Origin of the sequence: Bernardetia sp., from assembly GCF_020630935.1 — a bacterium.
GTDB lineage: Bacteria > Bacteroidota > Bacteroidia > Cytophagales > Bernardetiaceae > Bernardetia.
Window position 1 is genome coordinate 1 of the sequence record NZ_JAHDIG010000043.1, and the last position, 40,748, is coordinate 40,748.

31 protein-coding genes are annotated in these 40,748 nt (G+C 33.7%); 19 read left to right on the forward strand and 12 right to left on the reverse strand.

The features are described from left to right. Positions 1 to 259 precede the first annotated feature (259 nt). A complete protein-coding gene (gene sucC, locus QZ659_RS12690) occupies positions 260 to 1,474 on the forward strand; it encodes an ADP-forming succinate--CoA ligase subunit beta (protein WP_291726195.1) in 1,215 nt (404 codons plus the stop codon). Between the two features lie 152 nt (positions 1,475 to 1,626). On the opposite strand, the gene QZ659_RS12695 is transcribed toward sucC, so the two are convergent. Further along, positions 1,627 to 2,472 carry a restriction endonuclease gene (locus QZ659_RS12695; RefSeq protein WP_291726196.1) on the reverse strand — a complete coding sequence of 282 codons (846 nt, stop codon included), beginning with the start codon at positions 2,470 to 2,472 and terminating at the stop codon, positions 1,627 to 1,629. 194 nt (positions 2,473 to 2,666) lie between these two features. Then, positions 2,667 to 5,591, reverse strand: coding sequence for an aminomethyl-transferring glycine dehydrogenase (gcvP, locus tag QZ659_RS12700; protein WP_291726197.1), 2,925 nt, complete (start codon positions 5,589 to 5,591; stop codon positions 2,667 to 2,669). A 982-nt stretch (positions 5,592 to 6,573) separates the two neighbouring features. Here gcvP and QZ659_RS12705 point away from each other — a divergent pair. Then, a complete protein-coding gene (locus tag QZ659_RS12705; protein WP_291726198.1) occupies positions 6,574 to 7,863 on the forward strand; it encodes a glycosyltransferase family 4 protein in 1,290 nt (429 codons plus the stop codon). Positions 7,864 to 7,935: 72 nt separating this feature from the next. Here the strand turns inward: QZ659_RS12705 and QZ659_RS12710 are convergent, their stop codons facing one another. The 7 genes from QZ659_RS12710 to QZ659_RS12740 form a co-directional block, all read right to left on the reverse strand. Then, positions 7,936 to 8,703 carry a 3-hydroxybutyrate dehydrogenase gene (locus QZ659_RS12710; RefSeq protein ID WP_291726199.1) on the reverse strand — a complete coding sequence of 256 codons (768 nt, stop codon included), beginning with the start codon at positions 8,701 to 8,703 and terminating at the stop codon, positions 7,936 to 7,938. A 130-nt stretch (positions 8,704 to 8,833) separates the two neighbouring features. After that, on the reverse strand, positions 8,834 to 9,475 hold the full coding sequence (locus tag QZ659_RS12715) for a hypothetical protein (protein ID WP_291726200.1): 642 nt from the start codon (positions 9,473 to 9,475) through the stop codon (positions 8,834 to 8,836). Between the two features lie 9 nt (positions 9,476 to 9,484). After that, a complete protein-coding gene (locus QZ659_RS12720; protein WP_291726201.1) occupies positions 9,485 to 10,204 on the reverse strand; it encodes a lysophospholipid acyltransferase family protein in 720 nt (239 codons plus the stop codon). 108 nt (positions 10,205 to 10,312) lie between these two features. After that, on the reverse strand, positions 10,313 to 11,716 hold the full coding sequence (locus QZ659_RS12725; RefSeq protein WP_291726202.1) for an outer membrane beta-barrel protein: 1,404 nt from the start codon (positions 11,714 to 11,716) through the stop codon (positions 10,313 to 10,315). Then, entirely contained in the window at positions 11,697 to 12,272 is a 576-nt protein-coding gene (locus tag QZ659_RS12730) for an RNA polymerase sigma factor (RefSeq protein ID WP_412728043.1), read from the reverse strand. The genes QZ659_RS12725 and QZ659_RS12730 overlap by 20 nt, the downstream gene beginning before the upstream one ends. 200 nt (positions 12,273 to 12,472) lie before the next feature. Further along, positions 12,473 to 12,796, reverse strand: a complete 324-nt coding sequence (locus QZ659_RS12735; protein WP_291726204.1) for a hypothetical protein — start codon at positions 12,794 to 12,796, stop codon at positions 12,473 to 12,475. Between the two features lie 50 nt (positions 12,797 to 12,846). Then, positions 12,847 to 14,283, reverse strand: coding sequence for an amidase (locus QZ659_RS12740; RefSeq protein WP_291726205.1), 1,437 nt, complete (start codon positions 14,281 to 14,283; stop codon positions 12,847 to 12,849). Positions 14,284 to 14,626: 343 nt separating this feature from the next. On the opposite strand from QZ659_RS12740, the gene thrS reads away from it, so the two are divergent. Next, positions 14,627 to 16,570, forward strand: a complete 1,944-nt coding sequence (thrS, locus tag QZ659_RS12745; RefSeq protein ID WP_291726206.1) for a threonine--tRNA ligase — start codon at positions 14,627 to 14,629, stop codon at positions 16,568 to 16,570. 277 nt (positions 16,571 to 16,847) lie between these two features. Beyond that, positions 16,848 to 17,402 (forward strand): hypothetical protein, encoded by a 555-nt coding sequence (locus QZ659_RS12750; RefSeq protein ID WP_291726207.1) that lies wholly within the window; start codon positions 16,848 to 16,850, stop codon positions 17,400 to 17,402. A gap of 61 nt (positions 17,403 to 17,463) precedes the next feature. Here the strand turns inward: QZ659_RS12750 and QZ659_RS12755 are convergent, their stop codons facing one another. Together QZ659_RS12755 and dnaA are read right to left on the reverse strand one after the other, a co-directional pair. Continuing rightward, positions 17,464 to 19,149, reverse strand: coding sequence for a S41 family peptidase (locus QZ659_RS12755; RefSeq protein ID WP_291726208.1), 1,686 nt, complete (start codon positions 19,147 to 19,149; stop codon positions 17,464 to 17,466). A 347-nt stretch (positions 19,150 to 19,496) separates the two neighbouring features. Then, the gene (gene dnaA, locus QZ659_RS12760; RefSeq protein ID WP_291726209.1) at positions 19,497 to 21,344 is read right to left on the reverse strand and encodes a chromosomal replication initiator protein DnaA; all 1,848 of its coding nucleotides are present in this window, start codon (positions 21,342 to 21,344) and stop codon (positions 19,497 to 19,499) included. A gap of 1,054 nt (positions 21,345 to 22,398) precedes the next feature. Here dnaA and QZ659_RS12765 point away from each other — a divergent pair. Continuing rightward, complete coding sequence (locus QZ659_RS12765; RefSeq protein ID WP_291726210.1) at positions 22,399 to 22,695, forward strand: hypothetical protein; 297 nt, start codon at positions 22,399 to 22,401, stop codon at positions 22,693 to 22,695. 17 nt (positions 22,696 to 22,712) lie between these two features. Here the strand turns inward: QZ659_RS12765 and QZ659_RS12770 are convergent, their stop codons facing one another. Then, positions 22,713 to 23,285, reverse strand: a complete 573-nt coding sequence (locus QZ659_RS12770; protein ID WP_291726211.1) for a hypothetical protein — start codon at positions 23,283 to 23,285, stop codon at positions 22,713 to 22,715. Positions 23,286 to 23,590: 305 nt separating this feature from the next. Here QZ659_RS12770 and QZ659_RS12775 point away from each other — a divergent pair, with 305 nt between their 5' ends. The 14 genes from QZ659_RS12775 to QZ659_RS12840 all read left to right on the forward strand — a co-directional run bounded on the left by QZ659_RS12775 (position 23,591) and on the right by QZ659_RS12840 (position 40,642). After that, positions 23,591 to 25,000 carry an amidase gene (locus tag QZ659_RS12775; RefSeq protein WP_291726212.1) on the forward strand — a complete coding sequence of 470 codons (1,410 nt, stop codon included), beginning with the start codon at positions 23,591 to 23,593 and terminating at the stop codon, positions 24,998 to 25,000. A 157-nt stretch (positions 25,001 to 25,157) separates the two neighbouring features. Further along, positions 25,158 to 27,074: a GAF domain-containing protein gene (locus QZ659_RS12780; RefSeq protein ID WP_291726213.1), complete on the forward strand. Its 1,917-nt coding sequence runs from the start codon at positions 25,158 to 25,160 to the stop codon at positions 27,072 to 27,074. 5 nt (positions 27,075 to 27,079) lie between these two features. Further along, positions 27,080 to 27,529, forward strand: coding sequence for a hypothetical protein (locus QZ659_RS12785; RefSeq protein WP_291726214.1), 450 nt, complete (start codon positions 27,080 to 27,082; stop codon positions 27,527 to 27,529). 309 nt (positions 27,530 to 27,838) lie between these two features. Further along, a complete protein-coding gene (locus QZ659_RS12790) occupies positions 27,839 to 28,147 on the forward strand; it encodes a hypothetical protein (protein ID WP_291726215.1) in 309 nt (102 codons plus the stop codon). Between the two features lie 287 nt (positions 28,148 to 28,434). Then, positions 28,435 to 29,838 carry a dihydrolipoyl dehydrogenase gene (lpdA, locus tag QZ659_RS12795; RefSeq protein ID WP_291726216.1) on the forward strand — a complete coding sequence of 468 codons (1,404 nt, stop codon included), beginning with the start codon at positions 28,435 to 28,437 and terminating at the stop codon, positions 29,836 to 29,838. A 72-nt stretch (positions 29,839 to 29,910) separates the two neighbouring features. Then, the gene (locus tag QZ659_RS12800) at positions 29,911 to 30,540 is read left to right on the forward strand and encodes a hypothetical protein (protein WP_291726217.1); all 630 of its coding nucleotides are present in this window, start codon (positions 29,911 to 29,913) and stop codon (positions 30,538 to 30,540) included. 149 nt (positions 30,541 to 30,689) lie between these two features. Then, positions 30,690 to 31,559: a universal stress protein gene (locus tag QZ659_RS12805; protein ID WP_291726218.1), complete on the forward strand. Its 870-nt coding sequence runs from the start codon at positions 30,690 to 30,692 to the stop codon at positions 31,557 to 31,559. A gap of 216 nt (positions 31,560 to 31,775) precedes the next feature. Further along, positions 31,776 to 33,695, forward strand: a complete 1,920-nt coding sequence (locus QZ659_RS12810) for an LTA synthase family protein (protein ID WP_291726219.1) — start codon at positions 31,776 to 31,778, stop codon at positions 33,693 to 33,695. Between the two features lie 111 nt (positions 33,696 to 33,806). Further along, positions 33,807 to 34,439, forward strand: a complete 633-nt coding sequence (udk, locus tag QZ659_RS12815) for a uridine kinase (protein WP_291726220.1) — start codon at positions 33,807 to 33,809, stop codon at positions 34,437 to 34,439. 56 nt (positions 34,440 to 34,495) lie between these two features. Beyond that, the gene (locus tag QZ659_RS12820) at positions 34,496 to 35,188 is read left to right on the forward strand and encodes a potassium channel family protein (RefSeq protein WP_291726221.1); all 693 of its coding nucleotides are present in this window, start codon (positions 34,496 to 34,498) and stop codon (positions 35,186 to 35,188) included. Between the two features lie 79 nt (positions 35,189 to 35,267). Next, positions 35,268 to 35,822, forward strand: a complete 555-nt coding sequence (locus tag QZ659_RS12825; RefSeq protein ID WP_291726222.1) for a hypothetical protein — start codon at positions 35,268 to 35,270, stop codon at positions 35,820 to 35,822. Between the two features lie 53 nt (positions 35,823 to 35,875). Next, entirely contained in the window at positions 35,876 to 37,120 is a 1,245-nt protein-coding gene (locus tag QZ659_RS12830; RefSeq protein ID WP_291726223.1) for a bifunctional 3,4-dihydroxy-2-butanone-4-phosphate synthase/GTP cyclohydrolase II, read from the forward strand. Positions 37,121 to 37,807: 687 nt separating this feature from the next. Then, positions 37,808 to 40,042 carry a S9 family peptidase gene (locus QZ659_RS12835; protein WP_291726224.1) on the forward strand — a complete coding sequence of 745 codons (2,235 nt, stop codon included), beginning with the start codon at positions 37,808 to 37,810 and terminating at the stop codon, positions 40,040 to 40,042. Positions 40,043 to 40,174: 132 nt separating this feature from the next. After that, positions 40,175 to 40,642 (forward strand): DinB family protein, encoded by a 468-nt coding sequence (locus QZ659_RS12840; protein WP_291726225.1) that lies wholly within the window; start codon positions 40,175 to 40,177, stop codon positions 40,640 to 40,642. The last annotated feature ends 106 nt before the right edge of the window (positions 40,643 to 40,748 follow it).

Sequence of the window (40,748 nt, forward strand, 5' to 3'; positions counted from 1 at the left end):
TTAATTTTAGGCTTCTCCTATCTGTTGCTTATGATGAAAACATTGATTAAGATTCTAATTTTCAATCTGACACAGATTACAAAAAAAAGAAAGGTTCAAAAAAATAAACACTCAAAAAGGACTGTCTGTTATAATTTTCTTCCAAAATCTGATTTCCAAAATCTGACTTTAGTCTTTAATTGGTTTGTAATTCTACTGTTTTCATTGTAATTTTAATCAAAATTAAATAGTCTTTCATTTTACCCTCATTTTTTATAATATGAACATTCACGAGTATCAAGGTAAAGAATTACTCAAAAAATACGGTGTTACAATTCAAGAAGGAATTGTAGTAGATTCTGCTGATAAGGCAGTCGACGCTTCTAAAGAACTTAGAGAACAAACTGGCACAGACTGGATTGTTGTAAAAGCTCAAATTCACGCTGGTGGTCGTGGAAAAGGCAAAATTGTAGGTACAGATTACAATGGCGTTATGCTTGGCAAAACTCCTCAAGATGCTGCTGACAAGGCAAAACAACTTTTAGGCAATGTTTTGGTAACGCACCAAACAGGCGAAGAAGGCAAGAAAGTAAACAAAGTTTTGCTCGCTCAAGACGTGTATTACCCAGGTGAGACAGAACACAAAGAGTTTTATGTAGCTGTTCTTTTAGACAGAGACAAAAACTGTAACGTAATTATGGCAAGCAAAGAGGGTGGAATGGACATTGAAGAAGTAGCAGAAAACAATCCTGATGCTATCATCAAAGAATGGATTGACCCAAAACTAGGTTTACAGAGCTTCCAAGCACAAAAAGTAGCCTTTAAACTAGGTTTGCAAGGAAAAGCTCTCAAAGAAATGACAAAGTTTATCAAGTCTTTGTATGCTGCTTATATTGGTGTAGATGCTTCTCAAGTGGAAATCAACCCAGCATTTAAAACTTCTGACGACAGAGTATTGGCAGTAGATTCAAAAATCAATTTGGATGACAATGCTTTCTTCCGTCATAGAGAATTGGCAGAACTTAGAGATGAGTCTGAGGAATCTCCATTGGAAGTAGAGGCAAGTAAATTTGGCTTGAATTACGTAAAACTTGACGGAAACGTTGGTTGTATGGTAAACGGAGCTGGTCTTGCAATGGCTACTATGGATATGATTAAACTTGCTGGTGGTGAGCCTGCCAACTTCCTAGATGTTGGAGGAGGAGCTTCTGCCGAAACAGTAGAGAAAGGTTTCCGTATTATCCTTCAAGACCCTAACGTAAAGGCGATTCTTATTAATATTTTTGGTGGTATTGTTCGTTGTGATAGAGTAGCCAACGGAGTAGTAGAAGCCTACAAAAATATTGGTGAGATTAATGTTCCAATTATTGTTCGTCTGCAAGGAACAAATGCAGAAGAAGGAGCTAAAATTATCCAAGAATCTGGCTTAAACGTAATTTCAGCTATCGTACTCAAAGAAGCTGCTGATAAAGTAAAAGAAGTATTGGCTAACTAATTTTTGAATTAGCTAGTTTACAGATATAAAAAACTCCCTTTCACTGTTCTTTTTAGAAGATTGGAAGGGAGTTTTTTTATCTCTAGTTGATGATAAAGGAATATCAACTAGACTAGAGTAAAAATCTTTTTGAGATTAAAGTTAAGGTATATTTAGAGTTTTTCTATAAGTTCAGAGCTTACATATTTTTTTGCAAATTCTGTTACAAAAGTTTTATTATTGATTTTTATGCTATCAAAAAACTTTCTCCAGTTTTTAATATCTTTTTTCAAAAATTCAAACTTTACATCCATATATTTTTCAAAATCTTTCAAGTGTATTTTGCTTGTGTATATTCTTTTTTCATGTATTAAATTAGAATTTTCTATATATTCTTTAGTGGCAGGAATATAAATTTCTATTTTTTCTATTGTTGGGAAATCTCTAAATACTCTTAATGTTTGTTGCATTAATTTTTTCCAAGCATAATATTCTGTATTTGCAAATCCTTCTCTATAATAAATTACTCTATTATCAAAATCTATTTTAGAGCTATCTATATAGCCAGTATATTCCTTTACTCTTCTAATAAATTCTTGTTCTTCCAGTTTTAATTCATTTATTCTTTGATTGAAAAATAAATCAACATCGTTTATCAAGTTATCTACACTTTTAAATTTGTGTATAATTAATTCTATGCCTTTAACTTCTGCTCTATTTTTAGCAGCAGTAGAAAACCCTTGGTTTGTAATTATAATTCCAAAGTTAGCTTTTACATCTTCCAAGAAACCAATGAAGGCATCCACAATTTTTACATCTACTTTTTTATTATAGTATTTACATTCTATTACTCCTAATACTTTATATCCTGCAACATCTTTTTTTATAGAAATATCTACCTGCCTTTTTATTTTACTAAATTGTCCTACTATTTTATCATCAATCGTGATAATATGGTTAGGGTACTCGTTAGAATATTTTGTAAATAATTCTTTTTCGTATTTTTTCCAGTCAGTCATTAATATGTTAATTTATTAAAGTTGGTAGCTTGCCAAATTTGTATTAGGAGTTCTTTTATATCTATCTGAATTTAGTATTTCTGATGATATATTATTTTATCTGTTTTTTTAATGCTTCTTTAAAAGAAGGAAACCTACTAAATATTTCAAAAAAGAAACTTAGTAGGTTTTCATAATCTAAAACAGAAATCAAATTACTTCACCTCTGCCAATTCTCTTTCTTCATATTCATCTACTGGAAGACAGCTACAAACTAAGTTTCTATCTCCATACGCATCATCTATGCGACTAACCGATACCCAAAACTTGCGTTCTTTTACCCACTCTAATGGATAAACTGCCTTCTGACGAGAGTAAGGGAAATTCCACTCATCTGCCAAAAGTCTGCCTGCTGTGTGAGGAGCATTTTTGAGCACGTTGTCGTTTGCATCAGAATCTCTATCTTCAATTTCTTGAATTTCTTTACGAATCTGAATCATTGCTTGTGCAAAACGGTCTAGTTCTTCTTTCGTTTCGCTTTCTGTTGGTTCAATCATAAGCGTTCCTGCTACTGGGAAGGAAACTGTTGGAGCGTGGAAACCGTAATCCATTAAACGCTTGGCAATATCAACTACTTCAATGCCTGTTGTTTTCTTAAATCCTCTACAATCCAAAATAAACTCATGAGCGCAACGCCCATTCTTACCTACATACAAAATTGGATAATGCTCTTCCAATAAAGATTTGATGTAATTAGCATTCAAAATGGCTCTTTCTGTGGCTCTTGTCAGTCCGTCGCCTCCCATCATTGCAATATACGCATACGAAATAAGTAAAATAGAAGCACTACCGTAAGGAGCTGCCGAAATCGGATGACTTGCGCCGTTTTCTCCAATCTTTCCACGAATCTCAACTACTGGATGCGAAGGCAAATAAGGAGCTAAATCTTTTACTACACCAATAGGTCCCATTCCCGGACCACCACCACCGTGAGGAATACAGAATGTTTTGTGAAGATTCAAGTGACAAACATCAGCACCAATATTTGCAGGGGAAGTCAGACCAACTTGTGCGTTCATATTTGCACCATCCATATAAACACGTCCACCATTTTGATGGATAATATCACAAATTTCTATGATAGCTTCCTCAAAAACTCCGTGTGTAGAAGGATACGTTACCATCAAACACGATAGGTTTTCTTTGTGCTTTTCTACTTTTGCCTTTAAATCATCTACATCGATATTTCCATTCTCATCACACTTTGTAATCACTACTTTCATTCCTGCCATTACAGCACTTGCAGGATTTGTTCCGTGTGCAGAAGATGGAATAATAGCAATGTTTCTGTGTGTATCTCCATTAGCAACATGATAACCACGAATTGCCATAAGTCCTGCATATTCGCCTTGTGCGCCAGAGTTAGGTTGTAGAGAAACATCATCAAAACCAGTAATTTCGCAAAGCCAGTTACGTAGATTATCTGTAAGTTCTTTGTAGCCTTCTGCTTGACCAAGAGGTGCAAACGGATGAATTTGTCCAAACTCTGACCACGTTACAGGAATCATCTCTGTTGTGGCGTTGAGCTTCATCGTACAAGAACCCAAAGAAATCATAGAATGAACTAATGACAAATCTTTATTTTCCAAACGCTTCATATAGCGAAGCATTTCGTGTTCAGTATGATATAAAGAGAAAACAGGGTGAGTCATGAAATCAGATTTTCTGATGACTGCATCTTCCCAGTCTAATTCTATATTTTGGGCAAATTCTGCAATTTCTTCTTTGAAAGAATCTTTGTGAGCAGCTCTAGCAAAAATAGCTGAAAGTGTTTCTAAGTCAGCATATTCTGTGCGTTCGCCAAATGAAATTCCTATATTTCCATTTTCAAAATAACGGAGGTTTATTTCATTTTTTTCAGCAAGTTCTTTTATTCTTTGTGCTTGCTTCGTTGTCGTATTTATCTTAATGGTATCAAAATACTGATTATAAACTACCTCATATCCTAATTTCTCAACTACTTTGTGAGTAATTTTGGCAAAACCGTGTATTCTTTGAGCAATATTTTTCAGTCCTTCTGCGCCATGATATACGCCATACATACTTGCCATCACAGAAAGTAAAACTTGTGCAGTACAAATATTTGAAGTTGCTCTTTCTCTTTTGATATGCTGTTCACGAGTTTGTAGTGCCATACGATACGCAGGATTTCCTTCTGCGTCTTTTGAAAGACCAATCACACGCCCTGGCATAAAACGCTTGTCTTTGTCGTTGATGGCAAAAAATGCTGCGTGAGGTCCTCCGTAGCCCATCGGAACGCCCAAACGCTGTGCTGAACCAAAAACAACATCTGCCCCCATTTCCCCAGGAGGAGTAAGCATGGTAAGAGCCAACAGATCGGAAGCAACAGCTACTGAAACTTCATTTTCTTTGGCTACCTCTATAAACGAACGAATATTTTTGATATGACCATCTGTATTTGGATATTGAAGTAAAAGCCCAAACAAATTCTCATCCGTAACATCAAGTTTTGTAATATCTCCAATTTCTAGCTCTATTCCCAATGGCTCTGCACGTCCCATTAAGAGAGAAAGCGTTTGTGGGTGGCATTTATCAGAAACAAAAAATTTCATTGCCTTTTTCTTGGACTTTGGCTTGGTAGCTTCCAAAAGACGCATCGCTTCGGCTGCTGCTGTAGCTTCATCTAAAAGCGAGGCATTGGCAATCTCCATCCCTGTAAGGTCAATAACCATTGTTTGGAAATTGATGAGAGCTTCTAAACGTCCTTGTGCAATTTCGGCTTGATAAGGCGTATAGGCTGTGTACCAAGCTGGATTTTCTAAGATATTTCTTAGAATTACGTTCGGAACAAGCGTTTCATAATATCCCATTCCGATAAAAGAACGAAATACCTTATTTTTTGAAGCAATCTTTTGAAGGGTATGAATAAATTCACTTTCTGTAAGTGCAGAAGGTAAATTTAAAGGTTTTTTCAGACGAATATCAGCAGGAACAGTTTCAGAAATAAGCTGTTCGATAGAAGAGGCATTTACTTTATTGAGCATTTCATCAATAGAATTATCTATTTTTCCATTGTGGCGACTCTCAAAGGTGGTTTGGTTGAAGATATTGATTTTCATTCGTATAAGTTTACTAAAGGTAAGCTAGATTAAAGACCTAAATATAAAAAAGCAGAAAATTCCTATACAAAATCTCAAATATATTGAGGGCAAATTATATAGCAAATTTCGAACTCATTTATCAGATGGTTGTGGTGGAATATACTAATTCTGAACTCTATTACAAATATCCTTAGACTTATGTTTGAATCCAAAATTAGAAGTGAAAATTGCAATTCAAATCGAATATTTTTTTTCTAAAAAAAATGTATAACTATTTTGTTTTGCAAGCGTTTACCAAGTGTCAGTAAGCGATATAGATTCATTTTCTCAGAATGATATTGTGGTATATTTAATTAAAATGTTTGAATGTATCATAAACTCACAACATAATTAAAATGATATATCATTGACATTTTTTATATTATTTTTTTACCTAGTATTTTTTTTAGTAAAAGAGAGGAAAGATTTTTTTGAAAACTAATACTTTGAAGACTAAGGAGTTAGAGAAGTAGATAAATTCAAAAATATATTTTTTATTTTCTGTTTTTTTAATGACTTTTGTAGTGAGATAATATCATTGAGTAATGGATATTTTTAACTTCCTATCTTTATTTTCGCATTGTACATATAACCTTTGAGTTTTTCTCTTCTTGTTAGAACGAGATAAGCAATAATTGTTTTCTATCTTGAAAAGCAACTTTTGAGAGTTTTTTTTGAGGAAAATAATAAAAAAGTCGTGTGAAAGTGAAAAGCATTTTAAGTTTTTTTTAAATTTGGTCTTGCGTTTGCTTGCTAATCAAGTAAAATCATTTCTGACTTGGAAAGAAAGTCATAAAAATTATGATTACTTCCTCCAGACGAACTGCTTTATTTGGTAACTTTTTAATTTACGCATATCGATTTTTATATGAAATGAACTCTACACTTTAAAATCCCTAGAAAAAATAAAGAGAAATAGAAACCTACGATATTTAACTGAATGCGAAATAACCAACATAAAATGAAAATAGGAATTGTAGTCAATTCTTCTTGGAATATATATAACTTTAGAGCAGGGTTAATCAAAGCCTTTTTAAAACATCATGAAGTAATTGCTATTGCTCCCAATGATGGTTATAAAGAATCTTTAGAAGAAATGGGATGTATTTTTGAAGCTGTCCCAATGGAGTGCAAGGGAACAAATCCAATAAGCGATGCTATACTTGTCAAAAGGTTAGTAGATGTTTATAAAAAACACAAACTAGATGTAGTTTTGCATTACACTATAAAACCTAATATTTATGGTACAATAGCTGCCAAACTCCTCAAAATCCCTTCTATTAATAATGTAACAGGTTTAGGAACAGTTTTTTTGAGAGAGGGAATTTCTTCCAAAATTGCTCAATATTTATATCGTTTTACGTTTCGTTTTCCAAAAATCGTATTTTTTCAGAATAAAGATGACAGAGAGTTATTTGTTAATAAAAAACTAATAAACGAGTCTATTGCTCGTCTTTTACCTGGTTCGGGAATAGATACAAACCATTTTGCTCCTAAAGAACCTACCTTCAATTTTTCCGAAGGAGAAGATAAAAAAGAATTTACATTTTTACTCATTGCTAGAGTTCTCTATGATAAAGGAATTGCAGAATATGCTGATGCTATTAAACTTTTGAGAAGCAAAGGAATAAAAGCTCGTTTTCAGCTTTTAGGTAAAATAGACGAAACGAAAGGTTTGGGAGTACCTAGAAAGCAAATCAAAGAGTGGGAAAAAGAAGGTCTTTTGAAATATCTTGGTACAACAGGAGATGTTCGCCCTCTTATCTCAAATGCAGATTGTGTAGTTTTACCTTCTTATAGAGAGGGAACACCAAGAACACTTTTAGAAGCAGCTTGTCTTGGAAAACCAATTATTACTACAGATGTACCAGGGTGTAGAGAAACAGTAATTCATAATTTTAATGGTTACTTGTGTGAAGTGAAAAATGCTTATGATTTATCTGACAAGATGCAAAGAATGGTTTGCCTAAGTCAAGATAAGTTAGATGAGATGGGAGTAAATAGCCGTTGGCTTGCAGAAACCAAATTTGACCAACAGATTATTATTAAGAAATATACAGAAGTAATTGATAAAGTGAGAGTAGAGGAGGAAATGAAAGACACTTCTGTAAGCAACATTCGCTTTGCAAAGATGCGTTCAAGAGTAGAAAAGCGACGTTTGAAACAGCAAAGAAGAATTGTATCTAATCAAACAGAACCAACTAATCAAAAAACTAGGATTCCAAATAAGGCTATTTTAGTGGAATCATAAGAGTAATTATAAACAAATCAAAACCCTATTATTTGAAATAGATAATAGGGTTTTATTCATTATAGAGAGGTTTTACTGTGCCGTCCAACCTCCATCAATCGGAACAGCTGTTCCTGTAAATGTACTAGCTTCTTTAGAGGCTAAGAACAAAGCCATTCCTGCTAGAGCTTCAATAGAAACAAAGTCTTTGACAGCCTGTTTTTTCAACATTACTTTTTCGACTACCTCATCTTCACTCATTTTATGTGTCTTGGCTTGGTCTGCAATCTGTTTTTCTACTAAAGGCGTTTTTACATATCCAGGGCAGATAGCATTAGCAGTAATATTGTAAGGCGCTCCTTCTAACCCTAATACTTTTGTTAGACCTACAATGCCGTGTTTTGCAGCTACATAAGCTGATTTAAACTCGGAAGCACGAAGTCCGTGAGCAGAAGCAATATTGATAATTCTGCCAAATTTCTGTTTTTTCATTCCTTCCCAAACAGCTTGTGAGGTATGAAATGCCGAACTCAAATTTATTCCGATGATAGCATTCCATTTTGCAGCAGGAAATTCATCGATAGGTGCAACATGTTGGATTCCTGCATTATTTATCAAAACATCGATAACACCAAATTTCTGTTTGGCTTCGTTTATCATTTGTTGTATTTGTTCTGGCTGAAGCATATTTGCGTCAGAAAACATAGTCTGAACACCATATTCTTTTGCTACATTAGCTGCTATTTCTGCTCCATTTTCTTCTAATCCATTGAAAACGACATTATAACCTGCTTTAGCAAAATGCTTTGCAATGCCTAATCCGATACCACTTGTGCTTCCTGTAATAAGTACTGTTGCCATAAAAAATGTTGTTATGAAGTTGTCGGTAAAGACACCGACAACGGCTTGATTATAGTTAAAAAATAAAATTTTGGTAAATCTATTATATTTTGCTCGTGTTGGTGTCCTCACCAATGATAGATTTTACCAATTAATTGACAGAATAATGAACTAAAAAATGAGTTAAACGTTTGAAGTTTGCTTGAATAGTTTCATTGGCTTTCTGATAAATTAGGGAACGAAAATAAAGTTCTACTAACTCATCATATTTATCGTAATTGGTAATTTTAGCCAATACAATTCCTTTAAAGTAGCGATGGAACTGATTATGTACATAGAGAATCGGATGTTTGGGAGTCTTATTAAAGAGCAAATTCAGTTCTTTCAAATAATTTTTCTCTTCTAAAAAGTTCATTCCCTCTTCACTCATAAATTTTATTAGTTCTTCGGCACAGACTTCCAAATCTTCTTCATTTTCTGCTTTGTATCTAAAATAAGGATTCTGATTGAGTTTACCCAAAGAGATAGCAATAGTAGTTGTATGGTGTTGAAAATCACTAAGGTTTGATAAGAACTTTTGTGCAATTTGTTCTACTTCGTTTTTTCTGATGGCTAATGTTACCTCAATCCAAATTTCGTCTTCATATTTGGAAATGGATAAAATAACACTTTGAAAGCCCATTTTATCAGTTTTTCTAAACTGGCTGTACGCATCTATATATTCAAATCCCCATTCTCTAAAAAAGGGAATAAGCTCTTTGACAAAAAAGGTCTGTGCTGTGACTATATCCATAAAATAAATCTATGCTGTGTATTTTTTGAGTGTAGAATCAATCGTTTGATACGTTTGTTGTTTTATTTTTTCGACATCCTTCATTGTCAAATTTGCTGTTTGTATGGGTTTATGATAAATAAGTTTACAATCATGACGAGAAAATTTAAAAGGCTGCTTGTCTGGAAAAATAATCCAGTTGTAGAGGATGGTTACAGGAACAAGAGGAGTTTGAGTCTGAATGGCAGCACGAAAAGCACCATCTTTGAAGGGACACAAATCAGGTGGGTTTTTGGAAAAAATGCCTCCTTCAGGATAAATCAAAAAATTTTTTCCCTCGCTCAATACTCTTTTTACATCCTCAAAGGCTTGTGAACGACTAGAGCTTTTTTCACGGCTAACTGAAATATGAGCTTTTCTGAAAATGTAACCAAAAAAAGGAACTTTTCCTGCTTCAGCTTTTCCCATAAAAATACTAAATTTAGGAATTGTCATTACCATAGCAGAAATGTCTAAGTAAGACGTATGATTGGCTGCATAAATATAATTTTGGTTAGGGTCTGGTTCAAATTCCCATTCTGATTTTACTTTTACGCCAATTCCTGTATAAAACATTTTGCCAACTACTTTGTATAAAAAGCCATTCCAAGAGTGCCACTCTTTTCTTTGAAGAGCCAACCATAGAAAAGGGTAAACAAGTGTAAAAGAGAGTATGAAACAAAATATACTCCAGTAAGTGTAAAAATTCATAAACCACTAATTTTTATTGTTGAGATACAAATTAACATAAAAAAAAATTGACAATCCTCAAAGAAGATTGCCAATTCGTGATAATATTTATTCAGTAATGTCGATTGGTTACAATGCAAAATTGATGCGTGTAAGTAATCCACCTGTCTGAACAAATACCCCTTCCGAACCAAGTGAGCGTACTGGAAACTTCCAATACGGTTCAACTTGTAGCGTTAAATGTTTTCCTAAGGAAGTCTCAACTCCTGCAGAAACATTAATGGTTGCAAAAAGCTGTATAGCTGATTGTGTTTCCCTTTGTCTTACTACTTCTTGTGTACGAGTAAGGCGTGGGTCATAAGTGTCTGGAAATGAAACAGTATAATCTGATTCATAATTTTCTTTTAAGAAAAAATAATTTGAAGTTCCTACTGAAGCAAACCATTTATTTCTTTTTGTTTGAATAGCGTCATAGCGAATATTTACAGGCAAGTCTAATAGTTGCCAGTTGATTTGTGTCTTGTTTTTCTTTACCCAAGCTGCATCATTTATATTTGGGTCAAAGCTAGTAGCAATATCTGAAATATCCAAAGGTTCTTCAATATCAATTCTTTTTTGTGTATACATTGCGCCAGTAGAGATATTGAAACGCTTGGCAATCTGACGGTCTATCATCATACCATATCCGTTAGCATAATTTATTCTTTGCTTATCGTTGCTTCTATAAAGATTTGTCATGGCTGCTAAAGCAGCTCCAAATCTCCATTTTCCAACAGCACTAGCCACAGGATTTTTCCTAACTACCTCCTCATTTTGAATTACAGAAGCAAGAGCCGTTTCATCAATTTCTATTTCTGGTAATGTTATTTCTTCTGCTTCTGGGTTAAAAAATAGTGCTGAATTGTTTTTGTCAAGTGCCAAAACAGACAGTTTTCTTTCTGAATGTATATCTTCTAGCAAAGTGTTGTTAGGCTCTACTATATCATTATTATCTGAATTGAAATTATTTGAAACAGTAGTAACTTGATTGATTGTTGAGTTAGAAACACCAGTATTTTTACTGATTTTCTCTACTTCAAAAAGTGATTTTGTTCTAGTGAATTTTTCTGATTTTTGATTTTGTTCTAGTGAATTTTTTGCTAGGTTTTGATTTGAAATTATCTCTTCTTGTATATTCGTATTTGTTTCTTCAATACTTGATGCGTTTATAGGTTGTGATAAAGAATTATTTTTGTTGCTTTGATTGTAAATAGCAAGATTTTTATTTGATACTTCTTTTGCTGAATTATCTAAAAATTGATATCCTCCAAACAAAAGCACCACGGCAGCAGCTCCCATACTTGCCCACATAGCCAATCTACGGAATACAACTTTTCTACGGTCTTTTTCATTATGAGCAGCTAGTTTTGATTGCATAGCCGACCAATCAGCAGGTTCAAAAGTGGGTTCATAGTTTTGAGCCACCTCTCTAAACCTTTCTGTGAAACGCTCTTCTGCCGATTTGCCTTGACCGTTATCGTATATATGCTTCATACTTTTTTCCGAAATGCTCTTTTATTAATACTCGTAATTTTTGTTTTGCTCTTGATAAGTTGGAACGAGAAGTTCCTGCTGGTATTCCCATTTGCTCTCCAATTTCTTCGTGCGAATAGCCTTCAATTTCATAGAGGTTGAAAGTAATTCTATAAACATCTGGTAATGACTGTACTAAGGCATAAATTTCTTCTGCACTCATTTGGTCTATTACGTCGCCTGTCGAATCTTCCTCTCTATCTGCATATTCCACATCCAAATGATTGGAATGTTTTTCATTTTTGCGATAAAAATCTATCGCTGTATTGATAATAATTCGGCGAAGCCACCCCCTAAAAGACTTTTTGGTGTCGTACTGATTTACTTTTGTAAATACTTTCATAAAACTATCATTCAATACCTCACTTGCTTCGTCTTTGCTCTTGCAATAACGTAGCGAGACCGACATCGCATATCCATAAAAATGTTTGTACAACATCTCTTGGCTCTTTGCGTGCTTTTTTCGGCAGCCTTCAATAAGGCGAATTTCGATATCTGTTAGCTCTATGGCTTTCACCAAAAATTAATGATTAAGTTGTTCGTTTAGGGTTTTTATCTTGCTTTCAAAGTCATTACGTAGGTAAGTTAGAAAGTGCTGCAAAGGTGTTGCAAAAAAAACGAAAAAATTAGTTTTTATTTATTTTTTTCTAAAAACTTATCTTAATCTTCTTTAAAATGGGAGATGAGAGAGGGGAAACTATGTGCAATGGAAAGTAGTTAGTATCCAATCTGGTTTATTCTAACTTTTCGGAGTGAAGTGTCTTTTTTAGTAGCTTCAAGGTTATAACTTCCTTTTCTGTCGTAAAAATTATCTTGCATGCTGTCTCTATTTATTTTTCTGACTAGAGAATCTTTTTTACCTATATTTTTACGAATAGTAGAGACTAATTTTTCTGAAGGCGAGGAAACCTTTAGCTGATGACGGTCAGAGAAAAGAACAAAGAAAAATTTTAAGAACACAAACAAGCCCACAAATATAATTGTTGGAAGAAGAACAACTAGAAATTTGGAATTGGCTATATATCTAAAGAATTGTAGCATTAAGAAAAATAGACAGTAGATTATATTTTGTAATAAGCAAATAAAAAATATTAATTCAAAACAGACTCTAGTTTGGAGGCAGCTTCAAAAAGTAAATTTTCACTATTTGGCAAACAACACAGCATTACAGAAGTAGGCAAACCTGTTTTTTTATCTCTATATTTCCACGCTGGAACAGTAATAGAAGGCAAATTCATTACGTTAGTAAAAATCATTGGCGAAAAAATATTAGGCAAAATAGGAGACATATCTATCGGTAATGTTTGATTGTGCTTCAATGCTACATCTCCAGATGTAGGCAGAAGTAAAACTCCTCTTTTTCCAATTTGTTCATATAGTTTTTCTTTCTCTTGCTGACAAAACTGAATGAGCTTTTCCAAATCTTTATCAGAAGGCTCTAAAAACTTAGAAGCCAAAAGTACAGAATAAATTTCACCTGAAACAGTTTTTCCACCTGTTACTCTACGTAAAGACTCTACAAAAACAGAAATTCCTATATTTTTATCATTTCTTAACCAATCTTTTAAACCCAGTTTCATTGCCTTGAGCATTATCTTACCAAAATTCCAATGAATTTTGGATATACTGTCAATTACCAAGTTTCTAGGTTGTAATCCTTGATGTATAAGAACCTGTTTAGCTTGTGTCAAAGCCTTTTTAATTATATTGTTTTGTATTTCGGTATCAAAATCTGTACTTATCAATAGTTCTGCATTTTGTAAGTCGTTATTGTCTGTTGGAAGTTTATCAGCAATAATTTCATAGACTAATTTTGCATCTCTAACTGTATGAGTAATCGGACCAACAGCCAACCAATCGTTTAAATACCAATCTTCACGCTCCACAAATGGAAAGACTCCCTTTTTACTAACAGCTCTTCCTGCAGGCTTAAACCCTACCAAACCACAACAGTGTGCTGGATAACGAATAGAACCACCTACATCTGTGGCGATACCCAAAACAGCCCCCCCCGAAGCAATTAGAGCTGCTTCACCCCCAGACGAACCACCAGGAATATAATCTTGTAAATATGGATTATTAGTAACTCCAAAACGAGGGTTTTTTGTCTCGTGAGCAAAACTAAATTCTGGTGTGTTGCCACGAGCTACTATAATTGCACCTTCCTTTTTCAATTTCTCAACAACAAGAGCATCTTTCTCTACTTTTTTTGGTGGCATTCGTATAGAACCTGCTGTTACTTCTTCGCCTCCTATGCCAATAGATTCTTTTACTGAAATAGGAATGCCTGCTAATTTTCCTTTTTCTTTTCTACTAGATTCAGTAAGTTCTTTAGCTTCTAGTAATGCTTTTTCTGCAAAAAGCTGAGTAGCTGCATTGAGTTTTTGATGGTTTTCTGCAATATTTCGAAGTGATTTTTCTACGGTATCTAATGGAGTTGTTTTTCCAGCTTCAAAGGCTTCTAAAAGTGAAGTAGCATCGGAAAATTGATTTGTAGTTATTGGACGTTTAAAATTATAGTTTGACATAAAATAGAGTTTGGATAAGCAATAACATACAATTAAATACAGAAGTAGAGATTTTGTTTGACGAACTAAAATGAAAATAACATAGTTTAGGTAAAAATAAATATCTGAATTTTATCTGTCATTCTACCATTTATTTTTAGATATTTGTAATCATTTATGTAGCACATACTTTAGTGTGCGAAAAAATCTAAGTTTATTTTAGTTAAAGGTAACTAAATAAGCTAGTTTGTTTTACTCTAAAAAGTAAACTACATTATGAAAAATAAAAAATCAAGGATTTGTAGCTTTGATTTATTTCTAACTCAATGTTGTTGCGTTTGTAGGCATCAACTAAACAATTATTATGAGCCAAATTAATGTAACACTTCCAGACGGAAGTATCAGAAACTATCCACAAGGCACAAATGCCTTTGAAGTAGCAAAAAGTATCAGTGAAGGACTCGCACGCAACGTGTTAGCAGCCGAAGTAAACGGAGAAGTTTGGGACTCCACACGCCCATTGCCTGAAAACACCGATTTGAAACTTCTTACATGGAATGACGATAATGGTAAAATGGCATTTTGGCACTCGTCGGCGCACCTTTTAGCCGAAGCCTTAGAAGCCCTTTATGACAATGTAAAATTTGCTATTGGTCCTCCTATCGAAAATGGTTTTTATTACGATGTGGACTTTGGAGACAAAACATTTTCTTCTGACGATTTGCCAAAAATCGAAAAGAAAATGAAAGAGCTTGCCAAGCAAAAAAATGAGTTTATAAGAAAAGAAGTTTCTAAAGCTGATGCGCTTGCTTATTTCACAGAAAAACAAGACCCTTACAAATTAGAAATGATTGAAGCCTTAGAAGATGGCTCAATTACATTCTATACACAAGGAAACTTTACAGATTTGTGTCGTGGTCCTCATATTCCACATACGGGAGCAATTAAGTCAGTCAAACTTTTGAGCGTGGCTGGTGCATACTGGCGTGGCGACGAAAACCGTGAGCAACTCACACGTATTTATGGAATCACATTTCCTAAAGAAAAAGAACTCAAAGAATATTTAGAACGCTTAGAAGAAGCTAAGAAACGAGACCACAGAAAATTAGGAAAAGAATTAGAACTTTTTACTTTTTCTGAAAGAGTAGGGCTAGGACTTCCTTTGTGGTTGCCAAAAGGTACAATGCTTAGAGAGCGTTTGGAGCAGTTTCTTAGAAAGGAACAAGTTAAGCGTGGTTATGAGCCAGTAGTTACACCTCATATTGGACACAAAAATCTTTACATTACTTCTGGACACTATGAAAAGTATGGTGAAGATGCTTTTCAGCCTATCAAAACGCCAGCAGAAGGAGAAGAGTTTTTCTTAAAGCCAATGAACTGTCCTCATCACTGTGAAATTTATAAAACTCGTCCTCGTTCGTATCGTGATTTGCCATTGCGTTTGGCAGAATTTGGAACAGTATATCGTTATGAGCAGAGTGGAGAGTTGCACGGACTGACTCGTGTACGTGGTTTTACGCAAGATGATGCTCACCTTTTCTGTACACCAGAGCAGGTTAAGGAAGAGTTTAAGAGTGTGATTGATTTGGTATTGTATGTCTTTAAAGTATTTGGTTTTACAGAATATTCTGCACAGGTTTCTTTGAGAGACCCAGAAAACAAAACAAAATATGTAGGAGATGATGCAAACTGGGACTTGGCAGAGCAACAAATCAAAGAAGCTGCCGAAGAAAAAGGTTTGCCTACAGTTATAGAATACGGAGAAGCAGCTTTTTATGGTCCTAAATTGGACTTTATGGTGCGTGATGCGATTGGTAGAAAATGGCAACTCGGTACAATTCAAGTAGATTATAATTTACCTGAGCGTTTTGAGTTAGAATATACAGGTTCTGACAACAAACCTCATCGTCCAGTAATGATTCACCGTGCGCCATTTGGCTCAATGGAACGTTTTGTGGCTATTTTGATTGAAAGTACGGCAGGGAATTTCCCTCTTTGGCTTTCTCCAGACCAGCTTGTAGTATTACCAATTTCTGAGCGTTTCAATGATTATGCAAAAGAAGTTGTACAAAAACTACGTGAAAAAGACATTCGTGGTAGTGTAGATGAGCGCAACGAAAAGATTGGTCGTAAGATTCGTGATGCAGAAGTAAATAAGATTCCTTATATGCTTTTGGTAGGTGAAAAAGAAGTAGAGTCCAACACTGTTTCGGTTCGTAAGAAAGGCGAAGGCGATTTGGGTTCTATGTCAGTAGAAGAGTTTACAAGTCACTTTATCAGTGCCGTAGATGCTGAATTAGCAGAGTAACAACTCTCACTCAAAAGTTACGTAAAACCTACTAAGTTTCCTTTTTGGAAGTTTGGTAGGTTTTTTTGTTCTATATTAATGAAGTTGTTTAAGAATGGAAAAAAGTGCCTTTAATCAGTTATAGAGTGGATTTTAATTATTGTTTCTCGTTCAAGCATTCTGCTTGGACGTACTTTTTGGCTACGCCGACTTTCAGTTCGTCAGCATATGCTGACAAAACGCTAAACACAAGATGGAATCTTGCGCTAGAAAAACCATTCTTAAACAAGTTTAATGTATGAATGAAAACTTAGACAATAAAAAAATAATAAAAGCATTGCAAGAATCTGGGATAGATTTTAGTAGCTCTGTGATTGTTTATGATTCCTTAGTGCAGCCAATATTTGGTTTTTTCTATCTATTTGTCATAGTTGGATTTGGTTTTGTAGTTCAAGCGATACCTGCGTTGGATGGATATGAAATTTTATTGCTCTTTAGGATTTTACTCACTATGTTTACTTTCTACTATTTATTTTGGGCAGCTAAAAGTTATGGGTTTGTTATTTCAAAAAATGAAATTTGTGCTATCAATCTTAATAATCCGTTTCGTTCAGTAAAGCAATTTAAAAAATCAGAAATAAAGGTTGTAAGAATGAAACGAAATAGAATGTACGCTTTCAGTTATCTATTTCTTTCTATGTATAATTGGTCTTTAGAAATTGAGACAAAACAAAAGAAACACCTTTTTTACTGCTACTCTTTAGAGGATGAACATTATGACAATTTTCAAGGCTGGGAAACAAAAACCTCTGATGGCTTAGAATATCAACTCAAACTGAAAGGTTGGTTATAAAAAAACGCCATTCCTATTTTTTAGAAATGACGTTTACGTATAAAACTTTGCAAGTCAATAATTATTGTGCGCTCAATATTTCTTTGTATTTCGCTTCATTATTCAAGACTTCAATGGCTGCTTTAATGTCTAAATCATCATCAAAGGTAGCTTCCATTTGTCCTCTCTCTAAATAATAACGAGTAGCAATTTCTCTTTCCAAAAGCTCAATAATTTCGTTTTTATGATTACGCAAATCATTTTCCTTGTTGTGAGCAATTCCCTTTTTAAACTCTTCTATCTTTGGTTTTAGAGCCTCATAAGAATCTTCTGTTTGAGCTACTTTCTCCAAATCTTCTATCATTCTTTCTACTTTGGTAGTATAGTCGTATTCTTTTGTAGAAAGCCATTTGATAAAATTATTATATTCTGCATCTGTCAAATTAAATTTCTTTGCTTCTGCAATTTCTTTATTTTCAAAGTGATATTTGTTGGCATAATCAAACAAAAGTCCTTTCAAATATAACGTCTGCGTGATAGGCGCAAATCTATCGTGTTCGATAGCAATATCTGGTTTTACACCACCACCATCATAAACAATACGTCCTGCTGCTGTCTTGAAGGGCTTGCGAAGTGAATCAGCTAATTTTCCAACGCTTCCGTCTTCATTTCTATTAGCATAATCAATAGCTTGAATACATCTTCCACTCGGAATATAATATTTTGCTATCGTAACTTTTAGTTTAGAGTTGTAAGAAAGCGAACGAGTAGCCTGTACAAGCCCTTTTCCATACGTATTTTCTCCAATCAAAACGCCTCTATCATAATCTTGCATCACGCCAGAAACAATTTCGGCAGCCGAAGCACTTGTTCCACTCGTCAGGACAACCAAAGGAATTTCTGTATCGGTTGCTTCTGAAAGACCATTATAGGTTTTGTTCCAGTCTTTTACTTTTCCTTTCGTGCTTACAATTTCTTTTCCTTTTTCTACAAAAATATTAGATATTTTGACAGCTTCATCTAAAAGTCCCCCAGGATTTCCTCTTACATCAAAAATAATTTTCTTTGCTCCTTTTGATTTCAAGTCTAATAAAGCATCATTTACTTCCTTGCTTGCATCACGAGTAAAGTCAGTCAGTTTTATCATTCCGATGTCTTCTGTTACCATCCCAGAATAAGGAACATTATAGGTTTGGATTTTTTCTCTCGTAACTGTAATATCGATAGGATTTTCATTGCCATAGCGTTTGATAGAAAGCACAACATTTGTTTTGGCTTGTCCTTTCAAAAGTTGGCTTGCTTCATCATAGCTTTTATCTTTTAAAGAAATACCATCAATAGCTACGATTTCATCGCCTATTTTTATTCCTGCTTTATCGGCTGCAAAACCTTCTAGTGGCATCATAATCAAGATTCTGCCATCTCTTGTTCCTACTGATGCACCAATTCCACTATATTCCCCTGTTGTCATGGTGCGATAGTCTTCTATCTGGTCTTCTGAAATATAATTGGTATAAGGGTCTAGTGAAGCAAGCATGGCATCAATACCTGTTTTCATGAGTTTCCCAGGGGTTACATCATCTACATACCATGTATTTACTTCTTTGAAAAGAGTGGCAAAAATGTCTAAATTTTTAGCAATTTCGAAGTATTTTTCACTTGGATTGTAGAAGGCAGAGCCTGTCATGAAGACAATAAGTAGCCCTGCAATGCCATATTTGAATCTCTTTTTTAGCTTTAGTCTGATTTTAGGAAGTTTGATTTTCATAGAAAGAGTATATAAGTTCTAGTAAATTTCTTTTGTAGTAATGATTTTATACTAATCTAATATACATAAAAAACGCCAACTTAGTTACTTTTGGAACATTGTTTATTGAAATTTAAGAGTAGAAAATATTTTACTCATATTCTAATGCCTTCATTTTTCAAAGGGCTGTATTTGATAGTCATTATGCCTAATGGGTAATTCTGATTGAGTTTGTAAGGTGCTTTTTTAGTCTTGTTTGAGTAGAGCATCTAAGACCAAAAATATTTCATAACTGACCAAACCATTTATAAAAAAAAGCCAATACAAATAAAAAAATGTATTGACTTTTCGTTTAAAATTTAAAATTATTAAAGCTGTTCTATACGCTTGATGATTTCGTCATACGTTTTCTTGTAAGATTCTTCTTGTTCAACTTTCAGTGGAACAACTTTACAAGCATGAATAACTGTACTGTGGTCTCTTTTTCCAAAGTGCCAACCAATAGCTTTTAAAGGCAAATCAGTATATTCTTTGGTAAGATACATTGCAAACTGACGAGCAAGAGCAATTTCTTTCTTTCTAGTCTTACTTTTAAGTTGTTCCAAAGTAACTTGAAAAAAAGCTGCTACAATTTCCTCAATCGCATCAATAGAAAGGTCTTGAGAAGTATTTTGATGTGCCACAACTGCTCCAAGAGCTTGGCGAGCCAAATCTAGCGAAATATTCATATCTGCCAGTGAAGACTTTGCCAAAAGAGAAGTAATAACCCCTTCCAATTCTCTAACATTAGTTGTTACGCTTTGTGCCAAGAAATCAATTACATCTTGAGAAACCTGTGTTTCATAGCCTTGCAACTTCGTATAAATAATTGCCTTTCTTGTTTCCACATCAGGAACTTTCAAATCTAGGATAGCTCCCCATTTGAAACGAGAAAGTAATCGTTCTTGTAAACCTCTCATTTGAGCAGGCGCACAGTCGCTAGTCATTATCATCTGTTTTCCAGCACTATGCAAGTGATTGAAGATATGAAAAAAACTCTCTTGTGTCTTTACCTTATCACACAAAAACTGAATATCATCTACAATCAGTACATCTAAATGATAATACTGTTCCGTAAACTGCGTAATTTGCTGTTCACGTACAGAAGCTACAAAATCATTTGCAAACTGGTCGGCAGAAACATAAACTACACGCTTTTCAGGGTATTGTTCTAATATTTTATTACCAATTGCGTGGGCAAGGTGTGTTTTGCCTAAACCAACGCCACCATACAAAACTAAAGGGTGAAAACTCGTTCTTCCTGGATTTTTGGCAATGGCTCTACCTGCTGCAAAAGCAACACTATTACATTCACCTTCTACAAAAGTATCGAAAGTATATCTAGGGTTGAGATTATGAGGCAGTATCTGATTCGCTTTTTGAGTACTAAAATTGCTTTGTTCTTGTCTCTGACGAATTTGCTGATACTGTTTTTGAGCTTGAAAATGAGATTGTTTTGTCTGCTGTTGTGTAGCAGGATTTGTAAACTGATTTTCTTGAAATGCTCTCTGCTCTCTCTCGTTATATTTTCCTTGTATATTATTTGTTATCCTTTGAGTAGGTTCTTCTGTAAAATTAGTATTTAGCTGACTTCTTGAAGTCGCTGTGTGGTAGTTTGAATTGCCATTTAACACTATCGGAATATCAGAGTTTGTTTCTTGTGTTTTTTGTGGATTCAGATTTTTTTCTACTGAATCTTGATTTTGAAACAAACTGGTCTGAATAGAAGGAGTTTCTAAACTCTGTTCTTCTTTTGTTGAAGAAGTAAAATTATTCTCGTTTTGTATCGTCTCGTTTTGGCTCTGCTGATTAGATTTTGCAATATTTTCAAAGGAATTATCAAAAATAGCTGGCTGACTTTTTTCTGGAAGAAGAGAATACTCCAACTTTCCATGTGTGCCTAACTGTTCGATAATCGCTTTTCTGAGTAGAAGAACATAATGCTCTTCTAAAAATTCGTAAAAATAGAGGCTTGGTACTTGAATCGTCAAAATATTTTGGCGCAGACGCAAAGGTCTTACAGGAACAAACCAAGTCTTGAAACTCTGTTCTGGAATTTCTGCCCTGATAAGCTCCAAACACTGCTGCCAAACTGTCTGACAATCTTTATACCCACCACTATTTGTTGAGTGTGGGTGAAGTGAGATAGCCGTATTTTGTTGAGAAAGTGATACCATAATTAAATTAAAAAACTAAATCTCCACATATCATAAATACCATCTTTTGAGTTTTTTTGAAGTTGTCAGTCTCAAAACCTCATTTATTTTATTTTCAAATATGTCATTAAACTGTCTTTATTTTTTCCTGTGTTTTATCATAGCTAACCACAAAACCTAATTTGTAGCTATAATGCTAGATAAGACGACTACTATATTTTTGTTTTATTTGATAATAAAGACAAAAATTCTTTAACCCAACTTTGTCAAAAATTAAATTTTTAGAGATAAACAAAATCCTAAAAATTTAATCAATTTATTAAAAATTGGGGGCGCAAAAACTACCCTCGTTTTTCCATTTTTTCTAAAAAATAGCAGAATTGATGATTTTTTTAGCAATTCAAGTATTCTCTAAAAAAGTAGAGAGGAATAGTATATATGTGTCCAGGTATGTGGATTGTGATAACAAAATTGGTGAAAATAATTGAGAAAAAAAATCGGTTTTTGATAGGAGAATACGCCATTCTTTGAAAAGCAATGTAACCGTTTTTAAGCAAAAATCGCTGTTTATGATAGTATTAGAGGGTTCGTGTAGATTTAGGTATTACTTAATCTTTACCAAAATGTTACGTGAGACGAAAAAAATTTTGATTTTCGATTTAGATTACTTCTAACTCTGCTTTTCGTAGTCATTAAAAATAATCAGCGTATTTGCAAGGACAAATTTGAATTTTACATTGTTAAGAATCATTATGTTTTAGGAAAAAAATGAACAAATTTTAAACAATCAGATTCATGATTTTCTTCCTGCAATTTAAAAATAAAATAGCAAAAAGCTAAATTTATTAGCTAAGGTTGTTTGATGCCTAAAAGCGAGCGAAGCTAATGTAGTTTTACGATTGTCGGTACTGACCTATTGGTCTGACCTTGGTTTTTAGCTCTTATATAATAACTTTAACTGTTTTATTTCTCTCATTTCAAGATAGAAGAATAGTTTTTAAATAATTGCTCAAAATATTTAACTTAGATAACTTCTTCAAATTGAAGAAAAAGTTTACTGCAAAATCAAATAGCAATGCAAGATATTATTTATGAGGTTCTGAGCCAAATAGAAAATGGTAGTCTATATTTTTTAAATGTACCTAAAAACAGGTATTCGGGAAACGTAGATTATTATGTCAATAACGGATGGAAAATAACTGTCTTTATTGACTTTGGGAAGTGGGACTATATAGATAAAATAGTATTAGAAGATGGTACTTCGATTGATTTTGAGAGTTTGGAAGAAATGCCTAAAATCACAAACTACTACCCATCAAACAAAGTATTAGAATCTGTATATAAAGTGTCCTCTGAAAATTTTAATAAATAAAAAAACTAAACAGTATTTTATAGAGCAAAACGAGAAGGAATTTTAAAATCTCTTGTTTCTTCTTGCCAAATCATAGAACTAATTTTCCAGTCTTCCTTAATAAATAAAAGTTGAATACTAGCCATTCCTTTCTTATTTTCTATGTTTTTATCGTAATAACAAATTTCAAATCCTCCATAACGCTGGGCTATATTTCCAAACTGTTCTACATTATAATTAAGTTCACGTATATAAAAAGGGGGAAAATTGTTTTGTTGAATTTGTGAGCGAAACAAACTAATAAATCTATCGACCGACAAACGGATAGGTTCTCCAAAAGTATTGTTTATTATGGTAGCAGAAGGAGTAAAACAGTTCCTTAATTCGTTCCAAATAGGCTTTTCATTTCCATTGTTTCCATAAAAAGACAAAACACGGTACATCTGTGCTACCCTAACGTTTACATCATCTGTGGGAGGCATAATCTTTTCAAACTCTGCTAGTTTACCTTTTTCAATACTGCGCTTTAGATTGCTAATATCTACATTGGTTTGCTCTAAATCTTGTTTTATTCTTTGTAGGAGCTCTGATTTTTCCAAAATAGTTGCCATAAGGAGAGTTGTTTTGATGATTGAACAGGAAAAGCTACAATTTCAAATGAATTTGATAAAATAACACAATAATACCCAAAACATAACGACTTAAATAAAGATACAAAAAACTTTTTATAGTACAAATTTTTATAAATTTAATTTGTAAAATCTATTTATAATGATACTTGTATGAATAAAATTATTAGTGATTTTATGTGAAAAAAGGATTTATTTTGAAATAAACTACTTGATAGTTTGTAAATAGATAGGAATTTTATAGATTTATTTTTTGACAAAAAAATAATAAAATCCTATTTCAAATCATGAAGACAATAAGCATGACAGAACTATCTGCGAATGAAATTATAGAAGGTATCAAGAAAAATGAATTTACTATTTCAGAAGTGGTAGAATCTCATATTTCTCAAGTAGAAAAAATAAACCCAGAGCTCAATGCGATGGCTGCTCCTTTATACGAACAGGCTAAAGAAAGAGCAAAAGAACTAGATAAAAACAAAAAAGAGTATAAAAATCATCCTCTTTTAGGACTGCCAGTAACTTTAAAAGACCACGTACAGGTAAAAGGAGGTATTTCTACATTTGGTTTGAAAGGTTTAGCAGGAAATATAAACCAACAAAACTCTACCATTGCACAGCGTCTGGAAGATGCTGGAGCAGTTATTCTAGGAGCTAGTAACATGGCAGAGTTTGGAGGAGCTTACGAGACAGACAATCTGATTTATGGAAGGACAAACAACCCTTATGATATAAATCGTACTTCTGGGGGAAGTAGTGGAGGAGAGTCAGCTCTGATTGCAGCGCAAGGTTCGCCTTTAGGAATTGGCACAGATGCAGGTGGAAGTATTCGTGTTCCTTCTCATTATGCAGGTATTGTAGGGATAAAACCTACTCGTGGGCGTGTCCCCCTAACAGGTATTTTGCCCGAAACCAATGGAATGATTAGTTTTTTAGCGTATGCATCCCCTATGGCTCGTTATGTAGATGATGTAGAATTGGCTTATCATCAGATTATTGGAAATGACGGACAAGACCCTCGTTCTATCAGTTATCCGTTAGCATCTAGTAAAAAAATAGATGTAAAAAACTTAAAAGTAGCTTATTATACAGGCTATGAAGGAATTCCTGAAATTGATTCAGATACTTCAAAAACAATCGAAAATGTAATTGCTACACTTCGAAAAGATACACAAGGTGTGGAAGAAATAAATCCTATATTTTTAGAAAAGGCTTTTTCTACTTGGTTTACTCTTTTTTCTGGAGGTGGAGGAAGTATGCCTACAAAGTTTGCTTTGGAACAGTTCTTTAATACAAAAGAGTATGGAATTATTTTACAAAAACTTTTTGAAGAGATGGACAAGCCAGAAAATATTGTTTCTTTGAACGACTACCAAATGGCACTTATGCAATGGGATATTATTACCAAACAACTGGGTGGAGTTTTTCAAAATGCTGATGTCATTATTTCTCCTGTTACGAAGAGTGCTGCACCTCTACACGGAACAACCTACGATAGAATAAGTGATTTTGCATATACACAAATTCATAATCTTTCTGGTTTGCCTACTTTAGTAGTTCGCTGTGGAACATCAAAAGAAGGTTTGCCAATTGGAGTTCAGATTACAGCAAATATGTTTAGAGAAGATATTTGTTTTGCTGTTGGGAAATATTTAGAAAATATTTTTGGTGGATATAAAGCTCCAAAACTATCTTAGAAAATAAATTAGTATAACGTTTTTAAATGGGGAAGAGAGTTTTCTTTTCCCTTTTTACTTCCTGATTACCTAAAACTAAATCTATTGTCAAAATCTAAATTTATATTGTATATTGTAGTATATTTTAACAAAACTATTTTTAGGATTTATTTTCCCAATGCAAAAACGTTTTTCTCTAACTTCTCTTACAGGAACACTTCAATTTTCATATATTTTAGTGATAATAATGATAGGGCTTACGCTTGCTCTAGTAATATGGAGAGGCAATTCTCTTTTTAAAGAACACGAAGATTTGTATAAAATGAGAAGTATGAAGTTTCATGCCAGTGAACTTCGTAACTCGCTCAATCATTCGTTTATGCTCTTACAGTTGTATGCCCAATACGACACTGCTGCTCATGCTGAAGAGATGTATTACCGAACTGCTATTGATATTTTCTATGACAAAACAAAGGTTAATTTTGACTCAGTTCAGACGCTTTCAAAGGGAGAAATTGAAGCTGTTTTGGAAATAAAACCAATTATGAACGAGCTGAATGAAAAATATGACCATTTGAGAAAATTTTCTGAAAAAGGAGACCCTTTAAAAAATTATCTTCGTTTGGACATGATAGGCTTAGTGCTACGACTCAACAAAGCTGTTGGAGCTTTTATACTGGACGAAAAAAACAAAGAAATTGAAGCTAGAGAAATATTAAACAAGAAGATTATTAGAAATAATGTCTTTGCTATTCCTATCTTTATCGGAATCATGCTAACAACATATTTTCTAGGAAGGCGAGCTTTACGTAAAGTAGTTGATGGACTAAAATCTATATACAAACCCACACAAGCTCTTTCTCAAGGAAAGATTCCAGATACTATTGTTATTCCACCCAATGAGTTTGGAGGCACACTTGCTTGTTTGCGTCAGCTTTCGCAAGGATTGGATGAAGTAAAAGATTTTGCACAAGAAGTAGGAAAAAGAAATTTTGAAAAAAATATAGATAGTTTTCCAGAAGATTCAGAACTGGGAGAAGCTCTTCATAAAATGAAAATCAGTCTGAAGGAAGTTGCCAAGACAGAGCAAGAAAGAAGTTGGCAAAATCAAGGAGTAGTTGAAATGGGAAATGTAATTCGTAAGCATACAGAAAATATGCAAGTGCTTTGCGATGAGTTGCTTACCAATTTAGTAAAATACGTCAATGCTCAACAAGGTGCTATTTTTCTTCCCACAGAACAAGGTCAAAAATTAGTATTGCAGTCTGCTTATGCTTACGGACGTAAAAAGTTCATAGAAAAAGAAGTTAGAAGCGATGAAGGTATTTTGGGAGAAGTTTTTCAAGATGCAGAGAGAGTTTTTATGACAGATATTCCAAAAGATTATGCTCAAATTAGTGCTGGTTTGGGAGATGCAAAACCAAATTGTGTGTTGGTTGTGCCATTGGCAGCACAAGAAAAAGTATTGGGTGTGTTGGAAATTGCATCTTTCCAAGTATTGACAGAAGTAGAGATAAAGTTAGTAGAGCGAACAGCAGAAATATTGGCAGCTTCTATTTCTAGTGTGGCAAATGCTGAAAAAATGAAAAATTTGCTAGAAAAGAGTAAATATTCAGCACAACAGATGAGCGCACAAGAAGAAGAGCTTCGTCAGAATACAGAGGAACTTATGGCTACTCGTGAGGAGCTAGAAAGACAACTTATAGAAATTAAATCGCAGGTAGATGAAAAAGACTATATTTTTGAAAATAATAATCAAGCCTTTGCTTTCGTCGATCCTTCTGGTAGAATATTGAGAATCAATTATTCTTTTACACAGCTTTTAGAGTTTAGCAAGGAAGAACTATTAGGAAACCCAATTAGCAAGTTTGTTCCAGATTTGCGTGGACTAAACAAGCACGCCAAAAGAGATAGCGAAAAAGTGATGTATCACGTCTATTCAGCAACTACAAGAAGTAAAAAACAAATTTCCATTTTGGCAAATGTTACTCGTTTAGAAGTAAACAAAGAAATTCTCTTTATGATAGGACTAGCCAATATTCCTGCTGAAAAAGAATTTGAGAAAGAAACCAAAGCAGCATCGTCTTTAAATTAAGAGCTATGTTTTATACCTCTAAAAAAGAATCTTGGGAAAAGGCTTTGGAAATAGCTGAAAAGAATGAAAGAAACCATCACATTGAACCAACTATAAAGTGGTTAAAGTCTAAAGGCTGTGATAAAGTGTTTTACATTAGTTTTTCTCATTATGACGTACTTCTGACAAAAAATTGGGGAAAAGGACGTAGTTCTGAGGAGACAATAATATTTGGCTTTAGTAAAGTTATGATGGCTAAGGGGGTATTACAAGGAATTACAGACATAGAGTCTAACAACACATTATTAGAAGACGATAAAGATTTTATCAAACTGAAAACAAAATGTCATAGAGAAATAAACAGGCTAATCATAGAAATCAAAACAGAAACAGAACATTACTCCCACATAACTAAGATAAACCAATACGACGAGTTTGAAAAGATTTTGGATGGAATTGTAGACAACTTAGTATAGTTATGAATAGAAATAAAATAGTCGCATTTGCCTTCGCATTAATATTTTTTGGATACTCTTTTTTATCAGAAAAAGTACACGATTATATTAAGAAAAAGCTTAGAAATGATATAGTAAATAATGTGAACTCGGGATTAAAAACCAATCTTAAATGCTTCTCTATACACTACAGAAACTATTTTCGGTCTGCTCTAACGAGGCTGACCTATTTTTAATTAAGGTCAGCCCAAAGGGCAGTACCGAAGTTTAAAAGAATATCATAACTCATTGATAATCAATAAATATAATTCCGAGTTCACGTTAAATAAGTTGCAAGCACAAGACATAATTATACTGATAAATGAAAAGAAACTAGACAAACCTTCTAAATTACTATTTATAAGTGGTATGCAAACGCTTAGAAAAATAGCTTATCATCACTCTTCAACAACAAACAAAAGAACAGTAAGTATCATTTCTCATTTAGATACAACTATTCTAAATTTATATCAAGATTCAAAAAGACCAAGAGAGTTTTGGGTGTATTTAGGAGAAAAAAAAGTGGGAAGAGTTGATATAGAAAATGATTCTCTATTAGAAATTTTGGGAGTAGAAAAACCTTATAATAATGAGTTTTAAATTTTACAAGAATAGTTTAAGGTCTGCTCTAGCGAGACTGACCTAATAGAACCAAGGTCAGACCGATAGGTCAGTACCGACAATTATATAACTACATTAGCTTTACTCGCTTTTAGGTCTTAAAATTTATTCAAAAAAAAGAAATGAAATAAGTTGGCTTTTCATTCGTAATTTTTAATTGATAAATTCGTAATTGAGTCAATACTTGAATAACTCACAAAAACCAATTAATTTTACATACGTATAAAGTCAGATAATCAAAACTCATTTTTAATCCATTTTTATAGATGAAATACGACGTAACAGTTATTGGTTCGGGACCGGGTGGCTATGTAGCAGCCATTCGTGCAGCACAGTTAGGACTCAAAACTGCAATCATAGAAAAATATAGTACACTTGGTGGAACGTGCCTAAATGTAGGCTGTATTCCTTCAAAGGCTCTTTTAGACTCTTCTGAACATTACCACAACGCACAAAAACACTTCAAAGAACACGGAATTGAAATCAATGCACCAAAAGTAGATTTTGAGCAAATGATTAATCGTAAGCGTGATGTAGTAAGCAAAACATGTGATGGAGTTTCTTTTTTGATGAAGAAAAACAAAATTGATGTACATCAAGGAGTAGGTTCTTTTATTGATAAGAATAATATCAAAATCACAGCAGAAGACGGCAAAGAAACCAAAATAGAAACGGATAAGGTAATTATCGCTACAGGTTCGAAGCCCACTATTTTCCCATTCTTCCCTTACGATAAAAAGCGTTTCATTACTTCAACAGAAGCCTTAGAGCTTAAAGAAGTTCCCAAGAAAATGATTGTTATTGGTGGTGGCGTTATCGGAATGGAACTCGGTTCTGTATATGCTCGCTTGGGAACAGAAGTTTCTGTAGTGGAGTTTATGCCTTCTATTTTGGGCTCAATGGACAGCACAATGGGGAAAGAATTAGAAAGAGTGAGTAAAAAAACACTCAAAATGAAATTCTTTTTACAACATAAAGTAGAAGAAGCAAAACAAGATGGCGATGAAGTAGTCATCAAAGCAACTGATAAAAAAGGTAAAGAAGTAGAGTTTAGAGCAGATTATTGTTTGTTGGCAGTTGGTCGTAGTCCTTATACAGAAGGCTTAGGTTTAGAAAATATTGGTATCAAGACAGACAAAAGAGGAACTATCGAAGTAAACGACCATTTGGAAACAAGCGTAAAAGGTGTTTATGCAATTGGCGATGTGGTTCGTGGTGCAATGCTCGCACACAAAGCAGAAGAAGAAGGTGTAATGGTTGCCGAACTTATGGCAGGACAAAAACCTCATATCAATTATCTCCTAATTCCGGGGGTAGTTTATACATGGCCAGAAGTGGCGAGTGTGGGCTACACAGAGGAGCAGCTCAAAGAATCTGGTAGAAAATACAAAGTAGGTTCGTTTCCATTTATGGCACTTGGTAGAGCAAGAGCTTCAATGGACACAGACGGCTTAGTAAAAGTTTTGGCAGACGAAAAAACAGATGAAATTTTGGGAATGCATATCATTGGAGCAAGAGCAGCCGATATGATTGCGACTGGTGTAACGGCAATGGAATTTAGAGCATCAGCTGAAGATGTTGCAAGACAAAGCCATGCTCACCCAACATATATGGAAGCTGTAAAAGAAGCCTGCCTAGCAGCTACTGAAAACCGTGCTGTTCATATATAACGTAATTTGGTTAATCATTAATTTTCTTGTAGGTCAAAGGCATGCCTTTGACCTACTCTTTTTTACGCTATTATGAAAAAATACATTTTACTCTTTGCTTTTCTAGTTTTCAATAATTTAGCCTTTGCTCAATCAGATTCTGTTTTTGTTTGGGAAAACTATCTTCCTCAATCAGAAGTGGATTCTATTGTTGTGCTTTCTACGGATACACTAGAAATTTTAGACAATGATGATTTTGTTTTTAATCCCCCTAAAAAAAGACTTTCAAAAAAGAAAAAAAGCAAACTAATCTCTCAAAAATGGTTAGAATTTCAAGAGTACAAAGAAAGGCGAAATGATTTGATTATGTCTTATGAATTTGATTTGAACAATTATCAAGAATATGTAAGTCATTACGAAAAACAATATTCTATCATAGATTCTGGTGAAATAAAACGATTTACTTCGTTATTTTTTGAAACAAATTGTGAAGAGTATGAACAAGTTATGTGTCTTCCCATTTTCAGAGAAATAGTGATTTTTTTTAAAGATGGAAACCCATTTTTCGCAATGAAAATCTGTTTTGGTTGTAATAAAATTGCTACAACTTCTCCACGAGATTTAGAGTGTTTTAAAAGTTCTGATGCCTTTGAAAATGTCATTAAAGAATGGGAAAGACGAGGGTGGCTAAAAAAACGTAAAAAGAAGTTTGGTAGGTATTAACAAAAACCTAATAAAAATCATAAAGCAATACGATAAGAATCATACAAATCAGCGTATCTAAAGGGTTAATTTTACGTTAAATAAATTAAACAAACAGATAAATTTTCTATCTTAGTTTTTTCAAATTTACACTAAAAAAATACATACTTATGTCTTTCAAAAATATTCTCGTTCCTATTGATTTTTCTCCTCGTGCCAATGCTGCCTTAGCTGCTGCTGTTGATGTGGCAACACAATTTGATAGCAAAATTACACTTTTACATATCATTGATGTTCCTGAATCACAACAGCCTGAATATCGCCGAGCTTTAGATACTTTTGGAGACCATCAAGGAGGTTCTGAACAGGATATGCCTCTAATTCTTTTGACAATGAAGGAAACTAAAAGACAACTTCGTGAGGCAAGAGAAAAATATCCAAAAATTACTTTTGTAGAAAAGGTAGTGTTTGATAGAGTGCATCGCCAAATTTATAAAGTAGTAGAAGAAACAGATGTAGATTTGATAGTAATGGGGTCTAGTGGAGCGTCTGGCTTGGGTGAAGTTTTTATTGGTTCAAATACACAAAAGGTTATCAGAAATGCAAGTTGTCCTGTATTGGTAATTAAGGATGACGAGGCTGAATTTAATCCTAGAAATATAGTTTTTGCTTCTGATTTTTCAGAAATGGGAGGAGAAGCGGCTAGGCTTTTTCCACTTTTCAAAACGCTCTATGGAAGTACGATACACATGTTAAATATCGTTACACCAAGCACTTTTGAAGCATCTCCTACTACTCAAAAAAGAATTGATGATTTTGTGAAAGATTTGGAGATGGAAAAAGAAGATTATACAACCAATATTTTTAATTATTACACTGAAGAAGAAGGCATCCTAACTTTTGCAGAAGAAAAAAAGGCTGATATGATTATGCTAGGAACACACGGAAGAAAAGGTTTTTCTAGGTTTATGATGGGAAGTATTGCTGAAAATGTAGCCAACCATTCCGAAATTCCTGTTTTTGTATTCCGTCAAGACTAATTTTTATAAAAATTTATTTTTGGTAAAATGTATTTATTGCAAGACAGTGTTTTTGTTTTTGGAGTATATTCAAAATAAAAGCATTGTCTTCTTTTTTTGAGTAAAATTACTTATTCATTTAACGATTCTTAGCGTAACATTTTTTTAACAATACATTTAAGATTTTGTATTTTTGCAGTCAAAACACATTCTTATTTACTTGTCTTACAATTAGTTATGCTACAAAACAATCGTCTATTATTTTGGCTACGTCTTTGGATATTTTGGTTACTCTACTTTGCTCTTCATCGTGTGGTATTTTATAGCTATAACTATTCATTTTTTAGTGAATATCCACTTTCAGAGCAATTACAAGGCTTTTGGGAAGCTATTCATTTAGATTTATCAACGGCTGGTTATCTTATTGCGATTCCAACCCTTTTATTAATTGGTTATATCTTTTCTGTTAAGTTTATAAATAGATTAAATTATTTTTTTATCATCCTAATAGGAATCATTAGTGTTACAGATACATTGCTGTACCACGAGTGGGGCTACAAACTCAATGCTTATGCTTTATCTTTTTTGTTCTATCCTACTCAAATGATGGCTTCTATAACAGTTTCTCAACTTATACTTTCTTTTTTACTAGAAATCAGTCTCATTAGTTTTGGTATTTTTTTATATAAGTTTATCACTAAGATAGGAATAGAAAACACTAAAGAATTTGTATCATTTAATTTCAAGAAAAAAATAACCCACCCTATTTTTTATGGCTTGGTCAGTCTGCTTGCTGCTGCCCTTACATTTTTGGCTATTCGTGGTAGCTTAGGACTAGCTCCTATCAACCAAAGTTCAGCCTATTATTCTGTTCATACTCCTTTGAACCACTTGGCTACCAATACTTCTTGGAACTTATTGTTTAGTATTTTAAAAGCTAATAAAGCAAAAAAACAAGCTGGAGTTAAATATTTTGAACAAGAGAAAGTAGAACAAAATCTTAAAAAAGTTTATACATCTAACCCTAAAGAACAACAAAAAATATTGCGTTATACTCGTCCAAATGTAGTATTAGTTATTTTGGAGAGTTATACTTCTGATGTTGTCGAAACTTTAGGAGGAGAAAAAGATATTGCTCCTCATTTTTCTAAGATGACACAAGAAGGACTCTTGTTTGACAATATTTATTCTACGGCTGACCGAACAGATAAAGGAGTTGTAGGTGTTTTGAGTGGTTATCCTGCCCAAATGAATTCTTCTATTATCAAAGAACCTCAAAAATTTGAAAAACTACCTGTTCTGCCTTCTGTATTTAAAAATAAAGGATATTCTACCTCTGTATATTATGGTGGAGAATCAGAATATGCAAATTTTAAAGCCTACTGGCATCATGCAGGTTTTGATGAGATTATAGACCAAAATCAGTTTGAAGAAAAAGACAAAAATTCAAAGTGGGGAGCACACGACCATGTTGTTTTTGAAAAAGTTATTCAAGACTTAAATCAGCAAAAACCTCCATTTTTTACTACTGTACTAACACTGAGTTGTCATGAACCTTTCGAAACGCCTATTTCAACACCATACGATGAGGCAGTCAAAACAGAAACTGACAAAGATAAGAAAGAAGCGAATCTGTTTAGAAAAGCTGCCTATTATGCCGACTGGAGTATAAATAAATTTATGGAAGAAGCAAAAAAACAAACTTGGTACGAACAAACCTTATTTATTTTTGTAGCTGACCACGGACACCGTTTGCCAAAGCTTTATAAAGACACTCGCCAAACAGAAAAATATAGAATACCATTACTTTTTTATGGAAATGCTATTTCAGAGGAGTTTTTAGCAAAGCGCAATTCTACAATAGGCTCACAGACAGATATTGCCACAACACTTTTAGAACAATTAGAAATAGATAATACTGATTTTAGATGGGGCAAAGATTTATTAAATCCATCTTCAAAACAGTTTGCTTTTTACTGCTACGATGAAGGAATGACTTGGATTACTCCAAAGGGTTCTTTGCGCTATACAGAAACTACAAGTACCTCACAAGTCAGAATGAAGGATAATAATGTAAAAAAAGAAGAACTATTAGAGCAGCTGCCTTATGCTAAAAGTTATTTACAGGCTCTCTTAGAAGATTATGCGAGTAAGTAAAAGAGATAATAAGGCAAAGACAAAAAGAATATTATTTTTTGTCGCTCTATTTTCTAATATCTGTATGTGCTATCTTTACAAATATCTTAAAAATCTGTACCTTTGCAAGCTATGAAGAAACCGTATTTAGTTGGTATTACTGGAGGCAGTGGTTCTGGTAAAACCTACTTTTTAAGTCGCCTAATGAAGAGCATTAATCCTAATGATATATGCTTAATTTCACAAGATAATTATTATCGTCCTAGGGAAGAACAACCAATAGATGAAAATGGAATATCTAACTTTGATATGCCTCAATCTATTGACCACAAGCAATTTAGTGCAGATATTAAAGCGCTTTGCGAAGGGAAAACAATACATAAGGAAGAATATACGTTCAACAACCCTAATGTTGTTCCTAAACAGTTAATCTTTGAACCAAAGCCCATCATAATTGTAGAAGGGCTTTTCGTGTTTTATCATAAGACCATTTCTGATTTATTGGATTTGAAATTGTTTGTAGAAGCAACTGACCCAGTAAAGATAAAACGACGCATCATGAGAGACAACAAAGAGCGTGGTTATGATTTAGAAGATGTTCTTTATAGATATGTGATGCATGTTTCTCCTGCTTATGAGCGTTATGTTCGTCCTTATAAAGAAAATACAGATATTATTGTTCCTAATAATCATAATTGCGATATTGCACTAGAAGTAGTTATCAATCATTTGAAAAAGAAATTACCCATTCATTCTAAGTCTTAGTTTTTAGAGAGCATCATAGACTTTTTTTATCATTTGTTAAAAATCAAAACAACTAAATGGCAGATAAATTTGCAGTTATCGGACTCGGACATTTTGGTTATGCAGTAGCACGAAATTTGGCTGCCAGAGGTGCAGAAGTGCTTGCCATTGATAGAGATATTGAGCGAGTAGAATCTATAAAAGATGATGTGGCGTATGCTGTGGCATTAGATGCAACAGATATAAAAGCTCTTAGCTCTCAAAATGTAGCTGATATGGATGCTGTTTTGGTAGCAATTGGAGAAAATATTGAAGGACTTTTGCTCACAACTGTTCAGCTTTTAGAACTGAATGTAAAGCGTATTATTGCTCGTGCGATGGCAGACCAGCAGCGTCTGATTTTGGAAAAACTAGGTGTAAAAGAGATTCTTTCTCCAGAAGATGAGGTAGGAAAGTTAGTGGCTGAAAAGTTATTGAATCCGAACATGAAGGCATTTTTGCCTTTGCCAGACAATTATTCTATTGTAGAAATTCAAGCACCACGAAGAATCGTAAACAAAAAAGTAGGACAAGTTCGTTTTTCAGATAATTATGCACTAGATTTAATTACTATCAAGCGAGTGTATGAAGAGTATCACGACGGACGCAAACAATTTGCTGAACATTTGATTAATAGACCAACAGAAGATATTGCCATTGAGCAGTCAGATGTTTTGATTGTACTTGGAAAATCTAACGATGTAGAGAAATTTGTAGAGCTAAACAGGTAGTCAGTTACCAGTAAATTTCAAATGAGCTTATCTCTACATTTTATTTATCAAATTACATTTAGTTATCGTAATTGAATTTATGAAATCTTATCTCCCATTATTTGCCATTTTATTATTCCTACAAAGTTGTGATGCTTTTACAGACCAACGAGCCGTTACGAAAGAAGAATTTTATGAGTTGAAAGACAACGTAACCATCACTAAAGTAAGCGAAGGAAAAATATTGGAGGAAGCTACCCCAAAAGCACAAGAAATTTACAAGAAAATAGAATCAAAAAAAGTAGAGATTATCTCATTTTTAGAAAATAATCCCTCAAAACAACAAGAACTTTTCCAGTTGATAGGGCTAGACAGTACACAAGCCGAACTAATAGAAAAAATAGCGTACAGAAAGACAGCTTCAGAAGCAGAATACGAAAAGGAAAAACAAATCTTTAAAGCCTATCAAAACATTACTGACCCAACTCTGTATCAAGAAAATTTACAAATTCTTCACGGTAAAGAAAAAATACTTTATTCCTATCCAAATTTTGACACAGAAAGTCAAAAGCTGGGAGGAGTTTGGAGTATTATATTAAGTCAAAAGGAAATTATTCGTTCTTTTAAAAAAGAAAAAAAATCTAGGTTCGGATAGTTTATTTCAAAGACAACTACTAATTTCTACCATCACTTCTTTAAAAACTTGCTATGAAAAATCAAAATACGCCATCAAATTATTCAGACATCAAATTAGACACTATCGAAGAAGCGATTGCCGACCTCAAAGCTGGGAAATTTGTCATTGTAGTAGATGATGAAGATAGAGAAAATGAGGGGGACTTTATATGTGCTGCTGAATGTATTACACCAGAAATGGTAAATTTTGTCTTGAAAGAAGCTCGTGGTGTACTTTGTACGGCACTTACACAAGAGCGTTGCGATGAAATAGGTCTAAACTTAATGGTAGGCAAAAACACTGACCCCAAACAAACTGCTTTCACAGTAACAGTTGATTTACTCGGACACGGCTGTACGACAGGAGTTTCTACATACGACCGTGCAGCAACTATCAAAGCTCTCACTGACCCAACAATGAAGCCAGAAGATTTTGGCAGACCAGGGCATATCAATCCACTCAAAGCAAGAGAAGGAGGCGTTTTGCGCCGTGCAGGACACACCGAAGCTGCCGTAGATTTGTCAAGAATGGCTGGTTTTAAGCCTGTTGGAGTATTGATAGAAGTAATGGACGATGATGGTTCTATGGCTCGCCTTCCAAAACTTAGAGAAGTGGCAGATAAGTTTGATATGAAACTCATTACTATTAAAGACTTGATTCAGTATCGTCTTGCAAACGAATCTTTGATAAAGAAAGAAGTGGATGTAAAAATGCCTACTAAATGGGGAGATTTTCAGCTTCATGCCTATACACAAAAAGATACAGGAGACCATCACATGGCTCTTGTAAAAGGAGAGTGGGAAAAAGATGAGCCAATTTTAGTACGTGTTCATTCTTCTTGTGTAACAGGTGATATTTTGGGTTCGTTGCGCTGTGATTGTGGCGACCAGCTCCAGCAAGCGATGAAATTTGTAGAGCAAGAAGGAAAGGGAATCGTTTTGTATATGAATCAAGAAGGAAGAGGTATCGGACTTATCAATAAGCTCAAAGCCTATAAACTACAAGAACAAGGTTATGACACCGTAGAAGCTAATGAAAAATTAGGTTTCAATATGGATGCTAGAGATTATGGAGTAGGAGCGCAGATTTTGAGAGATTTAGGCGTAAGTAAAATCAAACTCATCTCAAACAATCCTAGAAAGCGTGTTGGATTGATTGGCTACGGCTTAGAAATCGTTGATAATGTAGCTATCGAAATAAAAACTAACCCGCACAATGAAAAATATCTCACAACAAAAAGAGATAAGCTAGGGCATAATATTTTGAAGGGGAAGTAAATGAAGAAACAGAAAGTAAGAAAATACAAGGGAAAAGAAATCTTTACAGGACACTTTGTTTCTGTTGGAATTAGTCTGCTAATAAGCAATTTACTTGCATTTAAAGATTCAAATAGCTTAGAATCAAAACAAGCCAATTTTATATTTTTAGTAGTACCTACCTTTCTTATTCATATTCTATATTTAATTTTAGGAAGCAGTTCTTATTTTCTTTTGAGAAAAAAAATTGCTAATGAAAAATACAAGAGACGAATGATATTTTTTCTTCCTTTGTATTTACCTATATTCTGTTTTATAGCGTTTTTTATCTTTGAATCTACAATAGATTTCGATATGATATTCTTAAATATGAATGTTACTATGTGTATATTATGGGCATTGAATTACTACTTTTTGAACAAAGACAAGTAATTTCATCATAATACAAGACAAAAAGCACGTCATCATCTATTTCCTCTAGTTTAGTTAAAAAATTGAAAGAAAAATTAGGGTTTGTAATTTATGTAAGTGGTATGTTACTAATGTCGCATATCTAATCAAGATAGCTTTAGAGAAATTTATTCTCTTTGGTACAGATAAGAATAGAACTTATAACAGTTCTATTTTTATTTTATAATCCTTTAAATTTTTATCAAATTAACTACACTAATGAGAAAAGCGTTAAGCGTATTTATTATTCTTTTTTGTATGACTCAAACACTAAAAGCACAAGACCTAACAGGTTCTTGGAAAGGTAACATTACAGTACAAGGCACTGAACTTCCCTTGATTTTTAACCTTAAAAACGAAGATGGAGCTTTAAGTAGCACTATGGACAGTCCATCACAGGGAGCTACTGACATTCCTATGGATGAAACGACTCTTGAAGACAATCAACTGACGATAGAGTTTAAGAAAGGTGGAATCAAGTATGTAGGAAACTATGCAGACGAAAAAGTTACAGGTACGTTCTATCAAGGAGGAATGGAACTTCCACTTGTTCTTGAAAAAACTGAAAAAACAATTCCAGGTAATCCAAAGCTAGTTTCGTCAGAGGAAGAGCTGCAAAAACTAGCAGCACTAGAAACTCAAACCTACAAGTATTCTGTTGAAGATTATTTCAAAAAGCCAGCACAGAGTTCTTTTAAATTCTCACCAAATGGTTTGTATTTATCTTATCAAGAAAAAGATAATAAAGGCAAAAGACACGTGTATGTCAAAAATACTCAGACAGATAAAATTACACGTATTGTTGAAGAAGGCGAAGATTTAATTAGAGGTTACGGCTGGGCAAACGATAACAGAATCATTTATGTACAGGACAAAGGTGGAGATGAAAACTACCATTTGTTTGCTGTAGATATTGATGGAAAAAATCAAAAAGAGCTTACGCCTTTTGATGGAGTAAAAGTAGGAATTTTGAATCCTTTGAAGGAACAAGAAGATTATATGATTATTCAAATGAATAAAGATAATCCTCAAATTTTTGAGCCTTACAAAATCAATATCATTAATGGCGAATTAGAGAAATTATTTGAAAATAAAGATGCTCAAAATCCGATTAGTGGTTACAACTTTGATAAAGATGGTAAACTAAGAGCTTATACAAAGCAGCAAAACGGAACAGAGTATGTCCTCTACTATCAAGTTGAAGAAGGAAAAGACTTTGAGGAAATCATCAAGACTACTTGGAAAGATAATTTTTCTATCATTGACTTCAACTACGCAACAGAGAATCCTCATGATGCTTTTGTACGCTCAAATATAGAAAGCAATACAGATGAAATTATCCTCTATGATTTCAAAGAGAAAAAAATCATTGATAAAGTGTATAGCAATGATACATTTGATGTAGGTGGAATGAGCCGTTCACGCAAAAGAGATTATGAGATTGATTACTTCTATTACACAGGAGAAAAATCTTCTATCACTCCAGTAAGTAAAACCTACAAAAAACTGCATGAAAAATTCACTAAGCAGTTTGGGGATAAAGAATTTAATATCACAAGTACAACAGATGAGGAAGATAAATATTTGCTCTACGTAGGAAGTGATAAGTTGTACGGCGTATATTATTTGTATGACGTTAAAAAAGATTCTTTCAAAGAAATCTTTAATCTAATGCCTTCGCTCAACCCAGAAGATATGGCAGAGATGCGTCCTATCAAGTTCAAAACAAGAGATGGACTAATTATGTATGGCTATCTTACCATTCCAAATGAGGCGAAAAAGGGCGAAAAAGTGCCACTTATCGTAAATCCTCACGGAGGTCCTTACGGTCCTAGAGATTATTGGGGTTTCAACCCAGAAACACAACTTTTTGCAAGTAGAGGTTATGCAACACTTCAAGTAAATTATAGAGGTTCTGGTGGATATGGAAAAGAATTTTATTTGGCAGGAAACAATCAAATCGGAAGAAAAATGCTAGACGATTTGGAGGATGCTGTGGAGTATGTCAAGTCTTTGGATATGATTGATGAAGATAAAATTGCTATCTATGGAGGAAGTTATGGAGGTTTGGCAACATTGGGAAGTTTGGTCAAAACACCAGATTTATATACTTGTGGAGTGGATTACGTAGGCGTTTCCAATCTATTTACGTTCTTTAAATCTTTCCCTGCGTATTGGAAGCCATTTTTAGGACAAGTCTATGAGCAATGGTATGATGAAAATGACCCAGAAGATATTGAGATTATGAAAGCTGTTTCACCTGCCCTAAATGTAGATAAAATTACAAAGCCTTTGTTTGTTGTTCAAGGAGCGAATGACCCAAGGGTAAATATTGATGAATCTGACCAAATCGTAAAAAACCTAAGAGATAAAGGATTTGATGTTCCTTATATGGTAAAATATAATGAGGGACACGGTTTCGGACACGAAGAAAACAGAATCGAACTCTACCAAGCAATGATGGGCTTCTTTGCCAAGCATTTGAAGAAATAATAGTAGTTTGAATTACAAAACCTCTTCTTGATTATTTTAATTGAGGAGAGGGTTTGATTTTTTGTAACTTAGCAAAACTTATTTTATAATTTCTAATAACCTTTAAAGACTTATCCCTCCAACATAAAAAATATGCTTTCTCAATCTCTTTCTCTTTTAAAAACCACACGCCAAAATTTTTTAAGCCTACTCAATGAATTTTCATTAGAACAACTCAATTACATTCCAAAAGGATTTTCTAATAACCTAATTTGGAATTTTGGGCATCTTATCGTTACGCAGCAACTTCTTTTTTACAAACTCTCTGGAAATAAAATGTACATTAGTGATGAGCTAGTAAACAAATACAGAAAGGGAACAAAACCAGAAACTGATGCAAATCAAGACGAAGTAGATGAACTCAAAAAACTAGCCTTTGATTTGATTGATAAATTTGAAAAAGATTATTCAGAGAACAAAACAATGTTTGATTCTTTTACAGAATATCCAACAAGCTATAATTATACGTTGAGAAATATTGAAGATGCTATTCACTTCAACAACACACACGAAGGTGTGCATTATGGCTATGCTTTAGCTTTGAGAAAGGCTTTAAAATAAAAATAATTGCACTTCTATTAGCTGATTATAAAACATCATTAAGTTAGGTCAGTCTCGTTAGAGCAGACCAAAAACTAATACATAACAAAGGCGACTTATTTCTTAA

Excerpts from the sequence above, each read along its gene's own strand:
- sucC (WP_291726195.1), top strand. The coding sequence starts at position 260 with ATGAACATTCACGAGTATCAAGGTAAAGAATTACTCAAAAAATACGGT.
- QZ659_RS12695 (WP_291726196.1), bottom strand. The coding sequence starts at position 2,472 with ATGACTGACTGGAAAAAATACGAAAAAGAATTATTTACAAAATATTCT.
- gcvP (WP_291726197.1), bottom strand. The coding sequence starts at position 5,591 with ATGAAAATCAATATCTTCAACCAAACCACCTTTGAGAGTCGCCACAAT.
- QZ659_RS12705 (WP_291726198.1), top strand. The coding sequence starts at position 6,574 with ATGAAAATAGGAATTGTAGTCAATTCTTCTTGGAATATATATAACTTT.
- QZ659_RS12710 (WP_291726199.1), bottom strand. The coding sequence starts at position 8,703 with ATGGCAACAGTACTTATTACAGGAAGCACAAGTGGTATCGGATTAGGC.
- QZ659_RS12715 (WP_291726200.1), bottom strand. The coding sequence starts at position 9,475 with ATGGATATAGTCACAGCACAGACCTTTTTTGTCAAAGAGCTTATTCCC.
- QZ659_RS12720 (WP_291726201.1), bottom strand. The coding sequence starts at position 10,204 with ATGAATTTTTACACTTACTGGAGTATATTTTGTTTCATACTCTCTTTT.
- QZ659_RS12725 (WP_291726202.1), bottom strand. The coding sequence starts at position 11,716 with ATGAAGCATATATACGATAACGGTCAAGGCAAATCGGCAGAAGAGCGT.
- QZ659_RS12735 (WP_291726204.1), bottom strand. The coding sequence starts at position 12,796 with ATGCTACAATTCTTTAGATATATAGCCAATTCCAAATTTCTAGTTGTT.
- QZ659_RS12740 (WP_291726205.1), bottom strand. The coding sequence starts at position 14,283 with ATGTCAAACTATAATTTTAAACGTCCAATAACTACAAATCAATTTTCC.
- thrS (WP_291726206.1), top strand. The coding sequence starts at position 14,627 with ATGAGCCAAATTAATGTAACACTTCCAGACGGAAGTATCAGAAACTAT.
- QZ659_RS12750 (WP_291726207.1), top strand. The coding sequence starts at position 16,848 with ATGAATGAAAACTTAGACAATAAAAAAATAATAAAAGCATTGCAAGAA.
- QZ659_RS12755 (WP_291726208.1), bottom strand. The coding sequence starts at position 19,149 with ATGAAAATCAAACTTCCTAAAATCAGACTAAAGCTAAAAAAGAGATTC.
- dnaA (WP_291726209.1), bottom strand. The coding sequence starts at position 21,344 with ATGGTATCACTTTCTCAACAAAATACGGCTATCTCACTTCACCCACAC.
- QZ659_RS12765 (WP_291726210.1), top strand. The coding sequence starts at position 22,399 with ATGCAAGATATTATTTATGAGGTTCTGAGCCAAATAGAAAATGGTAGT.
- QZ659_RS12770 (WP_291726211.1), bottom strand. The coding sequence starts at position 23,285 with ATGGCAACTATTTTGGAAAAATCAGAGCTCCTACAAAGAATAAAACAA.
- QZ659_RS12775 (WP_291726212.1), top strand. The coding sequence starts at position 23,591 with ATGAAGACAATAAGCATGACAGAACTATCTGCGAATGAAATTATAGAA.
- QZ659_RS12780 (WP_291726213.1), top strand. The coding sequence starts at position 25,158 with ATGCAAAAACGTTTTTCTCTAACTTCTCTTACAGGAACACTTCAATTT.
- QZ659_RS12785 (WP_291726214.1), top strand. The coding sequence starts at position 27,080 with ATGTTTTATACCTCTAAAAAAGAATCTTGGGAAAAGGCTTTGGAAATA.
- lpdA (WP_291726216.1), top strand. The coding sequence starts at position 28,435 with ATGAAATACGACGTAACAGTTATTGGTTCGGGACCGGGTGGCTATGTA.
- QZ659_RS12800 (WP_291726217.1), top strand. The coding sequence starts at position 29,911 with ATGAAAAAATACATTTTACTCTTTGCTTTTCTAGTTTTCAATAATTTA.
- QZ659_RS12805 (WP_291726218.1), top strand. The coding sequence starts at position 30,690 with ATGTCTTTCAAAAATATTCTCGTTCCTATTGATTTTTCTCCTCGTGCC.
- QZ659_RS12810 (WP_291726219.1), top strand. The coding sequence starts at position 31,776 with ATGCTACAAAACAATCGTCTATTATTTTGGCTACGTCTTTGGATATTT.
- udk (WP_291726220.1), top strand. The coding sequence starts at position 33,807 with ATGAAGAAACCGTATTTAGTTGGTATTACTGGAGGCAGTGGTTCTGGT.
- QZ659_RS12820 (WP_291726221.1), top strand. The coding sequence starts at position 34,496 with ATGGCAGATAAATTTGCAGTTATCGGACTCGGACATTTTGGTTATGCA.
- QZ659_RS12825 (WP_291726222.1), top strand. The coding sequence starts at position 35,268 with ATGAAATCTTATCTCCCATTATTTGCCATTTTATTATTCCTACAAAGT.
- QZ659_RS12830 (WP_291726223.1), top strand. The coding sequence starts at position 35,876 with ATGAAAAATCAAAATACGCCATCAAATTATTCAGACATCAAATTAGAC.
- QZ659_RS12835 (WP_291726224.1), top strand. The coding sequence starts at position 37,808 with ATGACTCAAACACTAAAAGCACAAGACCTAACAGGTTCTTGGAAAGGT.
- QZ659_RS12840 (WP_291726225.1), top strand. The coding sequence starts at position 40,175 with ATGCTTTCTCAATCTCTTTCTCTTTTAAAAACCACACGCCAAAATTTT.